Consider the following 56,154-nt stretch of genomic DNA (forward strand, 5'->3'; position numbering starts at 1 on the left):
ATGTCCGGGCGCTGACCCGCGATCCCGCTGCGGCCGGGGCGGTGCTGCCGCCGGGTGTGGAGTTGGCGGCAGGCACGCACACCGCGCCGGAGGCGTTGGGCGCCGCGCTCGAGGGCGTCACTCGACTGCACATCACCGTGACCGCAGGGCTCGCCGACGTCGGTCCCGAGCTGGTGCCGCGCGCGGTCGGCGCGGGCGTTCGGCGAATCACCGTGCTGTGGGGCGGGGGAGTCGGGCCGGTGGAGCAGGCCGTTGCGGATTCGGGCGTGGAGTGGACACGGCTGGAACCACAGGAGTTCATGTCCAACACGCTGACCTGGGCCGAGTCGATCAGGGCCGAGGGTGCCGTGCGCGAACCGTACGATTTCCCCAGCGCGCTGGTGCACGAGGCCGACATCGGGGCCGTCGCAGCGGCCGCACTGCTCGAGGACGGCCACGCGGGACGGGCCTACAACCTCACCGGGCCCGAGGCGCTGACACCGCGGGAGCGAATCGCGATCCTGTCGCGGGCAATCGGTCGCGACATCGCGTTCGTCCCGATCGCCCACGAGCAGGCAGTCGACCGGCTGGTCGCCACCGGAGTTCCGCGGGCGGACGCCGAGTACGTCATCGGCTGGTACGCCACCCCCACCGACGACTCCACGACCGTCGTCGACACCGTCGAGCGGGTGACCGGCCGTCCCGCACGGACTTTCGCCCAGTGGACGGCCGACCACACGGATCGCTTCCACGGGTCCTCGGTACCCGGGCGCGTGACCGCGACCTAGGCGGCCGACGGCAGGGCGGCGGTCAGGCGGAGCCGGCCTCCGCCTCGGCCGTCGCCAGCCCGGCCGAACCGGGTTCGTCGTCGTTCTCGTTCGTGACGGCGGGCCCGGGCTCGGTGCCGGCGCCCTCCTCGAGCTTGAGGTCCACCTGCTCGCCGATGTACCGGATCACCACCGCGGCCACCGCGGCCACCGGGACCGCGAGGAACGCGCCGATGATGCCGAACAGCGAGCCGCCGACGGTCACGGCCAGCAGCACGATCACCGCGTGCAGCTTCATCGTGCGGCTCTGCAGCACCGGCTGGAGCACATTCCCCTCGAGCTGCTGCACCGCGATGACGATGATCAGGATGATCAGGGCGGTGGTCCAGCCCTTCGCGACCAGTGCAACGAGTACCGCGAGGGCACCGGCGACGAACGCGCCGACGATCGGGATGAAACCGCCGATGAAGGTGAGCACGGCGAGCACCGGGGCCAGTGGCACCCCGAGCACCACCAGGCCGAGGCCGATGAAGAACGCGTCGACGAAGCTGACCAGCGCCTGGGTCCGGATGAATCCGCCGAGGGTGTCCCAGATCCGGATGGACACCGCCTCGAAGTGGCGCCCGGCGCGGCCGCCGGTCACGCCGTGCAGCCACGGGAGGAACCGGGGACCGTCCTTGATGAAGAAGAACGAGAGCACCAGGACCAGCACCAGCGTCACGAGTGCCGAGCCCGCGGCGCTGACCCCGCTGAAGACGCCGCTGGCGATGGCCTGCGCGCTGGCCTGCAGCTTGTGGATGACCGCCTGGACGGCGGAGTCGATCTGGTCGTCCTGCAGGTTGATGGGCGGGCCCTTGATCCAGTCCTGTACCTGGGTGATGCCCTGGCTGGCCTTGTTCGCCAGTTCCGGTGACTGGTCGACGACCGACGGCACGATGAGCGCCACGATGCCCGCCAGGACCGCAAGGAAGGCGGCGATGGTGATACCGGCCGCGGCGGCCTGCGGCACGCCACGAGCGGCCATCGCCCGAGTCGGCGGCCACAGCACGGTGGAGACCACGATGGCCAGCAGCACGGGGAGCACCCCCACCCAGAGGTAGCCGAGGATGTTCCACACCACCCAGCCCCCGGCGGCGATGAGCACGAGGCACAGGGCCCACTTGGCGAGCCACATCCCGCCGAGGCCGAGTATCTGGCCGCGGTCTCGGAATCGCCGGGTCCCGCTCGTCGAGGTGCTGGGCTGATCGCTCACGATGGTCCTTCCTGGTGGCATCGAAGGACGAATCTACCGTCAGCGCTCCTCGTGGCCGAGTAGCCAGCGTTTGGCGGGCAGTCCCCAGCGGAACCCCCCGAGCGATCCGTCGGTCCGCAGCACTCGGTGGCAGGGCACGAACAGCGCGGCCGCATTGCGGGCGCAGGCCGACGCCGCGCCGCGCACCGCGGCGGGGCGTCCCGCGCGGCCGGCGAACTCGGTGTAGGTGATCGGGTCCCCGGCGGGCACGGTGCGCAGCACATCCCAGGCATGTACCAGGAATTCGCCCGACTGCTGCCGGACGGCGATCGAATCGATGCCGGTCAGGTCGCCGCGGTGGTAGTCGGCGACGGCGCGGGTGACGGCGCCGAGGTCGCAGAGCCGGGTGAGTCCGGTTGGGCGCAGGCTCGGGTGGATCAGCGCCCGCAGCTCCTCGGGGTCGTCCGTCCATCCCGACGCCAGGACGGCGCCGTCGCCGTCGACGAGGGCGGTGAACGGGCCGATCGGGGTCGTGACGGTGGCGTGCTGGGCGATCATTTCTTGTCCTCCGTATCGGGGGTCGATGTGGGATTGAGTGCACCGCGTGCGGCAAGTGCGCTGCGCCACAAGTGCATTGATGCGTACGAGCGCCAGGGTGTCCAGCGCGAGGAGTCGGCCAGGTCGGCGCCCATCGCCTGCGCGCCCTGGCGGACGACCAGGTCCGTGTCGAGCAGCACGTCGGGGTCCGCGAGGGTGCGCATCACCACGTAGTCGGCCGTCCATGGTCCGATGCCCTTGTACGACAACAGATCCGCGCGCAGATCCTCCGCGGTCCGGCCGGCGTGCAGGGTCAGGGCGCCGGTGGCGAGTGCCTCGGCGACCCCGATGACGGCGTCGATTCGCCGGGCGGGCCCGGTGAGCACCTCGCGGCCGCGTGCGGCGATGGTGTCGGTGCCGGGGAAGCTGTGGGTCAGGTACGGGTCGGCGACCGGGGCGCCGAGCGCGGCCACCAGCCGGGCGGTCTGGGTGGACGCCGCGGCCAGCGAGATCTGTTGCCCGATCATCGTGCGCAGCAGGAGTTCGTCCGCGTCGATGCTGCCGGGCACCCGGATGCCAGGGGTCGCCCGTACGCCCGTAGCCAGCGCGGGATCGGCGGCGAGGGCGCCGTCCACCGCCTCGGGGTCCGCGTCCAGGTCCAGGAGATGCCGGAGCCGGGCGACGGCGGGCGCGAGGTCGCGCATGTCGCGCAGCGTGAGCTCGGCCCGCACGTAGTCGGGCAGGACGCGCAGCGCGACCACCCCGCAGCCGCGGGGGAGCCTGAGCGTTCGGCGGTACTCGCCGTCCGACCAGCGCTCCATGCCCGCGACGGCGTGCCCGGACAGGAACCAGTTCAGCCAGCCCGCGTCGAGGGGTTTCCGGAAGGGCAGCCGCAGCGACACCGTGCCCTTGGCTGGCGGGGCGTCGGCGCGTTTGGCGGCCTCGGTGCGCATCGTCGAGGGGGTCACCGCGAACACCTCGCGGACCGTGTCGTTGAACTGCCGGATGCTCGAGAATCCGGCGGCGAAGGCGATGTCCGACATCGACATCGCCGTGGTCTGGATCAGCAGCCGGGCCGTGTGCGCGCGATGCGCCCTGGCGAGGGCGAGCGGTCCGGCGCCGAGCTCCGCCGTCAGCGCCCTGGTGAGGTGCCGCGACGAGTACCCGAGCGAGGCGGAAAGCGATTCCACCCCGCCGCGTTCGACGGCCCCGTCGGAGATCAGCCGCATGGCGCGGGCGGCGAGATCCGAGCGCACGTTCCACAGCGGTGAGCCGGGGGCGGCGTCGGGCAGGCACCGCCTGCAGGCGCGGTACCCGGCCTGCTGGGCGGCCGCCGCGGTCGGCAGGAAGCTGACGTTGCCCGGCTTCGGCGTGATCGCCGGGCACGAGGGCCTGCAGTAGATGCCCGTGGTCCGCACCGCGGTGATGAACTGCCCGTCGAAGCGGGCGTCGCGGGAGGACACGGCGCGGTAGCAGCGGTCGAAGTCGAGATGCGGTGCGGTCACAGTCACCACTGTGGCAGCGCGCGCGCGGCCGCGCTAGCGGGAATCGGACATCACCGTGGGGACGTCGAGTGTGCACCTGCCGTCGCATCGCCCGAGGGCAAGCGACAGCAGATGCACACTCGACGGTCAGGCGCCGGTGCGGACCTCGTAGTCCCCGGTGGCGCACCCGGTCATCAGCGAGCCCTCGCCGAGCGGGGTGAACGTGATGTCCTCGATCCCGACGGTGTCGACGGCCGCGGCGCCCGCATCGACGCGGCGCGGGAACCAGACCTCGAGCCGGCAGCCGCCGTCGCCCGCCGTGCCGGTGAGCTCCAGCCGGTCACCCTCGGCCGCCAGGTGCGTGATCCGCCCCGGCGCGTACCTCGGGTAGGCGCGGGTGAGCTGGGCCAGCAGGGCCGTGTTGCGCGGGGCGTCCTCCCCGGTGCTGCACAGCACCGGCATCAGTCCGTTGCCGAGTTCCTGGATGCCGTTCTGCGGGTCCCCGCAGGCCTGCTTCCACACCCAGTAGGCGCCGCCCATGACGTGTTCGTCCTCTTCCTTCGCGTAGCGGGCGGCCTTCTCGGCGACGCCGTCGCCCCAGTAACCCCACTCGCCGCTCCACACCGGGATGCCGCCGTACTTCTGTGCCACCCGCTCGGCGAGGGTGAAGCCCCGCTCGATGCTGACGATCGTCGGCAGGCCGAGCGAGGCGTCCATGGTGATGGACTCGGCGTACAGGTGCGGGGCGAAGACGATGTTGGTGTCGTCGGTGAAGCCGGCTGGGGGGCCGCTGTCGAAGCCGAGGCCGGACCACAGGATGCTCGGTTCGAAGAACACGATCTGCTCAGCGCTCGCGGCGCGGATGGCGTCGATGGTCCGGTCGTAGAAGCGGCCGAGCAGCAGCGACGAGGTGAGCGGCGCGGACTCGCCGAAGTTCGGCTCGTTCAGCAGGTCGTAGCCGGCGACGGCGGGCTCGTCCTTGAACTCGCCCGCGAGCATCGCCCAAGCCTGGACCAGGTTCTCCTGCACGCCGTCGGTGTCGTAGAAGAAGTTGTTGAACGCGCGGCCGCCCGCGGGCGAGATGTCGCGGCCGGTGAACTGGCAGCGCGGTGCGCCGTCGGTGATCGTGGCCCACTCGGGCGCGCCGTCGTAGCCCCACATGGGCGAGGTGCCCGGCCTGCAGCTGACGTCGTCGGGGGACGGGGCGTTCGACCAGCCGTCCTGGTGCATGTCGAGCACGGTGTAGAGGCCGTGCGCCTTGGCCTGCGCGACGGCGACCCGGATCTGGTCGACATAGGCCTCGTCGTAGCGGCCGCGTTCCGGCTCGAGGGCCGACCAGGACAGCGCGAGCCGGACCACGTTGAACCCGTGGTCGGCGATGCCCGCGAAGTCCGCCTCGGTCAGCGGCAGGGTCGAGGGGACCTCGGGTCGCGGCGCGTAGAAGTCGACGAGCTGGTTGACGTTGACGCCGCGCAGCAGGACCTCGCGGCCCGCCGTGTCGGCGATGACCTCACCCGAGACGCGAAGGGGCAGCAGGGTTCCCGCCTCGGCGGCTTCGAGGGGCGCGGGCGATGCGGGCTGCGCGTCGGGGCGGACCAGGAACGGGACGGTCACCGCGACGACGGCCAATCCCACTGCGCCCGCCCGCAGGGCGGGGCGGGGGATCGGTGACGGCTGGGTGGCCTGCCGCCGCGACCAGACGGCCGCGAGTCCGACGATCCATCCCGTGCAGGCGCCGTAGGCGACGCCGTCCGCGAGCCGGATGTACCCGGCCATGAGCGGCCAGAGGTCACCCGCGAAACCGTCGTCGGAGAATATTCCGACGATCGACGCGGCGAGCGCGAGCAGGGCGCCCGCGCCCATCGCCGCGAACCAGCCGGCGAGGAAGGTGGCTGCGGTCCCACCCGCCACCCGGCGACCGAGCACCCGCTGGCAGCCGATGGCGCCGAGGACGAGCACGGCGATCCCGCCGACGGTGGCGAGCACCCCGTTGAGCACGTTGGGCGCGGGCATCCACCGGTCGTAGGGGGCGCCCGCCCACCACTGTCCCGCCAGGAGCGGGGCGACGGCGCCGAAGAGCAGTGCGCCGGCCCACACCGACGGCGCCTCGTCCGGTGCGTCCACGATGTCGCGGCGGCGGCCCGCGAACGCGACGACGCCCGCGACGATCAGTCCCGCCGGAATCGCCTTGGCGAGGGCGAATCCGCTGCCCCACGCCGCGGTCCCGAGGTCGCCGACCGCCACCAGGGACATCGCGAACTTCGCCAGCAGCACCGCGAGCACGACGGAAGCGGTGGTCGCCGCGAACAGTCGGCGGGAGCCGGCGATCGACCGCACCGCCCACCACGTGACGCCGAGCAGCACCGGCAGGTAGACGGCGAACGGGGCGATCTGCCACGGCGCCCGGATCGGCCACAGGTCGGCGCCGGTCCAGCCGAGCAGGCTCAGCAGGCCGCTCGGATCCGCGGCCGCCTGGACGATGACCAGCAGGCCGAGGGCGAGGGTCGCGATCCAGGCAAGGCGATTCGAAGGCATCCGACACATTCCGTTCACTGAGGGAGACCCTCGGATCCTAGGTGTCGCCGCCTCCGCTCGCGCCCGGAACTGGACGATTGTCCGAATCGCGGGACCGGCGGCCGCCGAGCGTGCACCTGCGGTCGCGTCGGCCCAGGACGGACGCCAACAACTGCACGCTCGGCGTCAGCAGCAGCGGGCGCCGGGGTTGCGGTCGGAGTCCGCGAACCGGCCGCGCCAGTACTCGCGTTCGGTCGGCACGGGGGTGCCGGGATGTGCGAGCCGGTGGTGCGCGGCGAACCGTTCGTAGTCGTGATCACCCATCACCGAGGTGATCCACCACCGGGCCCCGCGCAGTGCGCGGACGAGTCGATCCATCAATGACCCCCGACCGTGTGCGCCGCGCCAGGGGCGCGGACCTTGCCCTCGGCGATCAGCTGGTCCCACTCGTGCTGCACGGCGCGCTCGGCTGCGGTCGGGATGAACCCGGCCGGGCCGAACAGCTTCGACGGCACCGGCGGTACCTCGGTGTCGGGCAGCCCGCCCGCCCGGTAGGCCTTGATGCACACATACAGCCCGACCGCCGCCACGATCAGCACCAGCACCGCGAACACGATCGAGAGGGTGCCCTGGATGAAGGTGTTGCGTATGACCGCATCCATCGCCTCCGGCGTCTTCGCGGTCCCGAACGACGTCTTGCCCGCGTCCTTCGCGTCCTGGAAGGCATTGTGCTGCGCCCAGTATCCGATCGCGGGGATGTCGGAGAAGATCTTCTGCCATGAGGCCGTCATGGTGACGGTCAGATCCCACAGCAGCGGCAGCGCCGGGATCCACGCCCACTTGAACAGTCCCTTCTTCATGACCACGACCAGCACCACGGTCAGCGCGATCGCGGCGAGCAGCTGGTTGGCGATGCCGAAAAGCGGGAACAGCGTGTTGATTCCGCCGAGCGGGTCGGTGACACCCATCAGCAGCACGCCGCCCCACAGGCCGACCACTGCCAGCGAGCAGAGCCAGGCGCCGGGCCGCCACGACGGGTCCTTGAACTTGCGGGCGGCGCCGCCGAAGTTGCCGAGCGAGTCCGAGAGCATGAACCGGGCGACGCGGGTGCCCGCGTCGACCGTGGTGAGGATGAACAGCGCCTCGAACATGATCGCGAAGTGGTACCAGAACGACTTGAGGCTCTCGCCGCCGATGAACTGGTGCATCACCTCCGACATGCCGAAGGCCAGCGTCGGGGCGCCGCCGGTGCGCGAGACGATCGACTCCTCGCCGACCGCCTCGGCGGCCTGGTTCAGCTGCTCGGTCGTGATGTCGGCGCCGGGCAGGCCGAGTCCGTTGAGGTACTCCGGTGCGCTCTCCGCGGTACCGCCGGTCAGCGCGGCGGGCGCGTTGAGTGCGAAATACAGGTGCTGATCGAGGATGCATGCGGTGATCAGCGCCATGATCGCGACGAACGACTCGGTGAGCATGCCGCCGTAGCCGATCATCCGGGTCTGCCGCTCCTTCTCCAGCAACTTCGGGGTGGTACCTGAGGCGATGAGGGCGTGGAAACCGGACAGCGCACCGCAGGCGATGGTGATGAACAGGAACGGGAACAGCGCACCCGCGAACGCCGGGCCCTCGCCGTTCTTCGCGAACTCGGTCATGGCAGGCATCTGGATCGCCGGCTGGGCCACCAGGATCCCGGCCGCGAGGAGTGCGATGGTGCCGATCTTCATGAATGTGGACAGGTAGTCGCGCGGCGCGAGCAGCAGCCACACCGGCAGCACCGAGGCGGCGAACCCGTAGGCGATCATCAGCCACGCGAGGGTGACCTTCGAGAGAGTGAACCAGTCGGCGCCCCAACCGGTTTCGGCAACCCAACCACCTGAGACGATCGCGAGCAGGAGCAGTGCGACGCCGATCAGGGAGACCTCGGAGACCTTGCCAGGGCGTAGGAAGCGCAGGTACACGCCCATGAACAACGCGATCGGGATGGTCATCGCGATGGAGAACACGCCCCACGGGCTCTCCGCGAGCGCGTTGACGACCACCAGCGCGAGCACCGCGATGATGATGATCATGATGACGAAGACGCCGATCAGCGCCGCGACGCCGCCGACGACGCCGAGTTCCTCGCGGGCCATCTGACCGAGGCTGCGGCCGCGCCGCTTGGAGGAGATCCACAGCACCAGGAAGTCCTGGACCGCGCCTGCGAACACGACGCCGATGATGATCCACATGGTGCCAGGCAGGTAGCCCATCTGGGCCGCCAGGACGGGGCCGACCAGGGGACCGGCCCCGGCGATGGCGGCGAAGTGGTGTCCGAAGAGCACCCGCCGGTCCGTCGGCATGTAGTCCTTGCCGTTCTCGAGGACCTCTGCCGGGGTGGCGCGGTCGTCGCGCGGCTTGACGATCTTGCTCTCGACGAGCCGGGCGTAGAAGCGGTAGGCGATGAGGTAGGTACAGACCGCGGCGATGACGAACCAGACCGAGCTGATCTGCTCGCCCCGCACGATGGCGATCATCGACCACGCGACCGCGCCGAGCACGCCGATGGCCGCGAAGACGGCCTTCTTCGCGGGCGTGATCGGGGTCTTGTCGATGATGCCGACCGGGGGCAGGTCCGGATCGGTGCGCAGGTACTCGATGTACTGGTCGGAAGGGGGCGTGCCGGGGGTGGTGGCAGTCGCCATGTGTGACCTCCTCATGGGTGCGGGGGTGTGGCGCCCATCACCCTATGTCGCCGAAATGGCACGTGCCGGGGTTGTCGACCAGCGGTCGGCTGGGTGCGGTGAGCGCAGGAACAGGTCCGCCGAAAGCGCCCGAAGCCTCGGGGGACCTGAACTAGTCTCGGAAAACCTTCTTCGCGGTATGTTTCCGACTCCGGGGGGACCATGAGTGCTCGCATCACCCGCGCGCCTGCGCGGTCTTCCGTGCTCCGGAGGTGCCTGCCCGCGCTGGCCGCCGTCGTGCTGGGGCTGGCGGTGGCCGGACCGAGTGCGCCCGCCGCCGCGTCCGAGGTGGACACCTACCTGAACCTGCCACTGGTCAACCGTGACGCCGCGCACGGACCCGGCGGGGTGAACCCGGCGCTGCCGACCGATCGTGGCGTGCTCGCGCGGTTGCTCGACCAGGCCAGGGCGTCCGGCGCGGCACCGACCTCGTACGCGGCGTTGCTGGACCAGTACTGGCTCGCCGATGTCACCGCCGAGGCAGGCATCGACCTGGCCGGGTGGGACCCCCGCACCGGCGTGCAGGCGAACCGGGAGAACCTGATCCGGTCGTACCGGTACTACGAGCACCTGCAGCTCTCCCACCCCGAGTTGCAGTGGGCGGGCATGGCCGGGCAGGTCGGCGCCGACTTCGGCGGCGGGCTCATAGATTTCGAGCTGATCACCGACGTCTACGACCTCCCGCAGCTGCAGCAGACCACGCGTGCCATCGTCGCGACGGCGACCGAGGTGGCGGGACCGCAGATCGTCGACCGGCTCCCGAAGGGGTTGCGCGCGTTGGCTGGTGCCGGGGCCACGGTCACCGGCGACGACTTGCACTACATCCTGGGCATGATCCTGGTGATGCAGAAGAACATCTTCTCCGATCTGATGCCGATGCACCGGGCCTACGTCACCGGGGGACTGCCCGCCCTCGGGGAGATGCGCGCGGCGGGGCTGTTCGGGCAGGACGTGATGGACGCGTGGCGCGACATCGCCTCGGCGGACCCGGACCGGATCGCCCGTGGCAACGTGGCGCTGCTGCGCCGCGAACAGGGCGTGATCATCAGGGATCAGTGGGACGCCGTGCGGGCCTACAAGGGCGACGTCGGCGAAGCCATCACGTATCTGTCCACGGTCGCCGGGTCGCCCTCGGTCGCAGGTGTGCTGCCGCCGCGTTCGTTTGACCCCATCGAGATCGAGGCCACCCTGCCCGACGGCAGGACGGTCACACTGACCACGCCGCTGCCGAGCTGGAACTGGTCCGTCTACGAACAGCGGTGGGACTACATCACCACCCAGTTGCTGCCCAGGTACAAGGCGACGGTCGAATACGACTGGCCGCGACTCGAGGCGGAGCTCCGCACCCCGTACGGGATCCAGATCGAGAGCCATCGGCCGCTGATGAACGTTCCGCAGATCCTACAATCGGCCCTCCAGAACACGAAAGTGACGGTGTCCTGATGTCGACCGATCCGCGCCACCATCGCCCCAGCGCCGGCCGGGCGCGCTCGGGCTTGGCCGCCGCCGCGGCCGTCGGCCTCGCGATCCTGTCGCCGGGTGTCGGTGCGGCACAGGCACCCCCGCCGCCCGTCCCGGTCGACACGCCCGCACTGCAGGGTGAGGTGTTCAATGAATTCGTCGAGGGCGCGTTCGAGGGTGGGGAGTTCGGCACCGGGGATGAGATCCTCGGCGCGCTGCGGCCGAACGATCCGTTCTACGCCGAGCCGCCGCTCACCGGCGCCGAGAAGCCGGGCACCCTCCTCAAGACCAAGCGCGTCGACGTGATGTTCACCGGCTTCAAGCCGGCGAACCTCGAGGCGTACAAGATCATGTACGTCACGACGGGGAACGACGGGGTGACCCCGACCATCAGCACTGGGATCGTGATGATCCCCGTCGACGGCGTGCCCGCCTCGGAGAAGAAGGTCATCGGGTACCAGGAGGCCAACGACAGCGTCGGCGCCTACTGCCACCCCAGCACCCAGTGGACCGGCGGTGATCCTCTTGACGGGGCGTCGTGGTCCGCGCTCGGCCCGCTGGCGCTGATGTTCGGCAAGGGGTACGCCGTGGTGATCTCCGATGTCGGCAACGACGCCGACCCCGATCCGCACGGCGTCTTCGCGGCGAAGTTCGCCGGCCACGCCCAGCTCGACGCGCTGCGTGCGGCCACCTCTGGCGGCGCGACGGGGCTCGTCCCGCAGGCCCCGATCGCACTGTTCGGTATCGCGGGCGGCGGCGTCGGAGCGGCCTCCGCGGCGGAGATGCAGGCGGGCTACGCGCCCGAGCTGAACGTCAAATCCACTGTCCTCGAGGGCATGGTGATCGATCAGCGGAACTTCATGCGGACCGCGGACGGCTCGGTCGGGTCGGGGTTCGCCTTCGCGACCCTGCTCGGACTCGAGCCCTGGTACCCGGAGATGCGGATCGACGACAAGCTCAACCCGGTCGGCAGGGCGCTGGCCGACGAGTACCGCGGCCAGTGCCAGATGCCGGCCTACTTCACGGCGCCGTTCGTGCCGCTCCGGCTGCTGTTCAGCAGCGGCCAGAGTCCCGCGGACATCCCCGAGTTCCAGCACGTCTACGACGACAACCGGCTCGGCGGCCAGGCGCCGAGGTCCAAGGTGCTGATCTCCTCCTGCAGCAAGGACGATTCACCGATGTCCCTTGTACCCGCACAGGATTCGCGTGATCTCGCGGCCCGCTACCGGGCGGGCGGTACCGACGTCACCTATGCGCCGAGCGACTGCGACCTGAAGCGGTTGTTCGCCGACCCGTACGGGTGGGGGACCGACCTGTTCGGCATGCAGACCATCGACTGGATCGACCGGAACTTCGCGGAGTGACGCCGCGGCGCGGCCAACCCGTAAGAACCGGGCGGCGTCCGCGTCGATCCAGTCGTTCAACCAGCCGGCGGGCGGGTCCTCGAGCAGCTCGCCCGACTGCAGCCATTCATAAAGATCCGCATAGGTTTTCGTGGTGATCGCGTCGACGCGGCGGTTGAGCATGGACGGGCGCAGCTCGTCGAAACCGTCCAGGCCCATCGAGGCGATCAGCTGCTTCGCGCTGGCCACCGTCGACTTCTGGAACCGGTACACCCGGGCGGACTTGTCCGGCACGTCGATCGACCTCGAGCGGGCGCGGTCCTGCGTCGCGACCCCGACCGGGCAGTGGTTGGTGTGGCAGGCCTGGGCCTGGATGCAGCCGACCGCGAACAGCATCGCCCGGGCCGCGAGGGTGAAGTCGGCGCCCTGGATGATGCGCTTGACGATGTCGCTGCCGCTGGCGACCTTGCCTGAGGCGCCGATCCTGATCCGGTCCCGCAGGCCGGTGCCGACCAGCGCGTTGTGCACGAGCATCAGGCCCTCGGTCAGCGGCATGCCCATGTGGTCCTCGAATTCGACGGGGGCGGCGCCGGTTCCGCCCTCCGAGCCGTCCACGATGATGAAGTCCGGCGCGGTACCGGTCTCCAGCATGGCCTTGCAGATGCCGAGGAACTCCGCCCGCGAGCCCACGCAGAGCTTGAACCCGACAGGCTTGCCTCCGGAAAGGGCGCGCAGCGTCGAGATGAACTCGATCAGCTCGAGGGGCGTGTCGAAGGCGCTGTGCGCGGGCGGGGAGATCACGGTCACTCCCACCGGGACCCCACGGGTGTCGGCGATCTCCTGGCTGACCTTCGCGCCGGGCAGCACGCCGCCGAGGCCGGGCTTGGCACCCTGGGACAGCTTGATCGAGATCGCCTTGACCTGGGGGTCGACCGCCTTCGCGGCGAAGATCTCCGGATCGAAACGCCCGTCCGGGGTGCGGCACCCGAAGTAGCCGGAGCCGATCTCCCAGATCAGGTCGCCGCCGTGCTTGCGGTGGTACGGACTGATGCCGCCCTCGCCGGTGTCGTGGGCGAACCCGCCGCGTGCGGCGCCCGCGTTCATCGCCTCGACCGCGTTGGCGGACAGCGAGCCGAAGCTCATCGCGGAGACGTTCAGCAGCGCGATGTCGTACGGCTGGGTGCAGTCCGGCCCGCCGAGCCGGACCGTCGGGGTCGCCTCGGGGGCGTGCCGTGCCCGCAGCGAGTGGGCCATGAACTCGTACCCGGGCGCGTGCACGTCCCGTTCGGTGCCGAAGGGCTCGTCGTCCTTGGTGCCCTTGGCCCGCTCGTACACGAGATCGCGGGTCTCACGGTCGAACGGCGTTCCATCGGTAGATGATTCGATGAAGTACTGCTGGATCTCGGGGCGGATCTTCTCGAGCAGGAACCGAGCGTGCCCGAGGATGGGGTAGTTGCGCAGGATGCTGTGTCGACGCTGGATCAGATCCCAGGTGCCGAGGCACGCGAGCGCAAGGGCGATCACGGCGAGAATCCACCATCCGGACCCGATGCCGAGGGCGAGTGCCAGCGCCGCCAGTCCGGCCAGCCACACTCCGACAACGATCAGCCATCTCACCACGGTGCATCCTTTTCGTGTCACGTCCATCGCCGGTCGGTTCGATCGAGTCTCGCACTCGGCCGTGCGGGGCGCCGAAAACGACACGGCGGCCCCGGAAACGAGTCCGGGACCGCCGTGTCGTTGGAGCGGGTGTACTACGCGGGGATGGTCAGAACCTGGCCGACGTTGATGGCGTCCGGGTTCGGGATGCCGTTGGCATCGGCGATGCGCTGGTACTGGTTGCCGTCGCCGTAGAAGTGGGTGGCGAGGTCCCAGAGGGTGTCGCCGGGGGCGACGGTGTGGGTGCGCGGGGCCGGGGGAGCCGGGGGAGCTTCGGCGGCGGCCGGGGCGACGGGGGCGGGCTCGGGCTCCGGCTCGGCCGGGGTCTCGACGGCGGTGTCCGATGCCCAGACGGCCTTGTCGCCCGCGTACAGCACCACGTTGCGGTCGTCCTGGACGACCAGCTTGACGTCGGAGTTGCCTGCGGTCTGGGAGGCCCACACGGCGTCGTTGCCCTCGGTGTACAGCACGAAGTTGCCGTCGTCCTGCAGGTCGGCCTTGACTGCGCTCTTGCCGTTGGTCTTGCTGGCCCACACAGCGTTGCCGCCCTCGCTGAGCACGAGGTTGCCGTCGTCCTGCAGCGTCAGCGTGTACGCGCCGTTGTTGGAGGTGATCGACTGTCCGGCCGTGAGGCTCGAACCGGCCTGCAAGGTGTCCGCCACGTTGTTCCCCTTTCAGAGGTGATCGTCGGTGAAGCGCTTGTAGTGCTGATCCACACGGGGACCACATGATCCGGTCCTCGGCGTGCTCACCGAGCGTACGCGGCGCGAATGAGTTTCGCTGGGGCCGACGGGCCATCTGAACATAGTCTGAACAATGTGACGCGCTGGGAGAACGAACGTGACGAAGAGCAATCACGCGCCTATATACGGCGTTTCGAGGAGTTGGCGGCGCAGGGCGTGGATCTGCACGGGGAGGCCCGGATGGTCGATGCCGTCATCGCGCCGGGCTCGCGGGTGCTCGACGCCGGATGTGGCACCGGGCGTGTCGGCGTCGAATTGGCCAGGCGCGGACACCATGTGACGGCGGTCGACCTCGATCCGGTGTTGGTCGAGGCAGCGCGGGAACACCGGGAGTTGACCGTCCATCGGGCGGACCTCGCCGAGCTCGACCTGCCGGGAGAGGTGTTCGACGCGATCGTCGCGGCAGGGAATGTGCTGATCTTCCTCGAGCCGGGAACGGAACGGACTGTGCTGCAACGGCTTGCCGCGCACCTGGCCGACGGCGGGGTATTGGTGACGGGGTTCGCCACCGACTACCGGTACTCGGTCCGGGACTTCGACGCGGACCTGGAGGCGGCCGGGCTGGTGCTCGAGCAGCGCTTCGCGACGTGGGACCTGCGGCCATGGCGGGCGGACGCGACGTGGGCGGTCACGGTCGCGCGCAAGCGAGGGTAGCGGCCGCCTCAGACCCAACAGGCGATGGCGAGCGGCCCGGCGAACGGAATGAAGGCCAAGGGCGAGCAGGTCAGTGCGGCACCCAATGGGCCCTGCTGTGGATTGAGGGCTGCGGGCGAGACGGGTGTGGGGACCGGTGGTGCCGGTGCCGCGGCGGCGATCGCAGGGCCGAACGCGATCATCGGAACCGTAGCCGCGGCCACTATTGCTGCGCGGAGTCGATTTCTGGTCATGGTGTTCCTCCTGGTGGCGGCCTTGGCGCACCGCGCCGTTCCGGTGGCCCTCGGATTGCGCTCTTCTTATTGTGAGCGTCAGACCTGGGCATGTCACGGCCGTGGGCTACCCGTTTGTCTGCCGCGGGTGGGGTCCGCGAGCCGGGAATGCTCCCACGGCACCCTGCTCGGTTAGGGTGCTTGCGCTGAATCCGAATGATCTTCAGGGGGGAACATGTCCGAGACCGAATTTGCGAGCGCGCCCAGGACCGCGGCGGCGCCGTCCTACGGGGCGCCCGCGTACCCGTCCTATCCGCAGCCCGCACAGGGCCCGCAGCCCATGCAGGCCCCGGCCCCGTACGGCGCTCCGGTTCCCGGCGCGGTGCCTGCGCCGCCGCCGTCGAACGCAGGCTGGGCGGTGGCCGCGGTCGTCTTCTTCTGGCCGCTGGCGTTCGCCGCGTTCAACCACTCGTCCTCGGTGTACCCGAGGTGGGCGCTCGGCGACTACCAGGGTGCGCAGTACGCATCCGACCGCGCCAAGCAGCTCGGCAAGATCGCGTTGTTTGTGGCGGTCGGCCTGTCGGTGCTGTTCTTCATCCTCTACGGGGTGATCATCGCCGCCGCGATCAGCGGCATCGAGGACAGCACCAGCGGGTACTGATCCGCAGGTCTACGGACCGGCGTGTGCGGGGCGCCTGCACCGGTCCGTAGACTCTGGAGACCGTGAGCCTTACCCTCGGAATCGTCGGACTGCCCAACGTCGGCAAGTCCACCCTCTTCAACGCGCTGACCAACAACGACGTGCTGGCCGCGAACTACCCGTTCGCGACCATCGAGCCCAACGTCGGCCTGGTCGAGCTGCCCGATCCCCGGCTGGCCAAGCTCGCCGAGATCTTCGGTTCCGAGCGGCTGCTGCCCGCGACCGTGTCCTTCGTCGACATCGCAGGCATCGTCAAGGGCGCCTCCGAGGGCGCGGGCCTGGGTAACAAGTTCCTGGCCAACATCCGCGAGGCCGACGCCATCTGCCAGGTCGTTCGCGTGTTCGCCGACGATGACGTGGTGCACGTCGACGGTCGCGTCGACCCCGCCTCGGACATCGAGGTGATCGAGACCGAGCTCGTCATCGCCGACATGCAGACGCTGGAGAAGGCCCTCCCGCGCCTGGAGAAGGAAGCGAAGAAGAACAAGGAGCTCAAGCCGCTGCACGAGGAGGCGCTCAAGGCTCAGGCGTTCCTCGACGAGGGCAAGACCCTGTTCAGCGTCAAGGACAAGCTCGACTTCGGCCTGCTCCGGGAGCTGAGCCTGCTCACCACCAAGCCCTTCCTCTATGTCTTCAACGCCGACGAGGCCGTGCTCACCGACGAGGCGAAGGTCGCCGAGCTGCGCGCCTCGGTCGCCCCGGCCGACGCGGTGTTCCTCGACGCGAAGGTCGAGCAGGAGCTGCTCGAGCTGGACGAGGAGGACCGTCAGGAGATGCTCGACTCGATCGGCCAGTCCGAGCCCGGCCTGCACGCGCTCGCCAGGACCGGCTTCCACACCCTCGGGCTGCAGACCTACCTGACCGCGGGCCCCAAGGAGTCGCGGGCCTGGACCATCCACAAGGGCGACACCGCCCCGCAGGCCGCGGGCGTCATCCACACCGACTTCGAGCGCGGCTTCATCAAGGCCGAGATCGTCTCCTTCGACGACCTGGTCGCCGCCGGCTCCATGAACGCCGCCAAGGCCGCGGGCAAGGTGCGCATGGAGGGCAAGGACTACGTGATGGTCGACGGTGACGTGGTGGAGTTCCGCTTCAACGTCTAGTTCCACGCCACGAACGGGCGGTTTCCGGGACAAACGCCGAGTGCGCGTCCCGGAAACCGCCCGTTCGTCGTCGGTCCCGCTGCGACTCGTCCTACGACAGCGACTGCGGGAGTTCGAACAACCGTTGACCGAACAGGTAGCAGGTGAGGGGCCGTGGAGGCTCCACCATGACCTTGCCGCAGAAGAACGGATGCTCCGTTGACCCTTCCGAGGATGTGTCGGCTGCGGAGGCGGTACCGGCCCCGGTGACGAGGCCGGCAGCCACCAGGGCGGTGGCGGCGATGGTGGATGCGATACGGCGATTCGTGACACGAGGCACGGTTGAGCCCTCTCCATTCTGTGATTCCCGGCGAAGCTTCTGATTCCTCTGCCGGGAGGGCGATTCGACCCCGCGGGCACAGTAGCGTGGCGGCGCGAACGCGGTGGCGGATTCGGGTTCATCTGTGGCACTTGACGTTTCGTATGACGCTACGAATGTCTTGTGGGTGCCGACGCAACGATGCCGCCGCGGGGCTCGGCGCTTCTCACCGCCACGACGATCCTCCGTCGGGTCGCGGTCGAGTCTGTGGATCGGCGTCAGATCCGGATTGTCGAGGCAGGCCCGCAATCGGACGAGCGCCGACCCGCGCAGCTAGCGCCCGCTCGGCGTTCGACGACAGCAGGCGGTAACGATCCGGTGTTACTACGGCCCAAGCTACGCGTGCTGCGCATACTCGGCGTGGATACTGCAGCGGTGACGCTCACCAAGCGAACCACCTTGTCGGCCGTATCGATGGTGATGCTCGTCGTCGCGGGCCTGCTGGTCGCGGCCCCGGGGAGCAGTGGCGCCGCACCACCCGCATGGCGCTACACGATGGTGGCGTTCAGCAACGTCAGCGACCGCGACTTGGATGTATACGAGTCGGCGGACGCCACTCATTTCCAGCCCCTCCGACTGTCGGCGTATCGGCCCCCGTCAGGGGTGGTGCGTGACTCGAGCATCTTCCGGCACACCGACGGCTCCTACTACCTCACCTACACGACCGTCGACGGGGCGAACATCGGCTTCGCGCGCAGCAGTGACCGGATCAACTGGACGTACCTGGCCTCCTGGCCGGTCCCGTTCTGCTGCGCCTTCCTGCCGGGCACCGGGGACGGCACCGGCTCGGCGAGCCCGCCGGGATCCTCGGGGTCGGCCGGGTTCAGCGACGGACCGTCGCTGTCGCCGTTCACCACGAAGGCCTGGGCGCCCGAATGGTTCGTGGACGGCGACCGCGTCAACGTCATCCTGTCGATGTCGACCGGTGGAGGATTCGTGCCTTATCTGATGACGGCGCTGGACCCGTCGCTCCGGTTCTGGAGCCTGCCCGTCCCGCTCGACGGGATCGGCGCGGACCACATCGACACCACCGTGGTCAAGGTCGGGTCGACCTATCATGCGTTCACCAAGAACGAGACGAAGAAGGTCATCGAGCATGCGGTCGCATCGTCGGTGACGGGACCCTATTCGTTTGTCCCGCCAGGAAATTGGGGTTCGATGGTGGAGGGACCGGCCGTGGTCCAGTTGCCGAACGGTGTCTGGCGGATGTACCTGGACGCCTACACCGAAGGAAAGTACCTCTATTCCGACAGCACAGATGGGCTGAGCACCTGGTCGCCCGTGCAGGAGCTCCCGGGCCTTTCCGGGAAGGTGCGTCACGTCGGCGTGATGCGCGAGCCGGCGTGAGCCGACTCGGTGCGTTCGGCGTCACTGCGTGGGCGCCTCGCTCAACGTTCGGCGGGTGACGAACCGTCGCGGCGTCCCCGACAGCGGATCGGTGAACTCCAGTTCCCGCGCGAGAAGTTGGAGCGGGAGGGAATGATCGTCCGGCGCCTCGGGTAGCAGGTCGGGGTATCGCCGGTCGCCCAGGATCCCGACGCCGAGCGCCGCCAGATGCACCCGCAACTGGTGCATCCGTCCGGTGTGCGGACGCAGGACCGTGTGCAGCACAGCACGTCCGGAGGCGCTGACGCCTGTCCCTCGTACCTCGACCGCCGTCTCGGCGTTGGGCTCACGGACGTCGTCGACGACGACCCGTAACTCGCCGCGCCGAGACTCGATGTGGTTGCGATAGATGAGGGGCACGGCCCGTCCGGCGAGCGCCGGTGCGTCCCGGTCCCAGCAGGGCGGTCGCGCCGACACTGCCTCGTAGACCTTCGCGACCCGCCGCTTCTCGAACAGTGACTGGTATGCGCCGCGCGTCGCGGGGCGGGCCGAGAACATCACCACGCCCGCGGTCCCGCGATCGAGTCGATGGATCGGCGCCAGGTCCGGGTTGTCGAGGCGGACCCGCAATCGGACGAGCGCCGACTCGCGCAGATAACGCCCACTCGGGGTGGTGGGGAGGAAGTGCGGCTTGTCGATCACGACGAGGTCGTCGTCGATGTGCAGGATCTCCTCGTGGAACGGCACCGGGTCCTCGATCGGCAGGTCGCGGTGGTACCAGACGAACGGGTGCGCGCCCAGCGCCGTGCCGCGACCGACCGGACGGCCGTCGGTGCCCACGATCTCGCCGGCGTCGAACCGCCGGTACAGGACACCCGCGTCCAGGTGGTCGAACCGCGCGACGACGTACTCGGCGATCGTCGCCCACGGCCCGGACGTCGGGACGCGCAGCCGCGTCGGTCCGATCCCGTCCTTGGCGGGCAGCGGTGAGGGCATCGGCACGTGGGTCATCATCGCACCGGCGTCCGGCTTGGGCACGCCGCGGGCGGCGGCGAGCTGGTCGATTGACATTCTGAGGCCTGTCAATCGACCAGAACGAAGTGTTGAACATTTTGAGACATCGCGGGCCGAGCCCTCTAGGCTTCCGCGGCGCGAGGTCAACTACGCCCCGCGTAGCGCTCATGTTGCATCGGATCTTCGCTGGTAGAGCAAACAACTCGGGCCGGACAGCTCGCCTGCCGGTGGGCGCAGCCCTCCCAGCACGAGATCCGCGTACTTCCAGGCCGCATTTGCCGCGTCCGTTTGGAGGTCATGGGAGCGACAGCCTGCTGTAGAGGCGTTGCGCCGCGTTCGCGCCCCGAGATGAGGAGAATGAGTTGACCCCTTCGGTTGGAGGCCACGCTGTACAGCTGGCCAATCGTGACGACGGCTTCGAGGGCGGTGTCCGGTGAGAGCGACGGCCGCATTCCTCCTGACGGTCGGATTGCTCATCGCACCGGCAGTCCAGCTCGCTCCGGCGGCGGGAGCGGCTCCGGGCGGGTTCGGCAGCTCGGACTCCGGCTCGTCGAGCGGCAGCGTGAAACCCGGCGGTCCCGTCGATCCCGTCGATCCCGGCAACCCCGGCGGTCCAGTGGCAGGGAACCTGCGTGGCCCCCTGAGCACCAGTGGTCGCTACATCGTCGACGCAAGCGGAAACCGGGTGAAGCTGAAGTCCGGCAACTGGCACGGAGCCAACGGCACCTGGGAGGGCAAGGGGGACGACGAGGACCCGGCCAACAACAGGTACCAAGAGGTGGGGCACCGCGCACCCCTCGGACTGGACCGGGTGCCGATGGAGACGCTCGTCCATGACTTCAAGGCCCTCGGCCTGAACAGTGTCCGGCTGCCGTTCTCCAACCAGATGATCCGTGACACCCGGCCGGTGAAGGGGCTGACCGCCAACCCGGGGATGAACGGACTGACGCCGCTCGAGGTGTTCGACAATGCGGTCCATGCGCTGACCGGAGCCGGCCTGGCCGTCATCCTCAACAATCACTCCACGTCCACTCGGTGGTGCTGTGGCCTGGACGGCAACGAGTTCTGGAATTCGGGTCAGAGCACTGACCAATGGGTGAACGACTGGGTGTTCCTGGCCGAGCGGTACAAGAACGATCCGGGCGTCGTCGGCGCCGACCTGCGCAACGAGGTGCGACGCGACTCCTTGTATGACCCGAACTGGGGGTGGGGCAACAATACCGACTGGGAAGCCGCCGCCGAACTGGCGGGCAACCGGATCCTGAAGGACGCCAACCCGAATCTGCTCATCATGATCGAGGGCCTCAACTGGCAGGGCATCCCGTTGGACGGCTTTCCGCACGAACGCCCGATCCTGAAGCCGGTGAGGGTGAATTCGGTAACGCTGGTGCGCTCGCACAAGCTGGTCTATGCGGCCCACTTCTACGGCTTCATCGGGCCGAACCACACCGGCGCGTCGGGGATGGGCGAAACCCATGACCCCCGTTTCCGCGACCTGTCGCGCGAGGACCAGTTCAGGGCGATGGATGAGCTGGCCGGCTATGTGGCCACGACACCGGACCAGCATTTCACCGCACCGGTGTGGATCAGCGAGTTCGACGGCAGTAAGGGCGACGTAGGCAAGGACAAGGCCTGGTTCGAGAACATGATCGACTACCTGATCGATCGGGACCTGGACTTCGCCTGGTGGCCCATCGTCAGCTTCCGGCATGACGACCAGGACGACTGGTCTCTGCTGCGCTACGACACCGACGGCAGCAGGCACAGCGTCTTCGACTCGGATGACTGGCGCGGTCCGCATGTGCGCCGGCTCTTGTCCGCGGGCGGCATGACGGGTCAGACCGATCCGGTTCGCAGTTGGTCCATGCTCTATGGGCCACACAGCGACGACAATGCCTCCCTGCGCGCCGCCAACGACTGGGACCCCGGTGCTCGCAAGCTGGCCTGCCCGGACGACCAGCGCCTGGTCGGTATCAGTAACAAGGGGCAGCGCGGGCTGTGCACCGACGCGACCCAGGGCGATCTGTGGACGCCTGGCACCGAAGCGACCATGGTCAATCGCGAACAGCCGACCACCGACTGGGCTCCGGGCCTCACCAAGTACCAGTGCCCCGACGGGCAGTTCATGATCGGCTACAGCCTGCACGGCGACAACCTGTCGGCGATCCTCTGCGCACAAGGGCTCGTTCCGGTGGGCGCACCCGGCCGCACCCTGTGGGACGACCGCGGGGACTCCCGCCCCGCGTCGGGTGAGGGCGGCGACTATGCGAGCGGCTACTCCAAGGCGCAGTGCGATGCCGACGAGTACGCCGCTGGGATCGCCTTCCGCAGTGGCGGCGGCCGCCCGGATGCCCTCTATTGCCGCTCTCTCAGGTGAGCCGGCGGCACCCGTGATCGGGACGTCGCCGAGCCGGGCGATCTTCTTCGCCCGGCCGGTGTCGTAGATATCGACGAACGGGCGGTTCCCGGAGCAAACGCCGAGTGCGTTTCCCGGGAACCGCCCGTTCGTCGTGTCAGATGCTCTGGGGGCAGGCGCGCACGAACCCGAGCTATCGACTGACAATCTGCGCTTGTCAATCGACCAGATTGAAGTGTTGAACATTTTGAGACATCTCAGGCGGAGCGCTCTAGGCTTCCGCGGCGCGAGGTGAACCACACCCCACGCAGCGCTCATGTTGAAGTACGAGATCCACGCATCTCCAGGCCGCGATCGCCGCGTCCGTGGAGGTCATGGGAGCAACAACCTGCTGTAGAGGCGTTGCGCCGCATTCGCGCCCCGAGATGAGGAGAATGAGTTGACCCCTTCGGTTGGAGGCCACGCTGTACAGCTGGCCAATCGTGACGACGGCTTCGATGGCGGTGTCCGGTGAGAGCGACGGCCGCACTCCTCCTGACAGTCGGATTGCTCATCGCTCCGGCGGTCCAGCTCGCCCCGGCGGCGGGAGCGGCTCCGGGCGGGTTCGGTAGCTCGGACTCCGGCTCGTCGAGCGGCAGCGTGAAACCCGGCGGTCCCGTCGATCCCGGCGGTCCCGGCGGTCCCGTCGATCCCGGCAACCCCGGCGGTCCCGTGACGGGTAACCTGCGTGGCCCCCTGAGCACCAGTGGTCGCTACATCGTCGACGCAAGCGGAAACCGGGTGAAGCTGAAGTCCGGTAACTGGCACGGATCCAGCGGCACCTGGAACGGCAGCGGAGACGACGACGACCCGGCCAACAACAACGCCGGGGAGGTGGGGCACCGCGCACCACTCGGGCTGGACCGGGTGCCAATGGAAACGATCATCCACGACTTCAAGGCCCTCGGCCTGAACAGCATCCGGCTGCCGTTCTCCAACCAGATGATCGACGACAGCCGGCCGGTGCAGGGGCTGACCGCCAACCCGGGGCTGAACGGACTCACGCCGCTCCAGGTGTTCGACAATGCGGTCCATGCGCTGACCGGCGCCGGCCTGGCCGTCATTCTCAACAATCACACCACGTCCTCTAAGTGGTGCTGTGGTCTGGACGGCAACGAATTCTGGAATTCGGGTCAGAGCACCGACGAATGGGTGAACGACTGGGTGTTCCTGGCCGAGCGGTACAAGAACGATCCGGGCGTCGTCGGCGCCGACCTGCGCAACGAGGTGCGGCGCACCACCTGGCACGACCCGAACTGGGGGTGGGGCGACAATCAGGACTGGGAAGCCGCCTCCGAACTGGCGGGCAACCGGATCCTCAAGGACGCCAACCCGAATCTGCTCATCATGATCGAGGGCCTCAACTGGCAGGGCATCCCGTCGGACCTCTTCCCGCACGAACGCCCGATCCTGAAGCCTGTGAGGACGATTTCGACAACGCTGGTGCGCTCGCACAAGCTGGTCTACGCGGCCCACTTCTACGGCTTCATCGGGCCGAACCACACCGGCGCGTCGGGGATGGGTGAAACCAAGGACCCCCGCTTCCGCGACATGTCGCGCGAGGACCAGTTCAGGGCGATGGATGAACTGGCCGGCTATGTGGCCACGACACCGGACCAGCATTTCACCGCACCGGTGTGGATCAGCGAGTTCGGCATCGGCAAGGGCGCCGAAGGCAAGGACAAGGACTGGTTCCCGAACATGGTCGACTACCTGATCGATCGGGACCTGGACTTCGCCTATTGGCCCATCGTCGGTTTCCAGAAGGACGACAAGGGCAACGACTGGGGCCTGCTTCGTTACGACACCGACGGCAGCAGGCGCAGCGTCTTCGACGCCGATGACTGGCGCGGTCCGCACGTGCGCCGGCTCTTGTCCGCGGGCGGCATGACGGGTCAGACCGATCCGGTTCGCAGTTGGTCCATGCTCTACGGGCAACACCGCGACGACAACGCCTCCCTGCGCGCCGCCGACGACTGGGACCCCGGTGCCCGCAAGCTGGCCTGCCCGGACGACCAGCGCATGGTCGGTATCGCCAGCGGGGGTAAGCGCGGGCTGTGCACCGACGCGACCGAGGGCGATCTGTGGAGGCCCGGTACCGAGGCGACCGTGGTCACCAAGGAACAGGTGACCACCGACTGGGCCACTGGCTTCACCAAATACCAGTGTTCCGAGGGGCAGTTCATGATCGGCTACAGCCTGCGCGGCGACGCCATGTCGGCGATCCTCTGCGCACCCGGTCGCATTCCGCTGGCCGGCGCCGGTCGCACCCTGTGGGACGACCACCAGGACACCCGCCCCGCGTCGGGTGAGGGCGGCGACTATGCGCACAACTTCCGCAAGGCGCAGTGCGATGCCGACGAATACGCCGCCGGGATCGCCTTCTCCCACAATGACCGTCGCGGTGGCCATCCGGATGCCCTCTATTGTCGCTCTCTCAGGTGAGCCACCGGCACCCGTGATCGGGGCGTCGCCGAGCCGGGCGATCTTCTTCGCCCGGCCGGTGTCGTAGATATCGACGAACGGGCGGTTCCCGGAGCAAACGCCGAGTGCGTTTCCCGGGAACCGCCCGTTCGTCGTGTCAGATGCGGTGGGTCAGGCGCGCACGAACAGGCGCATGGACTCCTCGACCACGGCGTCGCGGGTCCGGCCGTCGGGGTCGGTGTCCGGGCGCAGCCAGATCGAGGCGTGGTTGAGGATGCCGTGCAGGCAGTGCAGGGCAACGGACGGGTCGGGGCAGTCGAACTCGCCCGCCTCGACACCGAGGTCGACGACGCGGCGGAAGAGCTGGTCGTGGCGACGGCGCATCGTCTTGATCAGCTCGCCGTGGTCCGGTGGCCACGGAGCGGGGAACGAGAACACCTTCCCGACCTCGGGGTAACGCACGGTGAGGATGTGCAGCTGCTCGGCGATCAGCGTGCGCAACTGGTCTGTCGCGGATCGGTCCGCGGCCCCGTCGAGGGCCTCGCCCAGGCTGGTCAGCACGTCGGTGGTGAGCTTCTCCAGCGCCTCGGCGACCAACGCGTCTTTGCTCGGAAAATAGTGGTACAGAGTCGCTTTCGCGATGTCGGTGCGCTCGGCCACATCTTCGAAACGCATGCCCTGGTATCCGCTGCTGGAGAGGATCTCGAGCGCGGCGGAGATCATCTCCGCCTTACGACGATCGCGACGGCGGGCGGCGCGTCCCGCCTGGGCGGCGGGTTCCCCCTCCACGGTCGAAGTCATCGGCAAATCATATCGGGCGTCCGGGTCAGGACCTTCCGCCGCGATGTCGGACCTATTCAGCAACCGTAGAGGCGATCTTTCGACTCGATGGGATAAAGTTCGACCCAAGGGTCGAGAAATTGCGAAAGGTGCGTCCGATGATCGAGGCGACAGGACACGGGGCCGGCTACTTCGAGCGGGTCTTCGACCATCGATTCGTCCCGACCCCGCACGCGATCGGTGCGTGGGCGGCCGACGAGCAGCACTTCAGCCCGGTGGCCGGGTTGGTCGTCCATGAGATCGAGCGGACGCGCGCGAGCGAGGGGCGTCCCGCGCTGCCGATGGGGCGCATCAGCTTCGACATCCTCGGCCGAATCGCTCTCGAGGAGTTCGACGTTCACGTCGAGATCGTCCGGCCCGGCCGGACCATCGAACTGGTCCAGGCGACGGTGGTCATCGCGGGCCGTGCCGTGGTCACCGCCCGGGCCTGGTACCTGGCCGACCTCGACACCGCCGCCGTCGCCGGGGGAGAACCCGCCACGCTGGCGGGCCCCGAGTCCGCCTCACCCTGGCCGATGGGCTCGGTGTGGCCCGGCGGCTACGTCGCCTCGCTCGACATCCGGCAGGTCGGCATGCCGAGCGCAGGACGCGCCACGGCCTGGGCGTCGACATCGGTGGATCTGGTGGTGGGCGAGCGAGCAGGCAGCCTGGCCTCATTCCTCGCCCTGGTCGATACCGCGAACGGAATCGGAGTGCTTCAGGACCCGACCAAGTGGATGTTCCCGAACCTGGACCTGACCATCCACTTGTACCGCCAGCCCGAGGGCGGGTGGACCGGGCTCGACACCACCGTGACCTTCGGCTCGACGGGGCAGGGGCTGACGAGCACGATCCTGCACGACGTCCACGGTCCCGTCGGCTGTGCGCAGCAGATCCTCACCGTCCGGCCGCTGCCGGAAGCCGCGGGGCTGACGAGCTAGGGCGCCAGGCCCCGCAACGTGAACAAGAATGGCCCCGCCGGAGGCGGGGCCATTCCAAGTTCGAGGCGTGCGCCAAACCGCACGGATCGGCACGCTCTCGCACGTCCGTCAGATCACGGCACCCTCGAAGAACACGCTGTACAGCCCGCCGATGACGAACGCCGCGACGTAGAGCGGCCCCCTGATCGGATCCCCGGCACTCGCCCCCGCCTGTAGCCAATTCATGATCTCGATCGAACCCATGTCCCCACTCCTCATGTCATGTCGAACCGATCTCTCGCATCGATATCGCCATCGCGCGGGCCGACGTTACCGGCAGCGGGTCTGTTCCGAGGGCGAAACCCGGTGTTGGGCAGTAGCCCCACGCCCACTTCCGGTGGGCGGACCGAAGCCCACTAGGTGAACAGCGGGGAAATAACTGCGGAACAGATCATGGACGTCTAGGGTCATCTGGAATTTGTCCCTACCGCACCTGAGGTGGCTTGTGTCCTTTCCGCCCAGTAACGTCTCCCGCCGCGCCTTTCTGGCCGGCCTGTCCGTACTCGGTGGCGCGAGCCTGCTGCCGGCCGCCGCGAACGCCACCCCCGTCCTGCGTCAGGCCCCCGACGGTGGCGCGGGACTGATCCGGAACCCCGAGTTCGGCAACGGCGTGATGGCCGGGGTGCCGCGTACCGACGGCGCGACATTGTGGACGCGCGTCGGCGCGGCGGGGGGTACCGGCAGCGTCAGTACCGGCAGCATCGGGACGGGCAGCCTCGGCAGTGGGAGTGCCGGGAGCAGCGGCACGGGCGGCGAGTTGGCGCTGATCGTCTCGAAGCGTGAGGACCTGTCCAGCCCGGTTCTCGCCGAACGGGTTCAGGTCCGTGAAGATGCCGACGGTACAGTGCATTTCGATGTGAACGGCCTGGCGCCGGGTGAGACCTACTACTACCAGTTCCGGGGTAACGGGGGCGAGTCACCGGTCGGTCGGTTCCGGACTCTGCGGCCCGCCGATTCCAACGAGCCGGTCCGCATCGGCTGGTTCACGTGCCAGGGCTTCGAGGAGGGCTACTACGCGGCGCACCGGCATCTCGCCGCGGAGGACCTCGACTTCGTCGTGTGCCTGGGCGACTACGTGTACGAGTTCACCAAGCCGGGCGTCCGGGGTGTCGCGACCAACGCGTTCCCGCAGACGATCGACGGCATGCGGGACAAGTACCGCCAGTACCGCACCGACGCGGATCTGCGGCTTATGCACAGCCAGCACGCGTTCATCCCGATCTGGGACGACCACGAGTTCCGCAACAACTACAGCAAGGACGGCTGGACCTTCCCGGTGGTCTCGGACATCGACGCCGCGGTCGGGTTCCAGCAGAAGAAGCAGTGGGCGTGGCAGTCATGGTTCGAGCACATGCCGGTTCCCCGTTTCGCCAACGACCCGACGCGCACCTACCGCTCGCTGCGTGTGGGAAAGACGGTGGAGCTGTTCGCGCCGGACACCCGCCAGTACCGCGACAAGCAGGCCTGCGACGACGCCGAACTCGTCGTCTGCGCCGAGGCCGATGCGGCCAGCCGGACCATGCTCGGCGCGACGCAGAAGCAATGGCTGCTCAACGGGCTGACCGGATCGGATGCGCGATGGAAGGTGATCGCGAACGCCAACATGATGATGGGCATGGTGGTGGCGGACGACGGCGCCCGCGCCTACATGGACACCTGGGACGGTTACGGCGCCGAGAGGACCGAGATCCTGTCCACCGCGGCGCAATCGGTGGACAACCTGGTCCTGGTGACCGGGGACGACCACGACGGCTGGGCGGGCGAGCTGTGGGACACCGGGTTTGCCCCTGGCACGCCGAGCGGTACCCAGGGGAACGCGCCCGGCACCCGGCGCGCGGGCGTCGAGTTCGTCGTCCCGTCGGTCACCTCCGCCAACACCGGGGACGGCGGAGCCACCGGCAGCAGTGACACGGGCGCGGCGCGGGCCGAAGAGGCGAGCAGGCGCGCCAAGAACCCGCACCTGCGGCACGCCAACATGGTTGATCACGGCTACGGGGTTCTCGAGGTCGACGCGTCCGAGGCGCGCTTCCAGTTCCGTACCGTCGACAAGCTGAATCCGAACTCGGGCGTGGAGACGACGAAGGCGCTGCGCACCCCGGCCGGGCAGTCGGTGATCGAGACCCTGTGACCTGCATCGAGATCAAGTGAGCCGCAGGCACACGTAGCGGAGCGGTGTACACAGTCGCCCCTTACCCGTATTCGGGTGAGGGGCGACTTCTGTAGATGGCCAGCTGAGCCCTGTGGTGTTCCGCCGGGCATACTTGCTCGGCGAGGTGCGCTGTATCTGCGGCGGGTCGAGAGGGGTGAGTCGGTGAATCCGAAAACCGAGGCGCGACGGATGCGCATCAACCACTGGAACGACGAGGACAATGTCATCCACTTTCCGGTCAACCCGTTCGAGATCGCGAAAAGCCTTGGCATCGACGTTCACCGGGTGCACCTCGACGACTCTCTTGCCGGCTTCATCGTGCGGGAGGAGCACGGGGGCCCGGTCGAAATCTACGTGAACAAGTCGGACAGTCCCGTTCGACAGCGGTTTACCGTCGCCCATGAGTTGGGACATTTTGCGCAGCGTGAGGGGGACAAGGAGCCGATGGGGTTCGTCGATGAGCGCGCCGAACTCGCGTCGGCTGGAGCGGATCCCCATGAGGTCTGGGCGAACAACTTCGCTGCTGAACTGCTGATGCCTGCCGCCATCGCCAAGAAATGGTGGGCGAAGGGATCATCCGTCGACGAACTCCGGAGAAAATTCAATGTCTCGACGCCGGCGATGAATTATCGGCTCGCCAACCTGGGCCTACTGAAATGAGCACGGAGGTAGACGGCCTGTCGGGGAGCGGCGGAACGACGCAGCTGTCGGGCGAGGACGAGACGACGCGGGTGTGGCAGGCGTCGGTACTCGAGAAACTCCAGCGTGCCGAAGAGCTGGAAGACGAGGCGAAGCGGGCCCGGCCTGCGGGCCGAGCCGGGGGTGAGGCTCCCGACGGCGACTCGAGTGAGAGCTCCGATGCGGAGCAGGACACCCGGACCGCCCTGGAGGCCCAGAAGCTGCGCATCCAGACGTTGAAGGCGGAGAACCGGCAGCAGGACATCCGCCTGCGTAAGCGCCTCGCGTACTGGGCGATTGCCTTCGTGGGCGCGCAGTTGGTTGCCTCGAACATCTTTTTCGGTGTGTACATCTTCTCGAACAGGGCCGACGCCAGTTCTCAGGTGATGACCGCCTGGCTGGCGGCATCAGTGATCGAGGTGATCGGCATCTTGCTGGTGATCGCACGCAGCTTGTTCCCGGTGAAGGGCGGGAACGGAGGCGGTTCGGCGTCGAAGGCCGAGTAGCAGAGCCCAACCACGACCTCGGGCCATCGCGGTGCCCGTGGTTTCGCCTCAGGCGGCGAGGGGAGTTGGTTGCGCCGGTTGTGGGCCGGCACTGGTTGTCGGTGGGGGTCGACCCAGGGTGGTGGGGTGAACCTGGGGGTCCCCCCTGGACGAAGTCCTTGGGGGAGGGTGTTTGTCTTTGCTGATGGTCACAGTCCAGTCGCCGCGGTGGATGGTGGTGTGGTGGAAGCGGCAGAGCAGCACCAGGTTTGACAGGTTGGTGGGGCCGCCGTTGGACCAGTGCTGGATGGGGGTACCGCCCTGCACGAAGTGCTTGGGGGAGGGTGGCCTTCGGTCCAGGCGGCGGGTCGGCCGCAGCCGGGGAAGGCGCAGCCGCAGTCTCGGGCGTTCAGGGCGCGGCGGAGTTTGCGTGGGATGAGCCGGGTGGTGCGTCCGACGTCGATGGGGTTGCCGTCGGGGTCCATGGTGATGGGGGTGATGTCGGCGTCGTAGGAGATCCGGGCGGCGAGGTCGAGGGTGATCGGTCCGAGCCAGGGCATCCAAGCGGGTCCGCGCCGTCGACCCTGACCGCGTTCGCATTGGTGGTGGTTGTCGGTGGTGGCGGCGAGGTCGTCGGCGTCGACGAAGACGTTGATGTGGGGTTTTTCGCCGCCTTCGGTGGGGGCGTGTGCGGTGTCGAGGTGGGTGCGGATGATGGGGGTGAGGGCGTCGGCGCGGCGTTGGGCGGGGGTGCGTTGGTCTTTGCCGGTTTGTCCGTCGCGGTTGTCGGCGCCGGGGTGTGGTTTGGAGAGGGCGGAGAGGGCGGTGAGGAGGGCTTCGCCGGAGGCGGCGTCGAGGTGTCCTTTGAGGTGGACGCGGCCGCCGAGTCCGGGTGAGGCGTGGAACTCGCTGAGTTCGGCGTTTTCGGAGTCGGGGTTCTTCTTGTCTCCGTTGAGGATCAGTTCGAGTGCCTTGGCTCGGCGGGCGAGGGTGGTGGAGTCTTCGGTGCGGGCGGCGTAGAGGAGGTAGCGGGCGCAGGCCTGGGTTCGGGTGGCGTCTGCTCCGACGATGTCGAACACCTTCTCAGCGTCACCGTCGGCCTCGGGCGTGGTGGTGCCGGTGGCATTGTTGTCGGGGCGGGCCGGGGAGTCGCCGTCGGGGACCTTCGCGAGGAGTTCGACGATCACGCGCACCTGGTCGTAATCGGTTTTCCCGGAGTCGAACTCGGCGGCCACCTCCTGGTGCTTGGCCAGCTCCCGCCCGAGTTTGACGATCCGGTTCGCGTGGCCGGGGGTCATGGTGGTCGCGCCCGCGAGCCAGTTGCCGGGCGAGGACGCCCCGACCTGCTCGGCCACGCAGCGTTGGTCGACCTGGTGCATGAGGCGGACCCGCAGCGCCTCGAGCTGCCGCATCCGCAGGGACAACTCGGGAATCAGCCGTAGGAGATCGGCGTCGGCGAGCTGCCATGCGGCCACATCTTGTGGCGCGGTGAGTATCTCGTCGATAGTCGGGGGACTCGCCGACGCGGCCGGCGATGTGGCTGTCGTGGTGATAGGAGGCGAGGTTTCAGCCCGCCGCGCGGCGGGCGTCACAGCAGGTTCGGCGAGGCGCCGTCACGGCACGTAGAACGTGGCAAGGCCGGGGGTGATGATCCCGGCCACGGGATTGAGGATGACGGCGACCTGCCCGATCCCGGTGTTCACCGTCGCCTGTGCCGGGATCCCGTTCAAGCCATCCGACAGGTGAGTGGTTCCGGTCGCGCCCGTCGACAGGTTCAGCCACTGCACCTGGGAGGAGAGTGGGCAGCCCCAGCCGCCCGGCTTCCCGCCGGTGATCACCACGACACCGGGTCGGTCACCGATCACCGCCGCGCATTGGGTCGCGGGAGCGTCGAAGCTCCCGTTCGGATTCCCGTACGGGGCCGGATTGATCTGAAACGGAACGGTCACCGGAGCCGCCGCAGCAACCCCCGCCGCCGACAACCCCAACGCCGCGACAGCCGTGGCGCACAATCCGAGCCTACGAGCGAATTTCACAACAGATCTCCTGCATGCTGGCGGGCCCGACCCGGACAGTGCCCAGCGTATCGCGCGCGTACTGGACGGTCCGCATGTTGACGGGCCGGTGTGTCCGGTCGACACTGCCCTGAGGCCGGACTGGGCCGCGCCGCCAGCAGGAGAGAGGTCTCGATCCGATGCCGATGCAACAAGCGCAGGCGCGTATGTTCCTGGCCATGCTCCGGCGGGAGGTCGAGGACCTGGCGGCCGGCATCGAATCGGCCGAGGCTGACGCGGTCCGCGCCCGGGGCGCAGGCAACCTCGACCGCCAGGCCGAACTGCTCGTCAGGGCGGGGGCGCTGGATCGACGCATGTACGAGGTGCACCGAATGATCGCCAGGCTGCAGACGCGGTTCCCCGACGCCGACGACCTCGCGCCCGAGCCCGCCTGACCCAGACCAACGGTGCCGTGAGTGCTCGTCGCTCAGGCGGCCCTGCTCGTCAGGCGCCTCGCGGGCTGGACTCCGAACGTCGCCTGCACCTGGATCCATTGCGCCAGCACCTGGCACCCGGTCAGCCCGCCCGCGTCCAGTGGTTCGGTGGCGTATGCGACGTGCCGCCCGCCCCGCGGGTTGCTCAGCCGAACGCCGCCCCAGGTCAGGCGTGCGGGCAGGTAGCCGAGTACCTCGAGTGCAGCGGTGCGCAGGCGCCGCAGATCCGTGCGCCACTGTCGGACGCTCAGTCGGGTTTTCGTCGCGTTCTGGAAGCTGTTGTCGCGGAGCAGTTCCCAGAGCTTGCCCAACCAGGTGCGGGGTTCGCGGAGCGACATCCAGCGGGTGAGGTCCGCGATGTCGCGCACATAGCTGTCGTCGCTGGCGTTGCAGATCATGTCATCGGGATGCCCGACCCACAGGGAGGGGATCGAGTCCGGCGTCGCCGGTCCCGCCCCGGCGACACCGTGCCCGCGGCAACCCGGCACGGCGCCGTCCGGCTGCTCGGGGTCGGAGATCAGCCCGACGGCGGCGATGCCGTCCGCAGCCAGGCGCCCGGAAGCGATGTGTCCCAGCACCTCACGGATGACCGTGCAGCCCTGCGAGTAGCCGATGAGCATCACCTGGCCCTCGGTCTCCGCGACCGCCTCGATCACCCTGCGCACGCCGACCTCGGTGCTCTGCCGGTAGCTGAGCCCGCCGACGGCGACCGGGCCGTAGGAGGCGGGGTAGCCGACCCAGCGTGCGACGAAGCGGCCGTCGAGCGCGTCGGTGACCTCGCGCAGCAGCCCGGACACCTCCGTGCGGCGGTCGTCGGGATGCGATTCCCCGGTACCCCCGACGGCGAGAACGGTTATCTGCGACATGCGTCCACGATGCCCGCGCCGGGTAAGGATCCGTTCAGGGACGCCTGAGAAGATCCTGGCAATCGAGGTCCGGCCCGGCTTAGGGTCGAGGCCATGACCCGTCCCGACATCGGTATCGAATACCCGGTCCTGGATTGTCCCGATCCCGGCGCGTTGGCCGCCTTCTATGGCGCGGTGCTCGGCTGGGAGGTCGCGCGGGCGGACGACCACTGGGTGGTCCTGCAGGGGCCGGGCGCACTCCGGATTGCGTTCCAGCTCGCGCCCGACTTCGTCCCGGTCGACTGGCCGGCGCAGGGCGTCCGGGTGCACCTGGATCTGCGGATCGACGACATGGCTGCCTCCACGAGGTGGGTGCTCGGGCTCGGTGCCGAGCTCGTCGAGGGACCGGCGGACCACCCGGATTTCACGGTGTTCCGGGATCCGGCGGGGCACTACTTCTGCCTCTGCCTCAACGACTGAGGGCGGCGTTCAGCCGGCCTTCGCGAGCAGCGCGTCGAGTGCCGCGTAGCTGGCGTTCATGCCGTCCTCCATGCCGGACTGCAGCATGCCGTCGCGTTCGGCGGCGGTGAAGTACTGGCTGTCGATGACGACCTTGGTGCGGCCGTCGCCCAGGTCGACGAATGCGACGGAATCGATGCACACGTGCGCGGGCATGCCGTCCCACTCGAAGGAGTAGACGATCCGCTCCTTCGGCGTTATCTCGCGGAACCGTCCCTCGAAGCCGTCGGTTCCGCCCTCGTGGTGCTCGACGAACCGCCAGTGGCCGCCGCGCTCGAACTCCCAGCGTTCGACGTCGAGCGGGTTTCCGCGACCCCACCACTGGGCCAGTTGATCGGGTTCGGTGTATGCGGCCCAGACCCGGTCGCGGGTGGCGTTGAAGACGCGCTCGACGTGGATGTCCCGGTCGCCGGGGGTGGATACGGTTGCGGCGGGGGTGTGTTGCGTGGTCATCGTTACTCCTCCATGCGGTTGAGGAACTGTCCGAGACGGTCCAGGCGGCCCTCGATCTCGAGCTGGTGACCCCGGATCCAGGCGAGCTCGCGGTCGAGCGGGTTCGTGCCGAGTCGGCAGTGGCGCACGCGGCCGCGTTTCTCGGTCACGACCATGCCCGCGTCCTCGAGGAGGCGCAGGTGCTTCGTGATGCCGGTGAGGGTCATCTCGAAGCGCTCCGCCAGCTCGCTGACCGTGGCGTCCGTCCGGCCGAGGTGTTCGAGGATCCCGCGTCGGGTGGGATCCGAGAGCGCCGCGAACGAGGCGTCGAGCCGTGAATACTGAACCATCTAGTTCAGTATCAGCTCCCGGTGTCGCGGTGTCAATGGAGGGGTCGATCAGAACCCGGAGCGGTAGCGTCACGGGCATGACTGAGCCAGTGAAGGGTCCGGCGTCCTACTTCCCCTCGATCGAGCAGAAATACGGCCGACCGATCGCGGAGTGGCAGACCGTGATCCGGTCCTCGGACCTGACCAAGCACAAAGAACTCGTCGACTGGCTCAAGGGCGAGTACGGGATGGGACATGGGCACGCCAACGCCCTGGTCAAGCACACCCTGGACGAGGACGCGGCCGGCTAGGTCGGCCGCGGACGCGACGGACTGAGGAGGCGGCGCCGTGCTCCCGCTGTTCGCGTCCGACCCCGCCGCCGGAGCGATCCTAGCGGCGGCGTTCACGGCATTTGTGTTCTCGGAGTTCTGGATCGGGCGTACCCGGCCCGGTAGCGCCGAGCGGGATCAGGATGCCCGCAGCGGGCTCGCGGTCGGGCTGGGGCTGCTGGCCGCCTACGGAGGCGGGCTGGCGATCAGCCTGCTCGTCACGTCGACGGTGATCACCACGGGCGCGGTCTGGTATTTCGTTGCGGGCCTGACGATCGCGGCCACAGGTCAGGGCATGCGCCTGCGTGCGGTGTACGAACTCGGGGCCGCCTTCACGTTCAAGGTCCAGGTCGCGCCCGGTCAGACGGTGGTGGACACCGGCCTGTACCGGTGGATCCGGCATCCGTCGTACACCGGTGCGCTGATCTGCGCACTGGGGTTCACGATCGCGTACACCAACTGGCTCGCACCCCTCGCGGTGCTCGGGCTGGTGCTCGGCTACGTGGTGCGGATCCCGCACGAGGAGCGGACGCTGGCCGAGGGTCTCGGCGAGCCGTACCGGCAGTACATGCGCCGGACCAAGCGGCTGATCCCGTTCGTCTTCTAGGCCCCGACCGGATCCGTCTGCCCTCGGCAGACAAATCGATTCGCCACCGCGCCAAGCGGATACAACGGAATGCATGACCGCGACACCAGCCCTGACCTATCGAGACCAACTCACCGACCGACTGTTCCGGCAGCGCACCGTGATGCTGACCGGTGAGGTGAACGACGAGATGGCCGAGCGGGCCTGCGCGGAGCTGGTGCTGCTCGCCACTGCCGACGCCGAGCGCGACGTCGTCGTCTACATCAACTCTCCCGGCGGCTCCGTGCTGGCCGGGCTCGCCATCTACGACACCATGAAGCTGATCCCCAACGACGTGGTGACCGTCGCGCTGGGGTTCGCCGCGAGCATGGGCCAGGTGCTGCTCGCCTCCGGCACCCACGGGAAGCGAATAAGCCTGGCGCACAGCCGGATCATGATGCACCAGCCGTCGGCAGGCATCGGCGGCACGGCGATGGACATCGCCATCCAGGCCGACAACTGGGAGTACATGAAGCGACAGTCGGAGGAGATCCTGGCGGCCGAGACAGGCCGCACGGTCGAGGAGATCGCCGCCGACAGCGACCGGGACCGCTGGTTCACCCCCGAGCAGGCACGCGAGTACGGGATGGTCGATCACGTGGTCGGATCGTTCGCACAGATCGCGCCGTTCGCGACCGCACGACGGATGGGGCTGTAGTCATGGCGCAGTACTCGATTCCCAGCGTCATCGAGCGGACCCCCGCGGGCGAGCGCTCCTTCGACGTGTTCAGCCGACTGCTCAACGAACGGATCATCTTCCTGGGCACCGAGATCGACGACGGCGTCGCGAACGTGGTGATGGCGCAACTGCTGCACCTCGAGGCGGACGCGCCGGATCGGGAGATCGGCCTGTACATCAACTCGCCTGGTGGCTCGACCACCGCGATGCTGGCCATCTACGACACCATGCAGTTCCTGCGCCCCGCGGTCGCCACCTATTGCATGGGTCAGGCCGCGTCCGCCTCGGCGGTGCTGCTCGCCGCGGGCGCGCCGGGGCGCAGGCACGTGCTCGCGCATTCGCGGGTGCTGTTGCATCAACCGTCCGCTCAGGGTCAGGGCACCATCTCCGATCTCGCCCTGCAGGCCGCGGAGGTGCTGCGGGTCCGGGCGCAGACCGAGGAGATCCTCAGCGCGCACACCGGCCAGGACGTGACGCGATTGCGCAGGGACACCGACCGGGACCGGATCTTCACTGCCCAGGAGGCGCTCGACTACGGCCTCGCGGACCAGATCATCGTCTCCAGGGACGCGGCGTAACGGACGGCGCCGCCGATCAGGCGGCCATCAGCTCCACCCGCGGCGGACCGGTCACCGTGTGCTGACCGGTGCGCCGCGGGGCCGACAGTCGCCGCACGCTCCGGGCCAGCAGGTTCTCCAGCGGCAGGCCGAGTGCGTCGCACACCGAGCGCAGCATCTCCGACGACGGCTCCTTGCGTCCGCGCTCCATCTCGGAGAGGTACTGCTTGGACATGCCCACCGCCCGCGCCACGTCGTCGAGGGTGCGGTCCTGATCGCGGCGCTCGTCGCGCAGGATCTCGCCGTAGACCTGCCGCAGCAGGGGAGCGGGCCCGTCGCCGCGGTCCTGGCGTCGGCCGTCGCGCCGCCTGGTGGCGATGTCGACGACGACCGGACGGTCCGCAGCTGCCATGACCGCAAGCCTGCCACCGGGTCTGATGTTCGGCGCACTTGTTCACTCAGGGCGGACCCGGCGGCGAGATTCGCTGACGATTGACCGCCGATGTAAAGCGTGCTTGACTCCGTACGACAAGCACGCTTTACATCGGAGGCATGAATGGCGCGAACTCAGCAGGCCGGGCGCGTGTGGCGAGCGCCGGTGGCGCACTACGTGTTGGCGGCAGTCTTCGGCGTGATCGCCACCGCCGTCCTGTCGACGATCTCGGGTCTGACGAACCCCGGCGGTTTCCGGCCCACGTTCGCGATCACCGCGCTCTGCGCGGCCTACCCGGCTTTCGCGCTCGGCGTGAAGATGTTCGTCACCGGTCACACCGTGACGGTGGATGCGCACGGGGAACAGAGCATCGAGGTGCGATGGATGGAGCGGGCCGGCGCGGGCGCATTCCTCGACGTGCTCGTCGCGACAACACTCGGCGCCGCGGCTCTGCTCATCACCGGGTTCGAGGTCCAGGCCGTCGCGGCGCTGATCGGCGTCGCCGCCTTCTCGGTGGTGGATGTCGGCCTGCGCTATCTCATCATCAAGCGGCAGGCGTCCTAGTGCGGAACGACCTGGCGTCGCGCCGCGCCGAGCGAGGCTGGTCCCAGGCCGAGTTGGCAGCGCGGCTCGGGGTTTCGCGCCAGACAATCATCTCCATCGAGCGCGGACGGTTCGATCCCTCGTTGCCTCTTGCCTTTTCCATCGCCGAGGTCTTCGGCTGCAGGATCGAGGACGTCTTCACGCCTGCCGCGCGGACCGAATGAGCCGCCCTGGCGCGTTCGGTGGCGACCGACCGTTGCGGGGTGGAGAATTCGGCGAGAGCCCGGCCGTCGGGCGCAATGGAAACGGAGACCTGCATGGCACCCGAGAGCAAGGACAGCTTCCTCGTGGAACGCTCCCTCGACGTCGCCGCGAGCCCGGCCACGCTGCACGGCCTGATCGAGGATTTCCGTCGCTGGCCCGACTGGTCGCCGTGGGAGGAGCTCGACCCCACCATGACCCGCACCTACGGCGGGGCCGACCGCGGAGTCGGCGCCACCTACTCCTGGTCGGGCAACCGCAAGGCGGGTTCGGGATCGATGGTGATCACCGAGTCGGTGCCAGGGCAGAAGGTGGTGCTGGACTTGGCGTTTCTGAAGCCGTTCAAGGCCGAGAACGTCACCACCTTCCTGCTGGAACCGAGCGGCGGCGGCACCACGGTGCGCTGGCGGATGACCGGCAAGAAAACGTGGTTCTTCAAGGTCTTCGGGTTCGTGTTCAGCATGGACAAGATGGTGGGCAAGGACTTCGAGAAGGGCCTGGCCAAGCTGAAGGCCCTCGCCGAGGCCGGATAGGCTCCCGAGCCCGCCACGGCAGGTGCGTCGGCTACGGGCGGTCGGTGATACCTTCCGTCGGTGCCGCGGATGAGTCCCCCTGATGCGCAGACGTACTGGATCTCCACCAAGATCCACAGCGACCAGTTCCTGCTCTACTGTTTCGAGGACCCGGCCGACTCGACGGCCGAGATGCGCCGGTCGCTCATCGCGCGCGCCGCGCTCGTCCCGGACCTGCGGCTCAAGGTCCGCGACGTCCCGTTCCACGCCGACTACCCGTACTGGGTCCCGATGGACGTCGGCGCCGACCACGTGGTGGCCCACGAGCCGCTCGGGAGCTGGCCGGACTGCCTGCTGGCGGTGGGGGAGCTGCTGACCGAGCGCCTGGAGTCACGCGAATCGCCGTGGCGACTGCACCTTTTCGCGGTCAGCCGCGGTTCGCCGCGGTGCGGTGACGCACCCGCGGTGGTCGCGGTGCTGCAGGTCGCGCACGCCCTGGCCGACGGCCGGGGCGCCTCGGCGCTGGCCAGGGCCCTGTTCGGCGGGCAGGCCGTTGCCGCGCGGCGTTCGCCGGGCCCCGCGCCGTGGCGACCGGCCCCGGCGCTCGCGTTGGCGGCCGCTCGACTGCCCGCGCAGCTGGCCTCCCTGCTGGTCGCCGCGGTGCCGGCCCACCGGACCCACCGAGAACTCGAGCGCGACACCGCCGCGGGGGTGCTGCCGCCGCAACCGACGAGCCTGCCCAAGGGGCCGACCAACGCCCGGCCGGACGAGCGCCGGTCGGTGCGGATGGTGGTCCGCGACGCCGCGGACTTGCGCGGGCCCGGCGTCACCGTCACGGTGGGGGCGATGACCGCGATCTCGCTGGCGCTCACCCGGTACCTGAGGGCACAGGGGAGCGAGCCGCCCGCGGACCTCGCCGCGGAGGTGACGGTCGCCAAGTCTGGGCAGGCGCACGCGCGGAACCACTTCCGCAACGTCGCGGTCGACCTGCATCCGGACCTCGCCGACCTGCGGGAGCGAGCCGAGGCGATCGCCGCCTCGATGGCATCGCGCCGGGTCCGCGGCGAGCACCCGGCCGCGGCCGCCGCGGACCGCGCGCTGCGCTCGGTTCCCGGTCCGCTGGTGCGGTGGGGCGTCGAGCAGTTCGATTTCGGCGCGATTCCCGACACCGTCACGGGCAACACCGTGGTCTCCAGCGTCGACCGCGGTCCAGCCGATCTGTCCCTCGGCGGCGGGCCGGTGCGTTTCACGGCCGGGTTCCCGGCGTTGTCCCAGTTCATGGGGCTGACCCACGGCGTGCACGGCATCGGTGACACCGTGACGATCGGCGTCACCACCAGTGCGTCGGTGCTGGCCGACCTCGACGCCTACGAGGCGATGCTGCACGAGGCGATAGACGAGGTCGGCGCCGCAATTGGAGCGATCGGGTGGCGAGGCGCGCCGTCCCCCGATACCCTGCATTCGGTGTCGGAAGCTCCGGCAGAGCAGTGACGACTCGACGAGTCATCGAAGGAGTACCCAGATGTCGACCTACATTTACGATGCACTGGTTCCCTATGTCGGACCGGCCGAGGCCGCGAACCTGGCCACCTTGCTGGCCGTCGGACCGTAAGGACCACACACCCTCACGTGAGGCCCGGTGGAGCGTTTGCTCCGCCGGGCCTCACGCATATCCGGCTCCGGGTCGCACGTTGGTGATGCCCGGACGGGCCGTCGCGGGACCGGCGTAATATTCCGACGACGAATCTGGTGTCGAGGTCCGACGTCGAGGGCCTCGGCTGTCGAAGGGAATCGGATTGAACGCGCACATCGAGCAGCTCGAATTCCAGGCGGAAACCCGTCAGCTGCTGGATCTGATGGTCCACTCGGTCTACTCGAACAAGGACTCCTTCCTCCGTGAGCTGGTCTCCAACGCCTCGGATGCGCTGGACAAGCTGCGCCTCGAGGCGTTCCGCGACAAGGACCTCGACGTGGACACCTCGGATCTGCACATCGAGATCGAGGTGGACAAGCAGGCTCGCACGCTGACCGTTCGCGACAACGGCATCGGCATGTCCCGCGAGGAGGTCGTGGATCTGATCGGCACGCTGGCCCGCTCGGGTACGGCGGATCTGCGTCGCAAGCTCCGCGAGGCCAAAGACGCAGCGGCGAGCGAGGAGCTGATCGGGCAGTTCGGCATCGGCTTCTACTCGACCTTCATGGTCGCGGACAAAGTCACCCTGCTGACCCGCCGCGCGGGCGAGAGTCAGGCGACGCGGTGGGAGTCGAGCGGCGAAGCCACCTACACGATCGAGTCCGTCGACGACGCGCCGCAGGGCAGCTCCGTGACGCTGCACCTCAAGCCCGAGGACTCCGAGGACCACCTGCACGACTACACCTCCGAGTACAAGATCAAGGAACTGGTCAAGCGCTACTCCGACTTCATCGCGTGGCCGATCCGGATGGACGTCGCGCGCAGCGTGCCGGGGGAGGACGGCGCCGAGGCGACGGTGACCGTCGAGTCCGAGACGATCAACTCGATGAAGGCGCTGTGGGCGCGCTCCAAGGACGAGGTCTCCGACGAGGAGTACCAGGAGTTCTACCGGCACATCGCGCACGCGTGGGACGAGCCGCTCGAGACCATCGCGATGAAGGCGGAGGGCACCTTCGAGTACCAGGCGCTGCTGTTCATCCCGACGCATGCGCCGTTCGACCTCTTCCAGCGCGACGCCAAGACCGGCGTGCAGCTCTACGTCAAGCGCGTGTTCATCATGGACGACTGCGACCAGCTGATCCCCGAGTACCTGCGCTTCGTGAAGGGCGTGGTGGACGCACAGGACCTCTCGCTCAACGTCTCGCGCGAGATCCTGCAGCAGGACCGCCAGATCCGGGCGATCCGGCGCAGGCTCACCAAGAAGGTGCTGTCCACGATCAAGGACATCCAGACCGAACGCCCCGAGGACTACCAGACCCTGTGGACCCAGTTCGGCCGCGTGCTCAAGGAAGGACTGCTGTCCGACACGGACAATCGCGATGCGCTGCTCGGCATCTCGTCGTTCGCGTCCACCAACAGCGAGGACGAGCCGACCACCCTGGACGCCTACCTGGCGCGCATGAAGGAAGGCCAGGAGCAGATCTACTACGCGACGGGTGAGACGCGGCAGCTGCTCGAGAGCTCGCCGCACATGGAGGCCTTCCGCGCTCGCGGCCTCGAGGTGCTGTTGCTGACCGATCCCGTCGACGAGATGTGGGTCGGCGCGGTGCCCGAATACGAGGGCAAGGTCTTCCAGTCCATCGCCAAGGGTGAGGTCGACCTCGACACCGAGGAAGACAAGAAGGCCGGCGAGTCCGAGCGTGAGGAGAAGGAGAAGGACTTCGCGGGTCTGCTCACCTGGATGACCGAGACGCTGAGCGAGCAGGTCAAGCAGGTGCGGCTGTCCACCCGGTTGACCACCTCCCCGGCGTGCATCGTCGGCGATGCGTTCAGCATGTCGCCGACCCTGGAGAAGATGTACCGCGCCTCGGGGCAGGTACTCCCGCCCACCAAGCGGATCCTCGAGCTCAACCCGGAGCACCCCCTCGTTGCGGCGCTGCGGACGGCCCAGGGCGAACGCGACGACGATCCGGCACTGGCGGAGACCGCCGAACTGCTCTACGGGATGGCGCTGCTCGCCGAGGGCGGCGAGCTCGACGACCCCGCGCGGTTCACCGGCATGCTCGCCGACCGACTGGCCCGAACGGTCTAGTCGGGTCGGTCGATTCCGGTCGACCGACCCCCGGTCGCGGTGCGCCGCGCCGAACTCGCGGGATCGCGAATCGGCGCGGCGCCCTCGCGCTGTGGCGGCTACAGTGCGGGTATGTCTGTCGTATACAACGTCTTCGTCGCCATCCACCTGCTCGGCATGGCCGCCATCGTCGGTGGCTACTTCGCCGTGCTGGCGGAGCCGCGGGTGTCCGAGGTCATGGTGTGGGGCGCCCGGGTCCAGTTCCTGACGGGCCTGATCATCGTCGGGATCGGCGAGGCCGCGCTGGACAAGGAGTACATCACCGCCAAGATCGCGACCAAGCTGGTGCTCTCGCTCGTGGTGGTCGCGCTTGCCGAGATCGGTCGCGCCAAGCAGAAGCGTGGCGAGGGGAACCCGAACCTGGCGCACGCGGCCGGTGTGCTCGCGATCATCACCGCTCTGATCGCCGCGCTCTGGACGTAGCCACGGGCGGTACGGCCCCAGGCAGGTCATCTCGGTGAGACCCGAAACCAGAACCCGCACAGAGCGACTCGACGAACTCCCGTTCACCCGCCGGCACGGCAGGTTGCTGGTCGGCTCCGGGATCGGTTGGGCGCTCGACGCGATGGACGTCGGCCTCATCTCGTTCGTGATGGCGGCGTTGGCCGTGCACTGGGACCTGAGCAAGACGCAGCTGTCCTGGGTCGGTTCGATCGGCTTCGTCGGGATGGCCATCGGGGCCAGCGTCGGTGGGCTGCTCGCGGACCGCATCGGCCGCAGGCAGGTGTTCGCGGCGACCCTGCTCGTCTATGGGCTCGCCACGGGAGCAACCGCGCTTGCGGGGTCGTTGGCGGTGCTCATCGCGCTCCGCTTCGTGGTGGGGCTCGGGCTGGGCGCCGAGCTGCCGGTCGCGTCGACGCTGGTCAGTGAGTACGCGCCGCGAAAGCAGCGGGGCCGCATGGTGGTTGCGCTCGAGGCGTTCTGGGCGGTGGGCTGGATCCTGGCCGCCCTGATCGGCTACTTCGTGGTGCCGCTGTCCGACGACGGCTGGCGCTGGGCGCTCGCGGTCGGCCTCGTGCCCACCGCCTATGCGGTGGTGGTCCGGGTGGGCCTGCCCGAATCTGTGCGCTTCCTCGAGAGCCGCGGCAGGTATGCCGAGGCGGAGGCGGCCGTGCGGTCCTTCGAGGAGTCGGCGCCGATCGGCAGGGCGCGGGAGACCGGGACCGATGTCGCTGCCGAGCCGGAGGCCGGGGAACCGGATCCGCAGTCCGGCGGCACCGCCGTCGAGTCGATCTGGTCGCCACGGCTGCGCAGGCGGACGGGCGCGCTGTGGGTGGTCTGGTTCTGCATCAACCTGTCCTACTACGGCGCCTTCATCTGGCTGCCGAGCCTGCTGCTCGCGCAGGGCTTCGACCTGGTGAAGTCCTTCCAGTACACGCTGGTCATCACCCTCGCCCAGCTGCCCGGGTACGCGGTCGCGGCCTGGCTGATCGAGGTGTGGGGCCGCCGCGGCACCCTGGCGACCTTCCTCCTCGGGTCCGCGCTCGCCGCCGGCCTGTTCGGGTTGGCGGACTCACCGACGCAGATCGTCGCGGCGGGTATGGCGTTGTCGTTCTTCAATCTCGGCGCGTGGGGCGCCCTGTACGCGATCGGTCCGGAGCTCTATCCCACGACGGTGCGGGGAGCGGGCACCGGCGCGGCGGCGGCCTTCGGACGGATCGCGTCGATCATCGCGCCGCTGATCGTGCCGTGGCTGCTGACCGGCGGCGGCAACGGACTGGTGTTCGGGGTGTTCGCGGTGTCCTTCGGGTTCGCCGCGACCGCGACCCTCGCGCTGCCCGAGCTCAAGGGTCAGGCGCTGGCCGAGCGCTGACGAACCCGGCCTCCTCTCAGGCCATCTCCGGTACGTGTAGGTGGGCGATGGCCAGTTCGAACTCGCACACCTCGAGGATCTCGCCGCCCATCTCGCGGACCGCTGCTGCCCGGATCTCCTGGGCCAGCTCGCGGTTGTTGTCCATCGCCTCGTGGCTGTCGAAGGTCACCGAGGACACCCCGCGCCCAGCCGCGTGGTCGACCAGCAGGCTGGCGCTGCAGAACCCCTCGAGGTCCTCCATCGCGGGCATGGACACCATCTTGTAGACGTCGATGGCGTGGTCCATCCGGCCCGGCTCGAGCTTGAGCCACACGGCCCGCACGCAGGCACCGTGGCCCGAATGGTGGTCGCGGTGCAGGACCGCGATGTCCCAGCGCTCGACCGTGGTGGTGCCACCGAAGACCTTGGCGGCCTCGTCGCGGAGCTGCAGGACTGGCCCCTCGCTCCTGCGCAGCGATTCCTCGTCCATCCAGGAGCTGGTGGCGATGCAGCGTCCGCTGTCGTGGTCGACCAGCAGGGACAGTCCCGCGCAGCCCTCGAGTTCGGCGAGTGCAGGCATCACCGTGTCGCGAATGTGTTTGATTCCCGCGTCGATGAACGACGGGTGGGCCTGGATAGTGGTTGAGCGTGCAAACACGATCCACCTCCTTGTTCTCGAGGCAGCACCCGGCGGGCGCCACCGGTCAACCCCCCTCCATGCCTCACCTTCCTCCCACCGGGTGCGCATGGCAATGGTGGATCGTCAACGACAGAGGCCCGGCGGAGCGTGCGCTCCGCCGGGCCTCGGGTTCTGCCGTCTCAGCTCACAGGCCCGGACGCTTGCCCACCGTCAGGGTGACCTCGCCGGTGTGCGCGAAGAAGTCGTTGCCCTTGTCGTCGACCACGATGAAGGCAGGGAAGTCCTCGACGTCGATCTTCCAGACCGCCTCCATGCCGAGCTCTTCGTACTCGACGACCTCGACCTTCTTGATGCAGTCGAGCGCCAGCCGCGCCGCCGGCCCGCCGATGGAACCGAGGTAGAAGCCGCCATGCGAGTTGCAGGCGTCGGTGACCTGCTTGGACCGGTTGCCCTTGGCCAGCATCACCATCGAGCCACCCGCCGCCTGGAACTGCTCGACGTACGAGTCCATGCGGCCTGCCGTGGTGGGGCCGAAGGAACCGGACGCCAGGCCCTCGGGGGTCTTGGCCGGACCGGCGTAGTACACCGGGTGGTCCTTGAGGTACTGCGGCATCTCCTCGCCTGCGTCGAGACGTTCCTTGATCTTCGCGTGCGCGATGTCGCGCGCGACGACCAGCGGGCCGGTCAGCGACAGCCGGGTCTTGACCGGGTGCTTGGACAGCTCGGCGAGGATCTCGGGCATCGGCTTGGTGAGGTCGATCTTGACCGCGGCGCCCTTGCCGGTGCCCGAGATGCCGTCGGTCTCGGCGTCGAGCTGGGTGTCGGTGACCTCCGGCAGGAACCGGCCCGGGTTGAACTCGAGCTGCTCGAGGAAGATGCCCTCGGGGGTGATCTTCGCCTTCGCCTGGCGGTCGGCCGAGCAGGAGACGGCGATCGCGACGGGCAGCGACGCACCGTGGCGGGGGAGCCGGACGACGCGGACGTCGTGGCAGAAGTACTTGCCGCCGAACTGCGCGCCGATGCCGATCTTCTGGGTGAGCTCGAAGACCTTCTTCTCGAGCTCGTGGTCACGGAAACCGCGACCCGTGATCGCGCCCTCGGTCGGCAGCTCGTCGAGGTAGTGCGCGGACGCGTACTTGGCCGTCTTGAGCGCGAACTCGGCGGACGTGCCGCCGACGACGATCGCGAGGTGGTACGGCGGGCAGGCCGCGGTACCGAGCGAGCGGATCTTGGCCTCGAGGAACTGCATCATCGAGTCCGGGTTCAGGATCGCCTTCGTCTCCTGGAACAGGTAGGACTTGTTGGCGCTGCCGCCGCCCTTGGCCATGAACAGGAACTTGTACGAGTTCTCGTGGCCCTTGGCCGTGTCCGCGTACAGCTCGACCTGCGCGGGCAGGTTGCTGCCGGTGTTCTTCTCGTCCCACATGGTCACGGGGGCCATCTGCGAGTACCGCAGGTTCAGCTTGGTGAAGGCGTCGTAGACGCCGCGCGAGATGGCCTGCTCGTCGTCACCGGGGGTGAGGACCTGCTGGCCGCGCTTGCCCATGACGATGGCGGTGCCGGTGTCCTGGCACATCGGGAGCACGCCCGCTGCGGCGATGTTCGCGTTCTTGAGCAGGTCGAGCGCAACGAACTTGTCGTTGTTCGACGCCTCCGGGTCGTCGAGGATGCTCGCGAGCTGCGTCAGGTGGTCGGTGCGCAGGTAGTGCGAGATGTCGTGCAGTGCGGTCTCGGTGAGCAGCCGCAGCGCCTCGGGCTCGACGGTCAGGAAGGTGCGACCGTCCGGTCCCTCGACGGTGGACACCCCCTCGGTGGTCAGCAGCCGGTACTCGGTGGTGGCGTCACCGATCGGCAGCAGGTCCTCATAGAGGAAGTCGGCCATCATCTCTCCTGTACACGGGGCGTGCGATGCACGTTCAGGCTAGCGGCGTGGCTCCCGAGCCCCGATCCGGGGGCGGGAACGAGCCCGTCGCCGGTCGGGGCGGTCCGTACACTTGATGAAATGCACACCCACCCCCGGCTGCACGCCTACCTCGACGTTGCCGTCGTGGTGCTGGTCCTGGTGGGAACCAACCTGATCGCGCACTTCACCAACGCCTGGGCGAGCATCGCCACCGTGCCGATCGCCGCGATCGTGCTGGTCGCGATGATCCGCCGTCGGGGTCTTGGCTGGTCGGAACTGGGCCTTTCGCGGCGGCACTGGCGCACTGGATCGCTCTACGCGCTCGCCGCGGTCGGGCTGGTGGTCGCGGTCGTCGCCATCGGGGCGCTGCTCCCGATCACCCGGCCGTTCTTCATGGCCGATCGCTACGCCACCATCTCGGGTGCCCTGATCGCGTCGATGATCGTCATCCCGCTGCAGACCGTGATCCCGGAGGAACTCGCGTTCCGGGGGGTGCTGCACGGCACCCTGAACCGCGCCTGGGGCGCGCGCGGGGTGTTCGCCGCGGGGTCCCTGCTGTTCGGACTGTGGCACATCGCGTCGTCGCTGGGGCTGACGAGCGGGAACCGCGGGCTGACCGGGATCCTCGGCGGCGGGCTGTGGGGGCAGGTACTCGGGATCGCGGGCGCGGTGCTCGCCACCGCCGCGGCGGGATTCGTCTTCACGTGGCTGCGCAGCCGCAGCGGCAGCCTCATCGCGCCGATCGCGTTGCACTGGTCGCTCAACGGGGCAGGCGCACTCGCCGCCGCCGTGGTGTGGCAGATGTCCGTGGCCTGACCCCGGGCCGACGCCAGGCAGGCAAACCGCCGTCGGCGTGCATCGACGCTGACTAGGCTGGCCCAGTATGACGGCCGGCGATCGCCGGCTTCTCGCGGCGACGGGGCTGCGCTCGGCCGGGACCGCCGCGGGTCGCTGGGTGAAGCATGCGAGCTACCTCAAGAAATGGCTGGTGCTCGGCACCGCCATCGGCATCATCGCCGGGCTGGGCGCCGTCGTCTTCTACCTCGCGCTCTCCGAGGCCACCCACCTGTTGCTCGGCGTGCTCGGCGGCTACACGCCGCCGGAGGCCGCGGGGGACGGCGGCGGCGCGGGCAGCGGCGACTCGACCCGCCCGTGGGCGATCCCGATCGTGGTGTGCCTCGGTGGGATGGCCTCGGGTGTCATCGTGTTCACCTTCGCCCCTGAGGCACAAGGGCACGGCACCGACGCGGCCATCGAGGCCATCCACAGGAACCCGCGGATGATCCGCATGCGCGCGGTGCTGGTGAAGCTCGTCGCCTCGGCGATCATGATCGGCTCGGGCGGCTCCGGTGGCCGCGAGGGCCCGACCGCCCAGATCTCCGCCGGGTTCGGCTCCCTGCTCGCGCGCACCCTCGACCTGTCGCCGAAGGACGGCAGGGTCGCCGTCGCGGTCGGCATCGGATCCGGCATCGGCGCGATCTTCGGGGCGCCGCTCGGCGGCGCCCTGCTCGCCGGGTCGATCGCCTACAAGGACGACTTCGAGTTCGACGCGGTGGTCCCTGGGCTGATCACCTCGATCGTCGGCTACACCGTGTACGGGTCCCTGCTCGGTTTCGGGCCGCTGTTCGGCTACGCCGCGGCAGACTACCGGTTCGACGACCCCCTTCAGCTGGTGTGGTTCGCGGTCATCGGCGTGCTCGGGGGCCTGGTCGGGCTGCTCTACAGCAAGACCTTCTACGGCACCGTCGCGGTGTCCGACCGGGTGCCGTGCAGCCGGATCCTCAAGCCGGCGATCGGCGGACTCCTGGTCGGGCTGATGGCGCTGGTGCTGCCCGAGGTGCTCGGCAGCGGATACGGCTGGGTGCAGCAGTCGCTGGACCGCGCGGGCCTGCTGGCGATCCCGCTCTGGGTGGTACTGGTGTTGCCGCTCGCGAAGATCCTCGCCACCTCGCTCTCGATCGGGACGGGGGGATCGGGTGGCATCTTCGGGCCCGGCATGGTGATCGGCGCCTTCACCGGTGCGGCGGTGTGGCGGCTGCTCGAGCCGATCGCGCCCGCGGTCCCTGACTCGCCCGCGCCGTTCGTCATCGTCGGGATGATGGCCTGCTTCGGCAGCATCGCCCGCGCACCGATCGCGGTGATGCTGATGGTCGCCGAGATGACCGGCAGCCTCACCATCCTCACGCCTGCGATGGTCGCGGTCGGGCTGGCCTACCTGATCGTGCGCCGCTCCGGCGAGACGATCTACCGGGCCCAGTTGGGTACCCGCGAGGACGCCCGCGCGGCGCGGCTGATGGCGGGGATGCCGCTGCTGGGCCGGGTCGGCGTCGGTGAGGCGATGTCGCCCCCTCGGCTGGTCCTCGACGGCGGCACCGACGTCGCCGACGCACTGGTGCGGCTGCGGGAGGCAGGAGTGCCAGGGGCGCCGGTCGTCGACGGCGAGGGGCGCTTCCTCGGCGCGGTCTCGCCGTCGGACCTCGCGAACGCGGCACCGGGCGCGGCCATCGCACGGCGCGCCGACGCGGGGGCCCCGACGGTCGACGTCACCGCGAATCTCGACGAGGCGCTGGAGGCGATGCCGGATGAGTCCCGGTGGCTGACCGTGCTCGGCGGGGACAGGCGGGTGTGCGGCATCGTGTCGGTGCCGGACGTCGTCCACGGCTATCGGACCGAGGTCCTGGCCGAGCAGCGACGGGTGGAGAGGGTCGGGACCCATGTCGAGGTGCTGGAGGTGCGCGCGGCCGCGGACTCGCCAGTGCTCGGGAAACGGCTGGCGGACAGGGCCCTTCCCGCGGGTTCGCTCGTGGTCTCGGTGCGGCGCGGAGACGCGGTGCTGCCCGGCACCGCGGCGACCCGGCTACGCGCCGGTGACCTGGTCACCGTTCTGGTTCCGCCCGAGCGGAGCGAGTCGGTCCGACTGCTGGTCGAGGGCGGATCCTCGGACGGCGACCGATGAGCGCCGCGACGGCCGTCACGGTGTTCCACCGGACGTCCGACGCCGCCGGCTTCGCCCTGTGGGCCGACCGCATGGGTGCCGCCGCGCGGGGCGACGACGGCTTCGTCGACGCCAGGGTCGCCGCCTACCGGGCAACCGAACTGGACTGGGCGGTGTCCGTGACATTCGATTCCGAGGAGCACCTGCACCACTGGCTGGATTCGGCCGGACGGGCGGGGCTGATCTCGGCCGGGGCGGGCCTGGGATTCCGGAGCGCGATTGCGGACCTGATCCTGCTCGAGGGTTGTCTGCCGCCAGGAACCGCGGTCTTCGAGCACCCGGTCGTGCAGGGGCGGGAAGCCGCCTTCGAGGCGGCGCAGGTCCAGCTGTCGGCCTTGGTCGCCACCTTCCCCGGGTTCCTTGGCACCACGGTGCTTCGCCCGACGGGTTCGGGCGCCTGGATGTCGGTGCTCCGGTTCCGCACCGACCGGCAGCTGGCGGACTGGATGCACTCGAAGCAGCGCACCGAGGCGCTACCGGAGCTCCGCTCCCACCTGTTGGAGGACTTCTCGGTGGTCGCGCGAAGCACCCCGTTCGGGTCGATCCTGCGGGTGCAGGACGGCACAACGCGGATCACGCCTCGGTGGCGGACGGCCATGCTGGTCCTGCTGGTGCTCTACCCGACCGTGATGACGCTCTCGCGATTCCTCGGCCCGCTGCTGAACGAGCGGGGTGTGCCGCCCTGGCTGGCGATGTGGCTCAGTCAGATCGTCAGCGTCGGGCTGATGACCTGGCTGCTGATGCCCGCGGTCACCCGGTGGTTCCGCCGCTGGCTCGATCCCGTGGACGGCGCGGGGTCGCGCGTGGGCCTGATCGGGGCGGCCGCGGTCGCGGTGGTGTACGCGGCGACGCTGACCACGTTCGCGTCGGTGCACTGGCTGCAGTTCTGGGACTACATGGACTGAGCGTCCGGCCGTCGCGACGAACGGGCGATCTCCGTGGCATCCGTCGAGTGACGGAGCGGGAAACCGCCCGTTCACGGTTGCTCAGCTCAGCGGAGCGCCTCGCGGTGTTCGTTGGCGTATGGCACGTGCTCGTCGACGCGTCCGTCCCGCAGCTTGTTCACCCACTCAGGGTCGGCGAGCAGCGCCCGTCCGACGGCGACGAGGTCGAACTCCTCGTTCTCGTACTGCTCGAGCACGCGGTCGATGCCGACAGTGTTCGAGGCGGCGTCGGCGGAGAACGCCGTGGTGAACACCTTGTCGAGCCCGACCGAGCCGACCGTGATCGTCGGCAGCCCGGACAGCTTCTTCGTCCATCCGGCCAGCCCGAGCTTTCCGTCGGCGCCGCCCTGCTCGGCGAACGCGGGTTCCCAGTGCCTGCGGGTGGACGCGTGCAGCACGTCGACGCCTGCGGCGACGAGCGGGTCGAGAACCTGCTCGAGCTCGGCGGGTGACTGCGCGATCTGTGCGTCGTAGTGGTTCGACTTCCACTGGGAGAAGCGGTAGACGATCGCGAAGTCGTCGCCGACGGCGGCGCGGATGGCCGCAACGACCTCGGCGGGGAACCGGGTCCGCGACTGCAGGGAGCCGCCGTATCCGTCCGAGCGCTGGTTGGTGCCTGCCCAGAGGAATTCGTCGAGCAGGTAGCCGTGCGCACCGTGCAGTTCGATGCCGTCGAATCCGACGTCCTTGGCGTTGACCGCGGCAGCGACCCAGGCCTCACGCAGGTCGTCGAGGTCGCCCGCCGTCAGCGCACGCCCGACCGGCGAGCCGTCCAGCCCGAGGCCGGACGGGCTGACGGTGGCCGCCTCCGGGTTGAGGTGTGGGGTCTGACCGCGCTCGGCCCCGAGGTGCCAGAGCTGCGGGATGATCGCGCCGCCCTCCGCGTGCACCGCGTCGACGACGCCGCGCCAGCCCGCCAGGCTCTCGGTGCCGTAGAGGTGCGGCACCCGGGTGTGCGGGCCAGCGGCCGGGTCCGGGATGTAGGTCCCCTCGGTGATGATGAGGCCGACCCCACCCGCGGCGCGGCGACGGTAGTACTCCGCCACGTCCGCGCCCGGGACCCCGTCCGGCGAGAAGGCCCGAGTCATCGGCGCCATCGCAAAGCGGTTCTTCAGGTTCAGGGACTTGACCGCGAACGGTTCGAAGAGTCCGTCGACGGGAAGGGGGACGTGTGATTCGGTCATGACCCTGGGCAACTACGTGCAGACGCAACTTATTCCAGGGGTGGCCTCGGCTAGTCGGGGTCGCGCTGCCGGCGCTCGCGTTCGATCTGCTGCTGCTTGGCGATCCGGCGCTGTTCCTCGGCCCGCTCGCGGCACTGCCGCAGGAAGGCCTCGTCGTCATCGGGATTCTGTGGGAGCTGCCTGCCGGGGCGGTCGTACTCGGCGTAGGCGGAGGCGTGCGGTCGCCCGCTCTGTTGGCGCACCGTGCTCTGCGGGCGGCCGAGGATCAGCCACAGCAGTGATCCGACCGTCGGGATCAACAGCACGATCAGGATCCAGCCGATCCGGGGGAGGTGGCGTACCTGGTGGTCCTCGCAGGTGAGCACGTCGACGATGCAGAAGACCCACAGCGCCAGCATCACGAGACCGAAAGCCGCGTACGGCATGAAAAACGTCCTCCCCAGTTCAGCGCAGCGCCCTGTTGCGCTGCGTCACCCGGCCGCGCGCGGATGGCTGCGGTGCCGAGATGACCCCCGCGGGGAGGATACGTGCCGAGGGCGCCGATTCGTGAGCTTTGCTCAGATTGTGGTCAGATCAGCCCTCGTCGAGGGCGATCCACTTGCCGAAGGGCGGTGGTCCCTCGCCGTGGACCTTGATTCGCTGCTCGGTGGCATCGGGGTGTTTGACGTGCATCCACTCATAGCCGTGCAGGACGTGTTCCTCGGCCGCGGATTCGTCCACCACCACCATGTCGCCGTTGGGGCGCTGCTCGAACGCGAATCCACTCTCGGGCGCGATGACCCACCACGTCTGATTGCCCATGACCTCGAGTCCCATCCGGGAGAAGTTGTGCGGACAGGTCAGACGTTACCGCCGATCGGCGCCGGGCGGGCGTCCCGATTCGGCGTCGAAGGGCCCTTACGCTGCGGCGACGCCGCAACAGGTGTTGCTAGAGATACGAATGTGACTGGCGACACCAGAGTGATTGTGATGGAATGGCCGAAACCATCCAGGTCACCGTGGCCCCTCGTCGGCAGGCGGGCGTGCCGGTGACGACAGCAATCAGTGATGTGAGGGCGTCGTGCAGGTTTCCCGTCGAGAACTCTTCAAGTACGTGGCCGCCGGATCCGCCGCTCTCGGTGTCACGGCGCTCGGATCCAACTCCCTGCTCGCGCAGGCCTCCCCGAACCTCGGCACGCTGATCGACTACGCGGGCGGGGTTCCCTCCGCGGAGGCCATCCTCGCCGCCGGACACGTGGGGGCCATCCGTTACGTCTCGGACCGTCGGCCCGGGGCGCAGTGGATGGAGGGCAAGCCGATGCTGGAGGCCGAGGCGACTGCGCTCGCGGAGGCCGGGCTGGAGGTCGTCTCCTGCTACCAGTTCGGCAAGGCGGACACCGCGGACTGGCGCGGCGGATTCGAGGCGGGTGTCGAGCACGCCGAGCGCGGGCTCGAGTTGCACCTGGCCGCGGGCGGTCCGGAGAACCGGCCGATCTACGCCTCCATCGACGACAACCCGAGCGAGGACGACTTCACCGAGCTGATCGCCCCGTACATCCAGGGCTGGGAATCGGTTGTCGGGCACGAGAACACGGGCGTCTACGCGAACTCCCCGACCCTCGACCTGCTGGTGGCCGAGGGCCTGGGGGCGTTCTACTGGCAGCACAACTGGGGCACGCCTTCGGGTTTCGTGCACCCCGAGGCGCATCTGCACCAGTTCGAGATCGACAAGCGCGCCGTCGACGGTGTCGGCATCGACCTCAACGCGATCCTCAAGGCCGACTACGGCCAGTGGTCACTGGCCTGACCGAACGCCGCCGAGCCCTGGCGGGCTCGGCGGGGCCGGGCGGTCAGCAGGCCGGCTTGGCGATGTTGTAGATCTGCTGTGCCTGGTCCGGGGTGGCCTTGACGCCATTGTTCTCGGCGCTGGACTCGAGGCCGGAGACGATCTCCTGCTCGGACTTGCCGGAGTCGATGGCGGCGCAGGTCTCCGCGAGGATGTCGGCGATGGCGTCGTCGTCGAGGCCCGAGGCCAGGTCCGGATTCGCGAGCTTGAACGCCGCGGTGAAGGTCGCGACCTTCGCGCTGTCGAGGGCGCCCTTCGCCTTCGAGACGGCGGTACTGGCCGCGGCGTTCGCCGAGGACATGGCTCCCTCCGCGGCATTGGCGGCGGATGTCATGGCGCTGCCCGCGGCGCCTGCGGCGGACGACATCGCGGCCGATGCCTTGTCCTTGGCGGTCTGGGCGTTGTCGCTGGATTCGTCGGAGCTACAGCCGGCGAGGGCGAGCGCGAGGACGGTGGCGGAGGCGGCGAGCACTGCTGCTGCTTTTCTCATGCGATCGAGCCTAGCCGCGACGGCAAGGGATTCGGCGCAGTCCGATCACGACTCGATGACAGACTTCTCGCATGGGTATCGGTCGCTACGCCGCCTTGCTGGCACGCCAGCCGGTCCGCAGACTGATCCTGGTCGGGATGATCGCGCGGCTGCCGCATTCCGCGGCCGGGCTCATCCTCACCCTGCACGTCGTGCAGACCCTCGACAGGGGATACGCGGCAGCGGGACTCGCGGCGGCGGCCCTGACCATCGGCATCGCGGTCGGCTCGCCATGGCGTGGCAGGCTGATCGACCGGATCGGGCTGCGAAGGACGTTGCTTCCCTCGGTGATCGCCGAGGGCGTGCTGTGGCCGATCGCCGCGTTCGTGCCCTATGAGGCGCTGATCCCGGTCGCCTTCGTCTGCGGGGCCTTCGCGCTGCCGATCTTCACGGTCGTCCGCCAGAGCATCAGTGTGCTCGTCGGCGAGGCCGATCGGCGGACCGCATACGCGCTCGACTCGATCGGTACCGAGCTGGTGTTCATCGTCGGCCCGGCGACCGGGGTCTTTCTCGGCACCCACTTCAGCACCCGGTTCACCCTCATCGCGATCGGTGCGTCCGTCGTGATGGCCGGGCTGTTCCTGATGTGGTTCAACCCGCCGACCCGCAGCGAGACCGCCGCCGTCGCGGCGGGTGCCGAGGCGGCGGTCGCACCCGCGGTCGACGACGCTACGGCCGCCACCCTCAGCGCCGCTGTGCGCCCCGGCTGGCTCACCGCGGCAACTGTCGGGGTGTTCGCGGCCTCGGCGGGCGCCACGCTGATCCTGGCGGGCACGGACGTCGGCATTCTCGCCGCCCTACGGGCGAGCGGGGAGGTGCAGTCCCTCGGCATCGTGTTCTTCTTCTGGTGCGCGTCCTCGATCGTCGGCGGCCTGATCTACGGCGCGATGCACCGTCCGGTGAGCCCGGCGCTGCTGCTGTTCCTGCTCGGCCTCTTCACGCTCCCGATGGCCTTTGCCGGCTCGACCTTCACGCTGGCGGCCCTCGCCATCCCGGCCGGGCTGTTCTGCGCGCCGGTGATGGCGGCGACGGGGGAGGCGATCGCGGACCTGGTTCCGGAGGACCGGCGGGGCGAGGCGATGGGCTGGCAGGGCACCTCGTTCACCCTCGGCGGTGCGATCGGTTCGCCACTCGCGGGCGCGATGGTCGACCGTGCCGGACCGGCGGCCGGGTTCACCGCGGTCGCGGTACTCGGCATGGTGATCGGCTTGGCAGGGTACGTGGCCAGGCTCTGGGTCAGGGCCGTGCGCGCCGGCCGACACGACCGCGGGTGAGCACCGCGGTCGGGCCAGGGCCGGTAGCGTCAGCGGAACCGATACGAGAGAGGGACAGACGTGGAAGCACTCATCAACATCCTGTACGCCGTCGCGGCGAACATCTACGACAGCGTGTCCGGGTCGAGCGGATCCGCGGCCCCGCAGGAGCCGCAGAACCCGTAGGGCACGCGCCCTAGGCGCCGCCCACCGCGGAGAGCCACTGGCGGGCCTCGTCCGGAAGTCCTCCGGACGACTCCGCGGCGCGGCACCATTTCTTGGCCATCTTCAGGAACTTCATCGGGTTGTAGACGTCCTCCTCGCAGGACCACAGCCCGTCGCCCGCGTAGTGCAGGATCGTCAGGTTCGATGCCTCGTGGATCGTGCCGTCGCCCGGATCGCGCATCGGGTTACGGATCTCGCAGATCACCCAGCCGCGCTCCTCGTCGATCGTGTGCCAGGCCGCGGGGAACTCCGTCATGTGGCTGCCGGGGAAGCTCGTCATCGTCCGGATCACCCACTCCCGGATCTCTTCCCGGCCGTTGAAGTTCCCATAGGCGTGCTCGATGTAGGTGGCGTCCTCGGTGAACATGTCAGCGAACAGGTTCCAGTCGCCCGTCGCGGTGGCCTTCTCCACGGTGCGCTGGTAGCCCTCGAAGGCCGACTCCAGTTCGGCCCTCGTCCACGTCCGGTTGTCGGTCTGGTCCGCCTCGGTCACGTGCATCCTCCGTCGAATTGTCTTGTGCGGCTGTCGGGTTCTGGGTGAGCGGCGTCGGTATCGCTCAGGTCTGGGTGTGCGACGTCGGCGATTCGGCGAGTCCTGGTTCTTCCGCCAGCACGTGCAGCGGGCGGTCGGCCGGGCTCGCCATGTCGGCCCGCCAGGACAGCACCGACCACTTCGACAGTCCGGACAGTGCCGAACCGAGGCTGCCGAACGAGCCGGAGGACAGGGCGGAACCGGCCGAGCCGATGGAGCCTATCGAGAGGATCGAGCCGACGCTGCCGATCGAGAGAATCGAGTAGGCCGAGCCGATCGAGAGG

Annotated in this window: 55 protein-coding genes and 2 pseudogenes (2 of these 57 running past the window's edge); 32 read left to right on the forward strand and 25 right to left on the reverse strand. The window is 69.0% G+C overall.

Features of this window, described 5'->3' with window-relative positions; genetic code table 11:
• A protein-coding gene (locus RM1_RS00775) for an NmrA family NAD(P)-binding protein (RefSeq protein WP_072749552.1) crosses the window boundary here: on the forward strand, positions 1–767 show its 3' portion. Its footprint begins 76 nt before the window's first position; the window shows 767 of its 843 coding nt (coding positions 77–843); its start codon lies off the left edge, out of view; the stop codon is at positions 765–767.
• A gap of 22 nt (positions 768–789) precedes the next feature.
• Here RM1_RS00775 and RM1_RS00780 read toward each other — a convergent pair whose 3' ends face one another.
• The 6 genes from RM1_RS00780 to RM1_RS00805 all read right to left on the reverse strand — a co-directional run bounded on the left by RM1_RS00780 (position 790) and on the right by RM1_RS00805 (position 9,190).
• Complete coding sequence (locus RM1_RS00780) at positions 790–1,998, reverse strand: AI-2E family transporter (RefSeq protein ID WP_245815911.1); 1,209 nt, start codon at positions 1,996–1,998, stop codon at positions 790–792.
• 39 nt (positions 1,999–2,037) lie between these two features.
• Positions 2,038–2,532 carry a methylated-DNA--[protein]-cysteine S-methyltransferase gene (locus tag RM1_RS00785; RefSeq protein ID WP_092667797.1) on the reverse strand — a complete coding sequence of 165 codons (495 nt, stop codon included), beginning with the start codon at positions 2,530–2,532 and terminating at the stop codon, positions 2,038–2,040.
• Positions 2,532–4,019: a DNA-3-methyladenine glycosylase 2 family protein gene (locus RM1_RS00790; RefSeq protein ID WP_072749673.1), complete on the reverse strand. Its 1,488-nt coding sequence runs from the start codon at positions 4,017–4,019 to the stop codon at positions 2,532–2,534. The genes RM1_RS00785 and RM1_RS00790 overlap by 1 nt, the downstream gene beginning before the upstream one ends.
• A 126-nt stretch (positions 4,020–4,145) precedes the next feature.
• Complete coding sequence (locus RM1_RS25840; protein ID WP_083576436.1) at positions 4,146–6,533, reverse strand: cellulase family glycosylhydrolase; 2,388 nt, start codon at positions 6,531–6,533, stop codon at positions 4,146–4,148.
• A gap of 165 nt (positions 6,534–6,698) precedes the next feature.
• Positions 6,699–6,890, reverse strand: a complete 192-nt coding sequence (locus tag RM1_RS00800) for a YbdD/YjiX family protein (protein ID WP_027501014.1) — start codon at positions 6,888–6,890, stop codon at positions 6,699–6,701.
• Positions 6,890–9,190, reverse strand: coding sequence for a carbon starvation CstA family protein (locus tag RM1_RS00805; RefSeq protein WP_072749555.1), 2,301 nt, complete (start codon positions 9,188–9,190; stop codon positions 6,890–6,892). Before RM1_RS00805 ends, RM1_RS00800 begins: the two co-directional genes overlap by 1 nt.
• A gap of 201 nt (positions 9,191–9,391) precedes the next feature.
• Between RM1_RS00805 and RM1_RS00810 the strand changes: the two genes are divergently transcribed.
• Positions 9,392–10,672: a hypothetical protein gene (locus RM1_RS00810; protein WP_245815913.1), complete on the forward strand. Its 1,281-nt coding sequence runs from the start codon at positions 9,392–9,394 to the stop codon at positions 10,670–10,672.
• A gap of 584 nt (positions 10,673–11,256) precedes the next feature.
• A pseudogene (locus RM1_RS27125) lies at positions 11,257–11,892 on the forward strand (lipase family protein); the annotation flags it as partial.
• Here RM1_RS27125 and RM1_RS00820 read toward each other — a convergent pair.
• A complete protein-coding gene (locus tag RM1_RS00820; RefSeq protein WP_343286930.1) occupies positions 11,863–13,653 on the reverse strand; it encodes an FMN-binding glutamate synthase family protein in 1,791 nt (596 codons plus the stop codon). The pseudogene RM1_RS27125 and the gene RM1_RS00820 overlap by 30 nt on opposite strands.
• A 134-nt stretch (positions 13,654–13,787) precedes the next feature.
• Positions 13,788–14,354, reverse strand: a complete 567-nt coding sequence (locus RM1_RS00825) for a LysM peptidoglycan-binding domain-containing protein (RefSeq protein ID WP_027501010.1) — start codon at positions 14,352–14,354, stop codon at positions 13,788–13,790.
• A gap of 108 nt (positions 14,355–14,462) precedes the next feature.
• On the opposite strand from RM1_RS00825, the gene RM1_RS00830 reads away from it, so the two are divergent.
• From RM1_RS00830 to RM1_RS00850, 4 genes are all read left to right on the forward strand, one after another.
• The gene (locus tag RM1_RS00830; protein ID WP_072749557.1) at positions 14,463–15,089 is read left to right on the forward strand and encodes a class I SAM-dependent methyltransferase; all 627 of its coding nucleotides are present in this window, start codon (positions 14,463–14,465) and stop codon (positions 15,087–15,089) included.
• 447 nt (positions 15,090–15,536) lie between these two features.
• The gene (locus RM1_RS00835) at positions 15,537–15,962 is read left to right on the forward strand and encodes a CD225/dispanin family protein (protein ID WP_072749558.1); all 426 of its coding nucleotides are present in this window, start codon (positions 15,537–15,539) and stop codon (positions 15,960–15,962) included.
• A 62-nt stretch (positions 15,963–16,024) separates the two neighbouring features.
• Positions 16,025–17,104 (forward strand): redox-regulated ATPase YchF, encoded by a 1,080-nt coding sequence (ychF, locus tag RM1_RS00840; protein ID WP_072749559.1) that lies wholly within the window; start codon positions 16,025–16,027, stop codon positions 17,102–17,104.
• Positions 17,105–17,876: 772 nt separating this feature from the next.
• Positions 17,877–18,809, forward strand: a complete 933-nt coding sequence (locus tag RM1_RS00850) for a glycoside hydrolase family protein (protein ID WP_072749676.1) — start codon at positions 17,877–17,879, stop codon at positions 18,807–18,809.
• 21 nt (positions 18,810–18,830) lie between these two features.
• On the opposite strand, the gene RM1_RS00855 is transcribed toward RM1_RS00850, so the two are convergent.
• On the reverse strand, positions 18,831–19,802 hold the full coding sequence (locus tag RM1_RS00855) for a pseudouridine synthase (protein ID WP_072749677.1): 972 nt from the start codon (positions 19,800–19,802) through the stop codon (positions 18,831–18,833).
• 817 nt (positions 19,803–20,619) lie between these two features.
• Between RM1_RS00855 and RM1_RS00860 the strand changes: the two genes are divergently transcribed.
• Together RM1_RS00860 and RM1_RS00865 are read left to right on the forward strand one after the other, a co-directional pair.
• Entirely contained in the window at positions 20,620–22,179 is a 1,560-nt protein-coding gene (locus RM1_RS00860) for a glycoside hydrolase family 5 protein (protein ID WP_218019665.1), read from the forward strand.
• 759 nt (positions 22,180–22,938) lie between these two features.
• The gene (locus tag RM1_RS00865) at positions 22,939–24,642 is read left to right on the forward strand and encodes a glycoside hydrolase family 5 protein (protein WP_218019666.1); all 1,704 of its coding nucleotides are present in this window, start codon (positions 22,939–22,941) and stop codon (positions 24,640–24,642) included.
• 150 nt (positions 24,643–24,792) lie between these two features.
• On the opposite strand, the gene RM1_RS00870 is transcribed toward RM1_RS00865, so the two are convergent.
• Entirely contained in the window at positions 24,793–25,422 is a 630-nt protein-coding gene (locus RM1_RS00870; RefSeq protein ID WP_072749563.1) for a TetR/AcrR family transcriptional regulator, read from the reverse strand.
• Positions 25,423–25,559: 137 nt separating this feature from the next.
• Here RM1_RS00870 and RM1_RS00875 point away from each other — a divergent pair, with 137 nt between their 5' ends.
• On the forward strand, positions 25,560–26,381 hold the full coding sequence (locus RM1_RS00875; RefSeq protein ID WP_072749564.1) for a thioesterase family protein: 822 nt from the start codon (positions 25,560–25,562) through the stop codon (positions 26,379–26,381).
• Positions 26,382–26,489: 108 nt separating this feature from the next.
• On the opposite strand, the gene RM1_RS26975 is transcribed toward RM1_RS00875, so the two are convergent.
• On the reverse strand, positions 26,490–26,624 hold the full coding sequence (locus tag RM1_RS26975; RefSeq protein WP_281252112.1) for a hypothetical protein: 135 nt from the start codon (positions 26,622–26,624) through the stop codon (positions 26,490–26,492).
• A 241-nt stretch (positions 26,625–26,865) separates the two neighbouring features.
• On the opposite strand from RM1_RS26975, the gene RM1_RS00880 reads away from it, so the two are divergent.
• The 3 genes from RM1_RS00880 to RM1_RS00890 all read left to right on the forward strand — a co-directional run bounded on the left by RM1_RS00880 (position 26,866) and on the right by RM1_RS00890 (position 29,753).
• A complete protein-coding gene (locus tag RM1_RS00880) occupies positions 26,866–28,548 on the forward strand; it encodes an alkaline phosphatase D family protein (RefSeq protein ID WP_072749565.1) in 1,683 nt (560 codons plus the stop codon).
• A gap of 183 nt (positions 28,549–28,731) precedes the next feature.
• Complete coding sequence (locus tag RM1_RS00885; RefSeq protein WP_143069427.1) at positions 28,732–29,229, forward strand: ImmA/IrrE family metallo-endopeptidase; 498 nt, start codon at positions 28,732–28,734, stop codon at positions 29,227–29,229.
• Positions 29,226–29,753, forward strand: a complete 528-nt coding sequence (locus RM1_RS00890) for a hypothetical protein (protein WP_072749567.1) — start codon at positions 29,226–29,228, stop codon at positions 29,751–29,753. The genes RM1_RS00885 and RM1_RS00890 overlap by 4 nt, the downstream gene beginning before the upstream one ends.
• 188 nt (positions 29,754–29,941) lie before the next feature.
• On the opposite strand, the gene RM1_RS00895 is transcribed toward RM1_RS00890, so the two are convergent.
• Positions 29,942–31,207, reverse strand: a complete 1,266-nt coding sequence (locus RM1_RS00895; protein ID WP_072749568.1) for a DUF222 domain-containing protein — start codon at positions 31,205–31,207, stop codon at positions 29,942–29,944.
• Positions 31,208–31,345: 138 nt separating this feature from the next.
• Positions 31,346–31,681 carry a hypothetical protein gene (locus RM1_RS00900; RefSeq protein WP_425528683.1) on the reverse strand — a complete coding sequence of 112 codons (336 nt, stop codon included), beginning with the start codon at positions 31,679–31,681 and terminating at the stop codon, positions 31,346–31,348.
• 245 nt (positions 31,682–31,926) lie between these two features.
• Between RM1_RS00900 and RM1_RS00905 the strand changes: the two genes are divergently transcribed.
• A complete protein-coding gene (locus RM1_RS00905) occupies positions 31,927–32,181 on the forward strand; it encodes a hypothetical protein (RefSeq protein ID WP_143069428.1) in 255 nt (84 codons plus the stop codon).
• Between the two features lie 32 nt (positions 32,182–32,213).
• Here the strand turns inward: RM1_RS00905 and RM1_RS00910 are convergent, their stop codons facing one another.
• On the reverse strand, positions 32,214–33,086 hold the full coding sequence (locus RM1_RS00910) for a cutinase family protein (RefSeq protein WP_072749571.1): 873 nt from the start codon (positions 33,084–33,086) through the stop codon (positions 32,214–32,216).
• A gap of 93 nt (positions 33,087–33,179) precedes the next feature.
• Here RM1_RS00910 and RM1_RS00915 point away from each other — a divergent pair, with 93 nt between their 5' ends.
• Complete coding sequence (locus RM1_RS00915) at positions 33,180–33,545, forward strand: VOC family protein (protein ID WP_072749572.1); 366 nt, start codon at positions 33,180–33,182, stop codon at positions 33,543–33,545.
• A gap of 9 nt (positions 33,546–33,554) precedes the next feature.
• Here RM1_RS00915 and RM1_RS00920 read toward each other — a convergent pair whose 3' ends face one another.
• Positions 33,555–34,037 carry an SRPBCC domain-containing protein gene (locus RM1_RS00920; protein ID WP_072749573.1) on the reverse strand — a complete coding sequence of 161 codons (483 nt, stop codon included), beginning with the start codon at positions 34,035–34,037 and terminating at the stop codon, positions 33,555–33,557.
• Between the two features lie 2 nt (positions 34,038–34,039).
• Positions 34,040–34,366, reverse strand: a complete 327-nt coding sequence (locus RM1_RS00925) for an ArsR/SmtB family transcription factor (protein WP_072749574.1) — start codon at positions 34,364–34,366, stop codon at positions 34,040–34,042.
• Between the two features lie 77 nt (positions 34,367–34,443).
• On the opposite strand from RM1_RS00925, the gene RM1_RS00930 reads away from it, so the two are divergent.
• The 4 genes from RM1_RS00930 to RM1_RS00945 are packed head-to-tail and all read left to right on the forward strand — an operon-like array spanning position 34,444 to position 36,556.
• Positions 34,444–34,656 carry a DUF4287 domain-containing protein gene (locus RM1_RS00930; protein WP_072749575.1) on the forward strand — a complete coding sequence of 71 codons (213 nt, stop codon included), beginning with the start codon at positions 34,444–34,446 and terminating at the stop codon, positions 34,654–34,656.
• 37 nt (positions 34,657–34,693) lie between these two features.
• On the forward strand, positions 34,694–35,281 hold the full coding sequence (locus RM1_RS00935) for a methyltransferase family protein (RefSeq protein WP_072749576.1): 588 nt from the start codon (positions 34,694–34,696) through the stop codon (positions 35,279–35,281).
• Between the two features lie 34 nt (positions 35,282–35,315).
• Positions 35,316–35,957, forward strand: coding sequence for a ClpP family protease (locus tag RM1_RS00940; protein WP_072749577.1), 642 nt, complete (start codon positions 35,316–35,318; stop codon positions 35,955–35,957).
• Between the two features lie 2 nt (positions 35,958–35,959).
• A complete protein-coding gene (locus tag RM1_RS00945) occupies positions 35,960–36,556 on the forward strand; it encodes an ATP-dependent Clp protease proteolytic subunit (RefSeq protein WP_072749578.1) in 597 nt (198 codons plus the stop codon).
• 16 nt (positions 36,557–36,572) lie between these two features.
• Here RM1_RS00945 and RM1_RS00950 read toward each other — a convergent pair whose 3' ends face one another.
• Positions 36,573–36,947, reverse strand: coding sequence for a helix-turn-helix domain-containing protein (locus tag RM1_RS00950; protein WP_083576438.1), 375 nt, complete (start codon positions 36,945–36,947; stop codon positions 36,573–36,575).
• Between the two features lie 144 nt (positions 36,948–37,091).
• On the opposite strand from RM1_RS00950, the gene RM1_RS26650 reads away from it, so the two are divergent.
• The 7 genes from RM1_RS26650 to RM1_RS00985 all read left to right on the forward strand — a co-directional run bounded on the left by RM1_RS26650 (position 37,092) and on the right by RM1_RS00985 (position 43,861).
• Positions 37,092–37,532 (forward strand): hypothetical protein, encoded by a 441-nt coding sequence (locus tag RM1_RS26650; RefSeq protein ID WP_072749579.1) that lies wholly within the window; start codon positions 37,092–37,094, stop codon positions 37,530–37,532.
• Positions 37,532–37,735, forward strand: a complete 204-nt coding sequence (locus RM1_RS26655) for a helix-turn-helix transcriptional regulator (protein WP_072749580.1) — start codon at positions 37,532–37,534, stop codon at positions 37,733–37,735. The genes RM1_RS26650 and RM1_RS26655 overlap by 1 nt, the downstream gene beginning before the upstream one ends.
• Before the next feature lie 93 nt (positions 37,736–37,828).
• Entirely contained in the window at positions 37,829–38,305 is a 477-nt protein-coding gene (locus RM1_RS00965) for an SRPBCC family protein (RefSeq protein ID WP_072749581.1), read from the forward strand.
• A gap of 69 nt (positions 38,306–38,374) precedes the next feature.
• Positions 38,375–39,775 carry a WS/DGAT domain-containing protein gene (locus RM1_RS00970; protein ID WP_072749582.1) on the forward strand — a complete coding sequence of 467 codons (1,401 nt, stop codon included), beginning with the start codon at positions 38,375–38,377 and terminating at the stop codon, positions 39,773–39,775.
• A 305-nt stretch (positions 39,776–40,080) separates the two neighbouring features.
• On the forward strand, positions 40,081–42,009 hold the full coding sequence (htpG, locus tag RM1_RS00975; protein WP_072749583.1) for a molecular chaperone HtpG: 1,929 nt from the start codon (positions 40,081–40,083) through the stop codon (positions 42,007–42,009).
• Positions 42,010–42,120: 111 nt separating this feature from the next.
• Complete coding sequence (locus RM1_RS00980; protein WP_072749679.1) at positions 42,121–42,471, forward strand: hypothetical protein; 351 nt, start codon at positions 42,121–42,123, stop codon at positions 42,469–42,471.
• 34 nt (positions 42,472–42,505) lie between these two features.
• Positions 42,506–43,861: an MFS transporter gene (locus tag RM1_RS00985; protein ID WP_072749584.1), complete on the forward strand. Its 1,356-nt coding sequence runs from the start codon at positions 42,506–42,508 to the stop codon at positions 43,859–43,861.
• A gap of 16 nt (positions 43,862–43,877) precedes the next feature.
• Here RM1_RS00985 and RM1_RS00990 read toward each other — a convergent pair whose 3' ends face one another.
• Entirely contained in the window at positions 43,878–44,498 is a 621-nt protein-coding gene (locus RM1_RS00990; protein WP_177188114.1) for a hypothetical protein, read from the reverse strand.
• A gap of 166 nt (positions 44,499–44,664) precedes the next feature.
• A complete protein-coding gene (locus RM1_RS00995) occupies positions 44,665–46,362 on the reverse strand; it encodes a fumarate hydratase (protein WP_072749681.1) in 1,698 nt (565 codons plus the stop codon).
• A gap of 120 nt (positions 46,363–46,482) precedes the next feature.
• Here RM1_RS00995 and RM1_RS01000 point away from each other — a divergent pair, with 120 nt between their 5' ends.
• The 4 genes and pseudogenes from RM1_RS01000 to RM1_RS01020 all read left to right on the forward strand — a co-directional run bounded on the left by RM1_RS01000 (position 46,483) and on the right by RM1_RS01020 (position 50,283).
• Positions 46,483–47,199 (forward strand): CPBP family intramembrane glutamic endopeptidase, encoded by a 717-nt coding sequence (locus tag RM1_RS01000; protein WP_072749585.1) that lies wholly within the window; start codon positions 46,483–46,485, stop codon positions 47,197–47,199.
• Between the two features lie 67 nt (positions 47,200–47,266).
• A pseudogene (locus RM1_RS01005) lies at positions 47,267–48,670 on the forward strand (chloride channel protein); the annotation flags it as partial.
• 51 nt (positions 48,671–48,721) lie between these two features.
• The gene (locus tag RM1_RS26660) at positions 48,722–49,339 is read left to right on the forward strand and encodes a CBS domain-containing protein (RefSeq protein WP_245815924.1); all 618 of its coding nucleotides are present in this window, start codon (positions 48,722–48,724) and stop codon (positions 49,337–49,339) included.
• On the forward strand, positions 49,336–50,283 hold the full coding sequence (locus RM1_RS01020) for an antibiotic biosynthesis monooxygenase (protein WP_072749586.1): 948 nt from the start codon (positions 49,336–49,338) through the stop codon (positions 50,281–50,283). Before RM1_RS26660 ends, RM1_RS01020 begins: the two co-directional genes overlap by 4 nt.
• Before the next feature lie 86 nt (positions 50,284–50,369).
• Here the strand turns inward: RM1_RS01020 and RM1_RS01025 are convergent, their stop codons facing one another.
• From RM1_RS01025 to RM1_RS01035, 3 genes are all read right to left on the reverse strand, one after another.
• Complete coding sequence (locus tag RM1_RS01025) at positions 50,370–51,506, reverse strand: NADH:flavin oxidoreductase (RefSeq protein WP_072749587.1); 1,137 nt, start codon at positions 51,504–51,506, stop codon at positions 50,370–50,372.
• 50 nt (positions 51,507–51,556) lie between these two features.
• On the reverse strand, positions 51,557–51,931 hold the full coding sequence (locus RM1_RS01030; RefSeq protein ID WP_072749588.1) for a PLD nuclease N-terminal domain-containing protein: 375 nt from the start codon (positions 51,929–51,931) through the stop codon (positions 51,557–51,559).
• A gap of 148 nt (positions 51,932–52,079) precedes the next feature.
• Entirely contained in the window at positions 52,080–52,322 is a 243-nt protein-coding gene (locus RM1_RS01035; protein ID WP_231496668.1) for a maltose regulon activator MalT, read from the reverse strand.
• A gap of 244 nt (positions 52,323–52,566) precedes the next feature.
• Between RM1_RS01035 and RM1_RS01040 the strand changes: the two genes are divergently transcribed.
• A complete protein-coding gene (locus tag RM1_RS01040; protein ID WP_072749589.1) occupies positions 52,567–53,292 on the forward strand; it encodes a DUF1906 domain-containing protein in 726 nt (241 codons plus the stop codon).
• Between the two features lie 43 nt (positions 53,293–53,335).
• Here RM1_RS01040 and RM1_RS01045 read toward each other — a convergent pair whose 3' ends face one another.
• Entirely contained in the window at positions 53,336–53,821 is a 486-nt protein-coding gene (locus tag RM1_RS01045) for a hypothetical protein (RefSeq protein ID WP_143069429.1), read from the reverse strand.
• A gap of 71 nt (positions 53,822–53,892) precedes the next feature.
• Between RM1_RS01045 and RM1_RS01050 the strand changes: the two genes are divergently transcribed.
• Positions 53,893–55,134 (forward strand): MFS transporter, encoded by a 1,242-nt coding sequence (locus tag RM1_RS01050; RefSeq protein ID WP_072749591.1) that lies wholly within the window; start codon positions 53,893–53,895, stop codon positions 55,132–55,134.
• 175 nt (positions 55,135–55,309) lie between these two features.
• On the opposite strand, the gene RM1_RS01055 is transcribed toward RM1_RS01050, so the two are convergent.
• On the reverse strand, positions 55,310–55,837 hold the full coding sequence (locus tag RM1_RS01055) for a nuclear transport factor 2 family protein (protein ID WP_072749592.1): 528 nt from the start codon (positions 55,835–55,837) through the stop codon (positions 55,310–55,312).
• Positions 55,838–55,895: 58 nt separating this feature from the next.
• Positions 55,896–56,154 carry the 3' portion of a hypothetical protein gene (locus tag RM1_RS01060; protein ID WP_072749593.1) on the reverse strand. Its footprint extends 77 nt past the window's final position, so the window shows 259 of its 336 coding nt (coding positions 78–336); the start codon falls outside the window, past its right edge; its stop codon occupies positions 55,896–55,898.

Source organism: Rhodococcus maanshanensis NBRC 100610 (assembly GCF_001894865.1).
Classification (GTDB): Bacteria; Actinomycetota; Actinomycetes; order Mycobacteriales; family Mycobacteriaceae; genus Rhodococcus_G; species Rhodococcus_G maanshanensis.

Excerpts from the sequence above, each read along its gene's own strand:
- RM1_RS25840 (WP_083576436.1), bottom strand. The coding sequence starts at position 6,533 with ATGCCTTCGAATCGCCTTGCCTGGATCGCGACCCTCGCCCTCGGCCTG.
- RM1_RS00800 (WP_027501014.1), bottom strand. The coding sequence starts at position 6,890 with ATGGATCGACTCGTCCGCGCACTGCGCGGGGCCCGGTGGTGGATCACC.
- RM1_RS00805 (WP_072749555.1), bottom strand. The coding sequence starts at position 9,190 with ATGGCGACTGCCACCACCCCCGGCACGCCCCCTTCCGACCAGTACATC.
- RM1_RS00810 (WP_245815913.1), top strand. The coding sequence starts at position 9,392 with ATGAGTGCTCGCATCACCCGCGCGCCTGCGCGGTCTTCCGTGCTCCGG.
- RM1_RS00830 (WP_072749557.1), top strand. The coding sequence starts at position 14,463 with ATGAGTTTCGCTGGGGCCGACGGGCCATCTGAACATAGTCTGAACAAT.
- RM1_RS00835 (WP_072749558.1), top strand. The coding sequence starts at position 15,537 with ATGTCCGAGACCGAATTTGCGAGCGCGCCCAGGACCGCGGCGGCGCCG.
- RM1_RS00850 (WP_072749676.1), top strand. The coding sequence starts at position 17,877 with ATGGTGATGCTCGTCGTCGCGGGCCTGCTGGTCGCGGCCCCGGGGAGC.
- RM1_RS00855 (WP_072749677.1), bottom strand. The coding sequence starts at position 19,802 with ATGATGACCCACGTGCCGATGCCCTCACCGCTGCCCGCCAAGGACGGG.
- RM1_RS00860 (WP_218019665.1), top strand. The coding sequence starts at position 20,620 with ATGGAGACGCTCGTCCATGACTTCAAGGCCCTCGGCCTGAACAGTGTC.
- RM1_RS00870 (WP_072749563.1), bottom strand. The coding sequence starts at position 25,422 with ATGACTTCGACCGTGGAGGGGGAACCCGCCGCCCAGGCGGGACGCGCC.
- RM1_RS00875 (WP_072749564.1), top strand. The coding sequence starts at position 25,560 with ATGATCGAGGCGACAGGACACGGGGCCGGCTACTTCGAGCGGGTCTTC.
- RM1_RS26975 (WP_281252112.1), bottom strand. The coding sequence starts at position 26,624 with ATGGGTTCGATCGAGATCATGAATTGGCTACAGGCGGGGGCGAGTGCC.
- RM1_RS00890 (WP_072749567.1), top strand. The coding sequence starts at position 29,226 with ATGAGCACGGAGGTAGACGGCCTGTCGGGGAGCGGCGGAACGACGCAG.
- RM1_RS00905 (WP_143069428.1), top strand. The coding sequence starts at position 31,927 with ATGCCGATGCAACAAGCGCAGGCGCGTATGTTCCTGGCCATGCTCCGG.
- RM1_RS00910 (WP_072749571.1), bottom strand. The coding sequence starts at position 33,086 with ATGTCGCAGATAACCGTTCTCGCCGTCGGGGGTACCGGGGAATCGCAT.
- RM1_RS00915 (WP_072749572.1), top strand. The coding sequence starts at position 33,180 with ATGACCCGTCCCGACATCGGTATCGAATACCCGGTCCTGGATTGTCCC.
- RM1_RS00920 (WP_072749573.1), bottom strand. The coding sequence starts at position 34,037 with ATGACCACGCAACACACCCCCGCCGCAACCGTATCCACCCCCGGCGAC.
- RM1_RS00925 (WP_072749574.1), bottom strand. The coding sequence starts at position 34,366 with ATGGTTCAGTATTCACGGCTCGACGCCTCGTTCGCGGCGCTCTCGGAT.
- RM1_RS00930 (WP_072749575.1), top strand. The coding sequence starts at position 34,444 with ATGACTGAGCCAGTGAAGGGTCCGGCGTCCTACTTCCCCTCGATCGAG.
- RM1_RS00945 (WP_072749578.1), top strand. The coding sequence starts at position 35,960 with ATGGCGCAGTACTCGATTCCCAGCGTCATCGAGCGGACCCCCGCGGGC.
- RM1_RS00950 (WP_083576438.1), bottom strand. The coding sequence starts at position 36,947 with ATGGCAGCTGCGGACCGTCCGGTCGTCGTCGACATCGCCACCAGGCGG.
- RM1_RS26650 (WP_072749579.1), top strand. The coding sequence starts at position 37,092 with ATGGCGCGAACTCAGCAGGCCGGGCGCGTGTGGCGAGCGCCGGTGGCG.
- RM1_RS00965 (WP_072749581.1), top strand. The coding sequence starts at position 37,829 with ATGGCACCCGAGAGCAAGGACAGCTTCCTCGTGGAACGCTCCCTCGAC.
- RM1_RS00970 (WP_072749582.1), top strand. The coding sequence starts at position 38,375 with ATGAGTCCCCCTGATGCGCAGACGTACTGGATCTCCACCAAGATCCAC.
- RM1_RS00980 (WP_072749679.1), top strand. The coding sequence starts at position 42,121 with ATGTCTGTCGTATACAACGTCTTCGTCGCCATCCACCTGCTCGGCATG.
- RM1_RS00995 (WP_072749681.1), bottom strand. The coding sequence starts at position 46,362 with ATGGCCGACTTCCTCTATGAGGACCTGCTGCCGATCGGTGACGCCACC.
- RM1_RS01000 (WP_072749585.1), top strand. The coding sequence starts at position 46,483 with ATGCACACCCACCCCCGGCTGCACGCCTACCTCGACGTTGCCGTCGTG.
- RM1_RS26660 (WP_245815924.1), top strand. The coding sequence starts at position 48,722 with ATGTCGCCCCCTCGGCTGGTCCTCGACGGCGGCACCGACGTCGCCGAC.
- RM1_RS01020 (WP_072749586.1), top strand. The coding sequence starts at position 49,336 with ATGAGCGCCGCGACGGCCGTCACGGTGTTCCACCGGACGTCCGACGCC.
- RM1_RS01025 (WP_072749587.1), bottom strand. The coding sequence starts at position 51,506 with ATGACCGAATCACACGTCCCCCTTCCCGTCGACGGACTCTTCGAACCG.
- RM1_RS01030 (WP_072749588.1), bottom strand. The coding sequence starts at position 51,931 with ATGCCGTACGCGGCTTTCGGTCTCGTGATGCTGGCGCTGTGGGTCTTC.
- RM1_RS01035 (WP_231496668.1), bottom strand. The coding sequence starts at position 52,322 with ATGGGACTCGAGGTCATGGGCAATCAGACGTGGTGGGTCATCGCGCCC.
- RM1_RS01045 (WP_143069429.1), bottom strand. The coding sequence starts at position 53,821 with ATGAGAAAAGCAGCAGCAGTGCTCGCCGCCTCCGCCACCGTCCTCGCG.
- RM1_RS01050 (WP_072749591.1), top strand. The coding sequence starts at position 53,893 with ATGGGTATCGGTCGCTACGCCGCCTTGCTGGCACGCCAGCCGGTCCGC.
- RM1_RS01055 (WP_072749592.1), bottom strand. The coding sequence starts at position 55,837 with ATGCACGTGACCGAGGCGGACCAGACCGACAACCGGACGTGGACGAGG.